The organism is Desemzia sp. AGC72 (genome assembly GCF_057334175.1).
This window is the reverse complement of the sequence record NZ_JBHFIG010000018.1, coordinates 1-57,671: the sequence shown is the minus strand read 5'-3', so window position 1 is coordinate 57,671 and position 57,671 is coordinate 1. Positions and strand designations below refer to the sequence as shown.

The 57,671-nt window shown below is 38.4% G+C and carries 60 protein-coding genes, 1 riboswitch and 1 other annotated feature (1 of these 62 running past the window's edge); of the genes, 48 read left to right on the top strand and 12 right to left on the bottom strand.

Going from position 1 to position 57,671, the window contains the following annotated elements:
- The 5 genes in view from trxA to ACE025_RS07850 are tightly spaced (at most 21 nt apart) and all read left to right on the top strand, a layout consistent with a single transcriptional unit that may run on beyond the window.
- Positions 1-187, top strand: partial view of a thioredoxin gene (trxA, locus tag ACE025_RS07870; RefSeq protein WP_485939135.1) — the 3' portion only. The gene continues 134 nt to the left of window position 1, outside the view; 187 of the gene's 321 nt are visible here — the last part of the coding sequence; its start codon lies off the left edge, out of view; the stop codon is at positions 185-187.
- A 21-nt stretch (positions 188-208) separates the two neighbouring features.
- Complete coding sequence (locus tag ACE025_RS07865; RefSeq protein WP_485939133.1) at positions 209-514, top strand: rhodanese-like domain-containing protein; 306 nt, start codon at positions 209-211, stop codon at positions 512-514.
- Complete coding sequence (locus tag ACE025_RS07860; RefSeq protein WP_485939131.1) at positions 514-2,166, top strand: FAD-dependent oxidoreductase; 1,653 nt, start codon at positions 514-516, stop codon at positions 2,164-2,166. Before ACE025_RS07865 ends, ACE025_RS07860 begins: the two co-directional genes overlap by 1 nt.
- Positions 2,166-2,462: a rhodanese-like domain-containing protein gene (locus ACE025_RS07855; protein ID WP_485939129.1), complete on the top strand. Its 297-nt coding sequence runs from the start codon at positions 2,166-2,168 to the stop codon at positions 2,460-2,462. Before ACE025_RS07860 ends, ACE025_RS07855 begins: the two co-directional genes overlap by 1 nt.
- Positions 2,462-2,722 carry a metal-sensitive transcriptional regulator gene (locus tag ACE025_RS07850; RefSeq protein WP_485939127.1) on the top strand — a complete coding sequence of 87 codons (261 nt, stop codon included), beginning with the start codon at positions 2,462-2,464 and terminating at the stop codon, positions 2,720-2,722. Before ACE025_RS07855 ends, ACE025_RS07850 begins: the two co-directional genes overlap by 1 nt.
- 84 nt (positions 2,723-2,806) lie before the next feature.
- On the opposite strand, the gene ACE025_RS07845 is transcribed toward ACE025_RS07850, so the two are convergent.
- Positions 2,807-3,757 (bottom strand): VOC family protein, encoded by a 951-nt coding sequence (locus tag ACE025_RS07845; RefSeq protein ID WP_485939125.1) that lies wholly within the window; start codon positions 3,755-3,757, stop codon positions 2,807-2,809.
- 42 nt (positions 3,758-3,799) lie between these two features.
- Between ACE025_RS07845 and ACE025_RS07840 the strand changes: the two genes are divergently transcribed.
- Both ACE025_RS07840 and ACE025_RS07835 read left to right on the top strand, forming a co-directional pair.
- Positions 3,800-4,387 carry an alpha/beta hydrolase gene (locus ACE025_RS07840; RefSeq protein ID WP_485939123.1) on the top strand — a complete coding sequence of 196 codons (588 nt, stop codon included), beginning with the start codon at positions 3,800-3,802 and terminating at the stop codon, positions 4,385-4,387.
- A 260-nt stretch (positions 4,388-4,647) separates the two neighbouring features.
- The gene (locus tag ACE025_RS07835) at positions 4,648-5,631 is read left to right on the top strand and encodes a sensor domain-containing diguanylate cyclase (protein WP_485939121.1); all 984 of its coding nucleotides are present in this window, start codon (positions 4,648-4,650) and stop codon (positions 5,629-5,631) included.
- 63 nt (positions 5,632-5,694) lie between these two features.
- Here ACE025_RS07835 and ACE025_RS07830 read toward each other — a convergent pair whose 3' ends face one another.
- Entirely contained in the window at positions 5,695-6,405 is a 711-nt protein-coding gene (locus ACE025_RS07830) for a GntR family transcriptional regulator (protein WP_485939119.1), read from the bottom strand.
- 216 nt (positions 6,406-6,621) lie between these two features.
- Here ACE025_RS07830 and ACE025_RS07825 point away from each other — a divergent pair, with 216 nt between their 5' ends.
- The 11 genes from ACE025_RS07825 (at position 6,622) to rpsN (ending at position 16,054) form a co-directional block, all read left to right on the top strand.
- Positions 6,622-7,593 carry an acetylxylan esterase gene (locus ACE025_RS07825; protein WP_485939117.1) on the top strand — a complete coding sequence of 324 codons (972 nt, stop codon included), beginning with the start codon at positions 6,622-6,624 and terminating at the stop codon, positions 7,591-7,593.
- Positions 7,594-7,611: 18 nt separating this feature from the next.
- Positions 7,612-9,042: a glycoside hydrolase family 1 protein gene (locus tag ACE025_RS07820; protein WP_485939115.1), complete on the top strand. Its 1,431-nt coding sequence runs from the start codon at positions 7,612-7,614 to the stop codon at positions 9,040-9,042.
- Positions 9,020-9,907, top strand: a complete 888-nt coding sequence (locus tag ACE025_RS07815; RefSeq protein WP_350458720.1) for a carbohydrate ABC transporter permease — start codon at positions 9,020-9,022, stop codon at positions 9,905-9,907. The genes ACE025_RS07820 and ACE025_RS07815 overlap by 23 nt, the downstream gene beginning before the upstream one ends.
- A 26-nt stretch (positions 9,908-9,933) precedes the next feature.
- Positions 9,934-10,812, top strand: coding sequence for a carbohydrate ABC transporter permease (locus tag ACE025_RS07810; protein ID WP_350470944.1), 879 nt, complete (start codon positions 9,934-9,936; stop codon positions 10,810-10,812).
- 18 nt (positions 10,813-10,830) lie between these two features.
- Positions 10,831-12,114, top strand: coding sequence for an ABC transporter substrate-binding protein (locus ACE025_RS07805; protein ID WP_485939112.1), 1,284 nt, complete (start codon positions 10,831-10,833; stop codon positions 12,112-12,114).
- Positions 12,115-12,199: 85 nt separating this feature from the next.
- Positions 12,200-12,841, top strand: coding sequence for a hypothetical protein (locus ACE025_RS07800; protein WP_485939110.1), 642 nt, complete (start codon positions 12,200-12,202; stop codon positions 12,839-12,841).
- A 303-nt stretch (positions 12,842-13,144) separates the two neighbouring features.
- Positions 13,145-13,369, top strand: coding sequence for a type II toxin-antitoxin system PemI/MazE family antitoxin (mazE, locus tag ACE025_RS07795; RefSeq protein WP_485939108.1), 225 nt, complete (start codon positions 13,145-13,147; stop codon positions 13,367-13,369).
- Between the two features lie 285 nt (positions 13,370-13,654).
- Positions 13,655-14,509, top strand: a complete 855-nt coding sequence (locus ACE025_RS07790) for an AAA family ATPase (protein ID WP_485939106.1) — start codon at positions 13,655-13,657, stop codon at positions 14,507-14,509.
- A gap of 21 nt (positions 14,510-14,530) precedes the next feature.
- The gene (locus ACE025_RS07785; protein WP_485939104.1) at positions 14,531-15,217 is read left to right on the top strand and encodes a uridine kinase family protein; all 687 of its coding nucleotides are present in this window, start codon (positions 14,531-14,533) and stop codon (positions 15,215-15,217) included.
- Positions 15,204-15,641, top strand: coding sequence for an ASCH domain-containing protein (locus ACE025_RS07780; RefSeq protein ID WP_485939102.1), 438 nt, complete (start codon positions 15,204-15,206; stop codon positions 15,639-15,641). The genes ACE025_RS07785 and ACE025_RS07780 overlap by 14 nt, the downstream gene beginning before the upstream one ends.
- A gap of 143 nt (positions 15,642-15,784) precedes the next feature.
- Complete coding sequence (rpsN, locus tag ACE025_RS07775) at positions 15,785-16,054, top strand: 30S ribosomal protein S14 (protein WP_092480734.1); 270 nt, start codon at positions 15,785-15,787, stop codon at positions 16,052-16,054.
- A gap of 136 nt (positions 16,055-16,190) precedes the next feature.
- Here rpsN and ACE025_RS07770 read toward each other — a convergent pair whose 3' ends face one another.
- Positions 16,191-16,994 carry a formate/nitrite transporter family protein gene (locus tag ACE025_RS07770; RefSeq protein ID WP_485939240.1) on the bottom strand — a complete coding sequence of 268 codons (804 nt, stop codon included), beginning with the start codon at positions 16,992-16,994 and terminating at the stop codon, positions 16,191-16,193.
- 387 nt (positions 16,995-17,381) lie between these two features.
- Positions 17,382-17,609 (top strand) — a binding site (T-box leader).
- Positions 17,610-17,700: 91 nt separating this feature from the next.
- Here ACE025_RS07770 and ACE025_RS07765 point away from each other — a divergent pair.
- The 3 genes from ACE025_RS07765 (at position 17,701) to ACE025_RS07755 (ending at position 20,868) form a co-directional block, all read left to right on the top strand.
- Positions 17,701-18,903, top strand: coding sequence for an argininosuccinate synthase (locus ACE025_RS07765; RefSeq protein WP_485939100.1), 1,203 nt, complete (start codon positions 17,701-17,703; stop codon positions 18,901-18,903).
- Positions 18,904-20,247: an argininosuccinate lyase gene (argH, locus tag ACE025_RS07760; RefSeq protein WP_485939098.1), complete on the top strand. Its 1,344-nt coding sequence runs from the start codon at positions 18,904-18,906 to the stop codon at positions 20,245-20,247.
- 81 nt (positions 20,248-20,328) lie between these two features.
- On the top strand, positions 20,329-20,868 hold the full coding sequence (locus tag ACE025_RS07755; protein ID WP_485939096.1) for a GNAT family N-acetyltransferase: 540 nt from the start codon (positions 20,329-20,331) through the stop codon (positions 20,866-20,868).
- A 401-nt stretch (positions 20,869-21,269) separates the two neighbouring features.
- Here ACE025_RS07755 and ACE025_RS07750 read toward each other — a convergent pair whose 3' ends face one another.
- Positions 21,270-21,578 (bottom strand): hypothetical protein, encoded by a 309-nt coding sequence (locus ACE025_RS07750; RefSeq protein ID WP_485939094.1) that lies wholly within the window; start codon positions 21,576-21,578, stop codon positions 21,270-21,272.
- 408 nt (positions 21,579-21,986) lie between these two features.
- On the opposite strand from ACE025_RS07750, the gene ACE025_RS07745 reads away from it, so the two are divergent.
- The 3 genes from ACE025_RS07745 (at position 21,987) to ACE025_RS07735 (ending at position 24,949) form a co-directional block, all read left to right on the top strand.
- Positions 21,987-23,783 carry a purple acid phosphatase family protein gene (locus ACE025_RS07745; RefSeq protein ID WP_485939092.1) on the top strand — a complete coding sequence of 599 codons (1,797 nt, stop codon included), beginning with the start codon at positions 21,987-21,989 and terminating at the stop codon, positions 23,781-23,783.
- Positions 23,784-23,931: 148 nt separating this feature from the next.
- Entirely contained in the window at positions 23,932-24,540 is a 609-nt protein-coding gene (locus ACE025_RS07740) for a DUF1819 family protein (RefSeq protein WP_485939090.1), read from the top strand.
- Between the two features lie 25 nt (positions 24,541-24,565).
- Positions 24,566-24,949 (top strand): iron chaperone, encoded by a 384-nt coding sequence (locus ACE025_RS07735; RefSeq protein WP_485939088.1) that lies wholly within the window; start codon positions 24,566-24,568, stop codon positions 24,947-24,949.
- A gap of 73 nt (positions 24,950-25,022) precedes the next feature.
- On the opposite strand, the gene nrdG is transcribed toward ACE025_RS07735, so the two are convergent.
- Positions 25,023-25,574, bottom strand: a complete 552-nt coding sequence (gene nrdG, locus ACE025_RS07730; RefSeq protein WP_485939239.1) for an anaerobic ribonucleoside-triphosphate reductase activating protein — start codon at positions 25,572-25,574, stop codon at positions 25,023-25,025.
- Positions 25,567-27,750, bottom strand: coding sequence for an anaerobic ribonucleoside-triphosphate reductase (gene nrdD, locus ACE025_RS07725; RefSeq protein ID WP_485939086.1), 2,184 nt, complete (start codon positions 27,748-27,750; stop codon positions 25,567-25,569). The genes nrdG and nrdD overlap by 8 nt, the downstream gene beginning before the upstream one ends.
- 217 nt (positions 27,751-27,967) lie before the next feature.
- A riboswitch (Lysine riboswitch) is annotated at positions 27,968-28,113 on the top strand.
- Between the two features lie 100 nt (positions 28,114-28,213).
- Between nrdD and ACE025_RS07720 the strand changes: the two genes are divergently transcribed.
- From ACE025_RS07720 to ACE025_RS07655, 14 genes are all read left to right on the top strand, one after another.
- Positions 28,214-29,185, top strand: coding sequence for a diaminopimelate dehydrogenase (locus tag ACE025_RS07720; RefSeq protein ID WP_485939084.1), 972 nt, complete (start codon positions 28,214-28,216; stop codon positions 29,183-29,185).
- A 76-nt stretch (positions 29,186-29,261) separates the two neighbouring features.
- Complete coding sequence (locus ACE025_RS07715) at positions 29,262-29,684, top strand: GNAT family N-acetyltransferase (protein WP_485939082.1); 423 nt, start codon at positions 29,262-29,264, stop codon at positions 29,682-29,684.
- Between the two features lie 194 nt (positions 29,685-29,878).
- On the top strand, positions 29,879-30,712 hold the full coding sequence (locus ACE025_RS07710; RefSeq protein ID WP_485939080.1) for a squalene/phytoene synthase family protein: 834 nt from the start codon (positions 29,879-29,881) through the stop codon (positions 30,710-30,712).
- A gap of 242 nt (positions 30,713-30,954) precedes the next feature.
- Complete coding sequence (gene fadE / locus ACE025_RS07705) at positions 30,955-32,160, top strand: acyl-CoA dehydrogenase FadE (protein WP_485939238.1); 1,206 nt, start codon at positions 30,955-30,957, stop codon at positions 32,158-32,160.
- Positions 32,161-32,350: 190 nt separating this feature from the next.
- A complete protein-coding gene (locus ACE025_RS07700) occupies positions 32,351-33,934 on the top strand; it encodes an acyl CoA:acetate/3-ketoacid CoA transferase (protein WP_485939078.1) in 1,584 nt (527 codons plus the stop codon).
- A gap of 139 nt (positions 33,935-34,073) precedes the next feature.
- Positions 34,074-34,976: a LysR family transcriptional regulator gene (locus tag ACE025_RS07695; protein ID WP_485939076.1), complete on the top strand. Its 903-nt coding sequence runs from the start codon at positions 34,074-34,076 to the stop codon at positions 34,974-34,976.
- A gap of 298 nt (positions 34,977-35,274) precedes the next feature.
- Positions 35,275-36,456, top strand: a complete 1,182-nt coding sequence (locus tag ACE025_RS07690) for an acetyl-CoA C-acetyltransferase (protein WP_485939074.1) — start codon at positions 35,275-35,277, stop codon at positions 36,454-36,456.
- A 28-nt stretch (positions 36,457-36,484) separates the two neighbouring features.
- Positions 36,485-37,630: an acyl-CoA dehydrogenase family protein gene (locus tag ACE025_RS07685; protein ID WP_485939072.1), complete on the top strand. Its 1,146-nt coding sequence runs from the start codon at positions 36,485-36,487 to the stop codon at positions 37,628-37,630.
- Between the two features lie 2 nt (positions 37,631-37,632).
- On the top strand, positions 37,633-38,484 hold the full coding sequence (locus ACE025_RS07680) for a 3-hydroxybutyryl-CoA dehydrogenase (RefSeq protein ID WP_485939070.1): 852 nt from the start codon (positions 37,633-37,635) through the stop codon (positions 38,482-38,484).
- A 12-nt stretch (positions 38,485-38,496) separates the two neighbouring features.
- On the top strand, positions 38,497-39,282 hold the full coding sequence (locus ACE025_RS07675) for an enoyl-CoA hydratase-related protein (RefSeq protein WP_485939068.1): 786 nt from the start codon (positions 38,497-38,499) through the stop codon (positions 39,280-39,282).
- A gap of 43 nt (positions 39,283-39,325) precedes the next feature.
- Positions 39,326-40,648 (top strand): acetyl-CoA hydrolase/transferase family protein, encoded by a 1,323-nt coding sequence (locus tag ACE025_RS07670; RefSeq protein ID WP_485939066.1) that lies wholly within the window; start codon positions 39,326-39,328, stop codon positions 40,646-40,648.
- Positions 40,649-40,807: 159 nt separating this feature from the next.
- Positions 40,808-41,983, top strand: coding sequence for a SulP family inorganic anion transporter (locus tag ACE025_RS07665; protein WP_485939064.1), 1,176 nt, complete (start codon positions 40,808-40,810; stop codon positions 41,981-41,983).
- 216 nt (positions 41,984-42,199) lie between these two features.
- Positions 42,200-42,685 carry an SRPBCC domain-containing protein gene (locus ACE025_RS07660; protein ID WP_485939062.1) on the top strand — a complete coding sequence of 162 codons (486 nt, stop codon included), beginning with the start codon at positions 42,200-42,202 and terminating at the stop codon, positions 42,683-42,685.
- A 25-nt stretch (positions 42,686-42,710) separates the two neighbouring features.
- Entirely contained in the window at positions 42,711-43,451 is a 741-nt protein-coding gene (locus tag ACE025_RS07655) for an NAD-dependent protein deacylase (protein ID WP_485939060.1), read from the top strand.
- Between the two features lie 90 nt (positions 43,452-43,541).
- On the opposite strand, the gene ACE025_RS07650 is transcribed toward ACE025_RS07655, so the two are convergent.
- Positions 43,542-44,144: a hypothetical protein gene (locus ACE025_RS07650; RefSeq protein WP_485939058.1), complete on the bottom strand. Its 603-nt coding sequence runs from the start codon at positions 44,142-44,144 to the stop codon at positions 43,542-43,544.
- Positions 44,145-44,580: 436 nt separating this feature from the next.
- Positions 44,581-45,549, bottom strand: a complete 969-nt coding sequence (locus tag ACE025_RS07645) for an NAD-dependent epimerase/dehydratase family protein (RefSeq protein WP_485939056.1) — start codon at positions 45,547-45,549, stop codon at positions 44,581-44,583.
- A 122-nt stretch (positions 45,550-45,671) separates the two neighbouring features.
- On the opposite strand from ACE025_RS07645, the gene ACE025_RS07640 reads away from it, so the two are divergent.
- The 5 genes from ACE025_RS07640 (at position 45,672) to ACE025_RS07620 (ending at position 50,391) form a co-directional block, all read left to right on the top strand.
- Positions 45,672-46,874, top strand: a complete 1,203-nt coding sequence (locus ACE025_RS07640) for a helix-turn-helix domain-containing protein (protein ID WP_485939054.1) — start codon at positions 45,672-45,674, stop codon at positions 46,872-46,874.
- 200 nt (positions 46,875-47,074) lie between these two features.
- Complete coding sequence (locus tag ACE025_RS07635) at positions 47,075-48,253, top strand: NupC/NupG family nucleoside CNT transporter (RefSeq protein ID WP_485939052.1); 1,179 nt, start codon at positions 47,075-47,077, stop codon at positions 48,251-48,253.
- A gap of 169 nt (positions 48,254-48,422) precedes the next feature.
- Positions 48,423-49,082, top strand: a complete 660-nt coding sequence (locus ACE025_RS07630; protein WP_485939050.1) for a uracil-DNA glycosylase — start codon at positions 48,423-48,425, stop codon at positions 49,080-49,082.
- Between the two features lie 153 nt (positions 49,083-49,235).
- Positions 49,236-49,895, top strand: a complete 660-nt coding sequence (locus ACE025_RS07625; RefSeq protein ID WP_485939048.1) for an undecaprenyl diphosphate synthase family protein — start codon at positions 49,236-49,238, stop codon at positions 49,893-49,895.
- Positions 49,896-50,025: 130 nt separating this feature from the next.
- Complete coding sequence (locus ACE025_RS07620) at positions 50,026-50,391, top strand: YccF domain-containing protein (RefSeq protein WP_485939046.1); 366 nt, start codon at positions 50,026-50,028, stop codon at positions 50,389-50,391.
- Positions 50,392-50,454: 63 nt separating this feature from the next.
- Here ACE025_RS07620 and ACE025_RS07615 read toward each other — a convergent pair whose 3' ends face one another.
- A complete protein-coding gene (locus ACE025_RS07615) occupies positions 50,455-51,441 on the bottom strand; it encodes an ornithine cyclodeaminase family protein (protein WP_485939044.1) in 987 nt (328 codons plus the stop codon).
- Between the two features lie 333 nt (positions 51,442-51,774).
- Between ACE025_RS07615 and ACE025_RS07610 the strand changes: the two genes are divergently transcribed.
- From ACE025_RS07610 to ACE025_RS07600, 3 genes are all read left to right on the top strand, one after another.
- Complete coding sequence (locus tag ACE025_RS07610; RefSeq protein ID WP_485939042.1) at positions 51,775-52,281, top strand: cupin domain-containing protein; 507 nt, start codon at positions 51,775-51,777, stop codon at positions 52,279-52,281.
- Between the two features lie 25 nt (positions 52,282-52,306).
- Positions 52,307-52,726 carry a lipocalin-like domain-containing protein gene (locus ACE025_RS07605; RefSeq protein WP_485939040.1) on the top strand — a complete coding sequence of 140 codons (420 nt, stop codon included), beginning with the start codon at positions 52,307-52,309 and terminating at the stop codon, positions 52,724-52,726.
- A 152-nt stretch (positions 52,727-52,878) separates the two neighbouring features.
- Entirely contained in the window at positions 52,879-54,204 is a 1,326-nt protein-coding gene (locus tag ACE025_RS07600) for an NCS2 family permease (protein WP_485939038.1), read from the top strand.
- A 77-nt stretch (positions 54,205-54,281) separates the two neighbouring features.
- Here the strand turns inward: ACE025_RS07600 and bsh are convergent, their stop codons facing one another.
- Positions 54,282-55,259: a choloylglycine hydrolase gene (gene bsh, locus ACE025_RS07595; RefSeq protein ID WP_485939036.1), complete on the bottom strand. Its 978-nt coding sequence runs from the start codon at positions 55,257-55,259 to the stop codon at positions 54,282-54,284.
- A 214-nt stretch (positions 55,260-55,473) separates the two neighbouring features.
- Here bsh and ACE025_RS07590 point away from each other — a divergent pair, with 214 nt between their 5' ends.
- Positions 55,474-55,965: a DUF2975 domain-containing protein gene (locus ACE025_RS07590; RefSeq protein ID WP_485939034.1), complete on the top strand. Its 492-nt coding sequence runs from the start codon at positions 55,474-55,476 to the stop codon at positions 55,963-55,965.
- Positions 55,966-55,974: 9 nt separating this feature from the next.
- Positions 55,975-56,178: a helix-turn-helix domain-containing protein gene (locus ACE025_RS07585; RefSeq protein ID WP_485939032.1), complete on the top strand. Its 204-nt coding sequence runs from the start codon at positions 55,975-55,977 to the stop codon at positions 56,176-56,178.
- A 48-nt stretch (positions 56,179-56,226) separates the two neighbouring features.
- On the opposite strand, the gene ACE025_RS07580 is transcribed toward ACE025_RS07585, so the two are convergent.
- Positions 56,227-56,592, bottom strand: coding sequence for a hypothetical protein (locus tag ACE025_RS07580; RefSeq protein WP_485939030.1), 366 nt, complete (start codon positions 56,590-56,592; stop codon positions 56,227-56,229).
- Between the two features lie 123 nt (positions 56,593-56,715).
- The gene (locus tag ACE025_RS07575; RefSeq protein WP_485939028.1) at positions 56,716-57,207 is read right to left on the bottom strand and encodes a hypothetical protein; all 492 of its coding nucleotides are present in this window, start codon (positions 57,205-57,207) and stop codon (positions 56,716-56,718) included.
- Positions 57,208-57,671 lie beyond the last annotated feature (464 nt).

The window sequence follows — 57,671 nt, the reverse complement described above, 5'->3', positions numbered from 1 at the left end:
TTCACCTGAAATCAAAATTGCGAAATTAAACATAGATGAAAACAATGAGGTTGCTGGTCAATTAGGAATCATGAGTATTCCGACAATGGTTTTATACAAAGATGGTCAACCGATCGAAAAAATCATCGGGTATCAACCAAAGGAAGTGTTACACGAGTATTTAGCAGAAAAATTAACATCAAACTAAACAAAAACTAGGAGGAAAGACATGTTTTTCAAAAAAACACCTACTATTTCGACAAACGATTTAGAAAATAAAATGGCAGAGAAACCGCAAATCATAGATGTGAGAGAGCCGCATGAATTTAGAAGTGGACATATTCCAGGAGCTAAAAATGTTCCTTTAGGAAAAGTCACTCAATATACCCCATCTGGTAAAACATATGTTGTTTGCCAATCTGGAATGAGAAGCAAACAAGCGACAAAAATCTTATTCAAACAAGGTCACGATGTCGTCAATGTGCGCGGAGGCATGATGTCATGGACTGGTGCCAAAAGAGGAGGAAAAAATTAATGAGAATTGTTATCATTGGTGGTGTAGCGGGAGGCATGTCTGCCGCTACACGTTTAAGACGTTTGAATGAAAAGGCTGAAATCATTGTATTGGAAAAAGGACCTTATGTGTCATTTGCTAATTGTGGTTTGCCTTATTATGTGTCAGGCGAGATTGAAGAGCGCAGTGACTTATTGGTACAAACGCCAGAGTCCTTGCAGGCTCGTTTTGAATTAGATGTGCGGCCAAATAGTGAAGCTAAAGCTATAAACGCTGAGCAAAAAGAAGTAACCGTCCGCACTGCAGAAAAAGAGTACACATTGTCTTATGATAAGTTGATCCTTTCGCCAGGAGCAAAACCGTTTGTTCCTTCTACAAAAGGATTAGAAGAAGCGGAGAATGTATTTACGGTCCGTTCAGTTCCTGATGTAGATGCTATTTCAACCTTCATTGAGAAAGAAAAACCTAAAAAAGCTGTCGTCATTGGCGCTGGTTTTATTGGGTTGGAGATGGCTGAAAGTCTTGTTCATCGCGGATTGGAAGTAACGATCATCGAAAAAGCACCGCATGTGTTGCCGCCTTTAGATGAAGAAATGGCAGCATATGTCACTAAAGAATTGACAGCAAACGGGGTCAAACTGTATACAGGACAGGCAGCAGACTCATTTGAGAAAAAAGGGGAAGTAGTGGTATTGGAAAATGGAGAACGGTTGGAAAGTGATATCACTCTGATGTCCGTAGGAGTTAAACCAGAGACTTCATTAGCACAAACTGCCTCTATTAAAACCGGCATACGCGGTGGTATACTAGTCAATGAACAGTATGAAACCAGTCAAAAAGATATTTATGCTGTTGGTGATGCGATTGTTGTCAAACAGCAGATCAATGGAGAAGACACGATGATCGCTTTAGCGTCGCCAGCTAATCGTCAAGGACGTCAAGTAGCTGATGTCATCAGCGGAATAGACCATAAGAATAAAGGCAGTATTGGGACTGCGATCGTACGAGTGTTCAACCTTGCAGCTGCATCTACAGGGCTGAGCGAACGGCAGCTGCAACAAGCAGATGAACTCTATGAAAGCATTCATATTCAAGGGAAAAGCCATGCAGGTTATTATCCAAATGCAAAAACCATTGTGTTAAAATTGTTGTTCCATCCCACATCAGGTAAAATCTACGGTGCGCAAGCTATTGGAGAAGATGGGGTAGACAAACGTATTGATATCATTGCAACAGCAATCAAAGGCGGGATGACTGTGGAAGATCTGCCTGAATTAGAGTTTACGTATGCTCCTCCATTTGGCTCTGCAAAAGATCCGGTCAATATGGCTGGCTATGCAGCGTTGAATATTATTGAAGGAATCAGTGAATCGGTCCAATGGCATGAATTGGAAGATAAACAAGCTGCGGGTCACCAATTATTGGATGTTCGGAACGCAAAAGAAGTGGAAATGAATGGGCGCTTAAAAGGGTCGATAAATATTCCATTGGACAATTTGCGAGACCGTATGAAAGAACTACCTAAAGACCAACCACTCATCGTCAGCTGTCACAGTGGGTTGCGCAGTTACGTGGCAGAACGAATCTTGAAACAAAATGGCTATCAAGTGAAAAATTTAGATGGAGCGTTTGCTCTATACTCAACAGTAAAACCAGAAAAGGTGGAAAAATAATGTATAACTCAATATCAATGCCGGAATTTGAACAAAAGTGGAAAAAAGAAAAGCTCTCTTTAGTAGATGTTAGAGAAGTGAATGAATGGGAAAATGGTCATGTGGATGGAGCTGTTCATGTACCTTTAAGCGACCTTTCAGCTGCAAAAAACAAATTGGATAAAAGCCAAGATTATTATGTAATGTGTCATTCAGGAGCTCGTTCTGCAATGGCATGCCAAGAGTTGTCAAAAGAGGGCTACAAAGTAACGAATGTCATGGGAGGTATTTCTGCCTGGAGAGGGGAAGTCGTTTAATGGAATACAACAAAAAAATCGTGAACCGCTTGAAACGTTCTGATGGTCAGTTGCACGGAGTACTGAACATGATGGAAGAAGAGAAAGACTGTGCAGATATCGTGACACAATTGTCAGCCGTTCGCTCTAGTATTGATCGTGCGATTAGTTTGATCGTTGCTGAAAACTTGGTTGAATGTGTGCAAGAAAGCATCAAAGAAGGCAGTACGGGAGAAGAAAGTATCCAACAAGCAATCCAGTTATTGATGAAGAGCAGATAGACAGATTGCTTGTTACTATTGAATAAAATCCTTATCAGAAAAACTGCCATCCAGAAATCTTAGGATGGCAGTTTTTGTATCAATTTAGGAATAAAGTCTGGATTCAATAGACTCTCTTTTTTGCTCTAAGAAAGTTGGCAAGTAGAGAGGTATAGATTTGAAATCAGTTGATTCAATGGTTTCTTTTGTAAAAGAAGTTTCTTCAGTAGCAACTTCAAACAAAAGTTGGTTTGGTTCTCTAAAGTAAAGCGAGTTGAAAAATTCGCGGTATTTCACACCAGAATAGTTGAAATTACGTTCGAGCACCTTTTGTTCGATTTCTTGTAACTCTAAAAGATTCCTTACGGATAAGGCCACATGATGAGTGCTTCCGATGCCTTGGACTTCGAGCGGATTTTTCTTATCTTCAATGATATGGAGCTCTTGATGAAATAAAGATCCTTCTTTAGATAAAACTATTGTTGACCAATCCCCTTTCTGAAGTTGTTTAGTAACCATCAAACCAAACATTTCTTGCAGATTTTTAGCTGTTGCAAGAGCATAGCGAACACGTAAATGGATTGAATCAATTCCTAGAACGGCATTTTCAAGAGAAATTTCTGCAGTTTCTCTAGGAAAGGTATCGTTTAGTGTGTCTTGAATGGGGACCATCCCTAGTTGAACACCATCAAAATCTTCAAAGCGAAGGATTTTTGAATCGTTATAATCTTCAATTTCACAATTGAATAAGCCATTTTCATTTAGTCGTTTTTCCCAAAAATAAAGAGCATCAATACTTGGAACAGCGAATATTGTTCGTTCAATGGTATTTGTTCCGAATTTTTTATTTGCGCCATCCCTCATTTGGAAAACAGTAAATTCTGTTCCTGGACGTCCTTTAGTATCTCCGAAAAATACGTGGTACATTTCTACATCATCTTGATTAACAGTTTTTAAAATCAGGTCTAAACCAAGCAGTTCGTTGTAAAAGCGAAATGATTGTTGAATGTCTCGATTAATGACTGAGACGTGATGTATAATTGAGTGGTTCAACATAAATGATGACACATCCTTTTAAATGATTGGAGAGATCTTCTTATGGATTATATTAACATACCAGGTTCTGCAAATAAATTTTTCGTTTTATTCCATGGCACCGGCGGAAACGAATACAGCTTGCTCTCTATAGTGGGAGATATTGATCCAACTGCTTCTGTAATTAGTTTTTTAGGAAATGTCGGTTCGGGTTCTAATCGAAGATTTTTTGCGCCGCTTCAAGATGGGCAATTAGAACGAGAAGATTTTGATCACAGAGTGGACCAATTTTTAACTTTATGGGATGAACTTAAGCCGATAAATGCTAAAGTAACTTTTGTGGGCTATTCAAATGGCGCCAATTTTGTGTTGGGACTATTGGGAAAGGCGGCAGATATAGCAGATAATATCGTATTGATGCATCCTTCAAATTTAGGATATACATTTGAAAATACCTCTAAAAGTCGAATACTGATTACTACTGGAGCAATAGACACCCTTTCACTTCCTAGCGACGTACTTCAGCTGTCTAAACAGCTATCTGAATATTTCCCAACAACCAAATTGGAATTACTAGATGGCGGACATGAGGTGGAAAACGAAGAAGTTGCTAAAATCATAAGTTTTTTAAATTATGATGTGCCAGAATAATCGTAATTTTCCCCCACTATAAGCTTACATTATTTTGATTTAGACAAAATAATGTAAGTTTTTTTGAATAGTGAATTTAATATATAGGAGAGATATAATTTTAATCCCTTTAGACCAAAAGTTCTTTTAATAACGTTGAAATGTTACCGATATATGAACAAAAAATGATATTTCCTTGAGGCTGTTGAACGAAGCAATAGAATAGCTTACACTAGGTAAGACAGAGTTTAGAATGAATGAGATTCTAAAGGAGGCTTACAATGCAAGATTATAAAGAACAAACGAAAGAAGAGCTCCTGGTAAAAATAGAAGCTTTAAATCGCTTGAATAAAGAGTTATTGAAAACCTTCCAAGAAACAGAACGACTTGAGTTTGGGTGGTCAGGAAATTTAGGCCAATGGTTTTGGGACTTTACAACTAATGAAGTGACTTTTAATTCCTTGAAAGCTGAAGCTATTGGTTATATGAAAGAAGACTTGCCAGAGAAAGTACCGTATGAATTTTTTACAGATAAAGTTCATCCTGACGATAAAGATATGGTCATGAACCTTATGATGGATCATCTTTATGGCAAAATTCCAGTATGGGAAGTAAAATACCGTATCCAAGCAAAAGACGGTTCGTGGAAAGTCTATCAGGATCGTGGAAAAGTTACAGAACGTACGGAAGATGGGAAGCCGTTATTTCTTAAAGGAATCGTTTTTGATGTTACGGAAGAGGAAAAAGAACGTGAAGATTTGATGGTCAAAAACAAAACGTTGAAAAATCAAATGAAACAAGATGTGATCACTTCTTTATACAACCGTTCGGCTATTTTATTGGAATTTGCCAAGTACGCCAACAGAGCTAAAAAACAGGATCAACCGTTGTCTATGATCGTTATGAACATTGACAAGTATCCATTATTGGAGGAAGAATACGGGATAATACTCAGCGAAGAAGTCCTGAAAGAAACCGGTAAAATTATTAAGACAGCTATCCAAGATAAATACTCTGCAGGACGATACAGAGAAGCTGTATTCTTGATATTATTAGAAAATACAGATACAGAAGAAGCTTACGATCTTGCTGAAACGATCAGACAAATGGTCTCAGATACATTTTTTGCCATTCCAAGACGAATCAGTGTAAGTTCCGGAGTTTCTTTATACAAATCAACTGAAACTGTCAGTGAATTTATTCAAAAAACGACTCAAAAATTGTATGCTGCTCAAACAAATGGCGGAAACCAAACCATTTTATAAAATGTATTGTACATAAAAAGATCTGCTAAAGACCAATCAAGCGATTGTCTTCAGCAGACTTTTTTATTTGGTCACAATAAATTGGGCACTGTAGAAGTTGTAGTGGTGGACAGAGAAAGAGTATTCAAAAGCTCGTCCGTTGTCAAAGTAAGCCACTTGCTCTGCAACAGCTACTGGATCTCCAACTTGCAATTCCAGATTTTGAGCTTCCTCCTCGGTAGCTTTTCGAACGGAGACTCTTCGATGTGCGCTTTGGATTCTGTAATTCAATTCTTCTTCAATATATCGGTACAAAGAATTCTTTAAATGTTGTTTATTTAAGCCGACAATCAAATCGATCGGCATATAAGTTTGTTCGATAACCGTGGGCTGTCCATTAGTGTACCGAACTCTATGGATATCATACACAAATGAATCAGGAGCAAGATTCAATTGTCGTTCAACATTCGGATTAGCAGGGATGATATTGAACTTCAATATTTTACTGGTGATTTTATTTTTTGGATTTGTAGAGGTCAATCCTTGGAACTGACTGGTGACGATCAATCTCTCCATTTCTTTAGAATTGATATCTTTAATAAACGTACCTACACCGCGTTTTTTGATGATCAATCCATCTTCTACCAGTAAATCAAAAGCTTTTTTGATCGTCATCTTGCTGGTATTGTACGAAATACAAAGGTCTTTTTCAAAAGGGAGTTTTTCATTTGCAACGAATTCACCATTTAAAATCCTGTTTTTCATATCATTGTAGATAAATAAGTATTTTTGCATACGGGTTCTCCTTAAAAGGCTATAAAGAAATCATCAACTGTTTACTGATTCATTATATCTTACTTCCTGCATACTTTGAAAGATAAGGTAGAAAAATAGTCTTTATGTAGAAAGAATAATTATTTTAAAATTTTAAAAGTATATATTTACTTTAAAATTTATATATACTATAATATGAATTGTAAGCGCTTAACTCTTTTGAGAAGGAGGAATCAAATGATACAAGAATCCCTAGAAAAACTTTTGCAGTATGAGGGAAGAGGTCAAAAACCTCATGATTTTGATGCTTTTTGGGATAAGGAATTGTCCAAATTAGAAAACCTTTCACTAGATTACCAATTAGAACGAGCAGCTGTTGCTTCTAATGTTGCAGATTGCTACATATTGACTTTTACTAGTTTTGACGGAACAAGAATCTCTTGTCAATTGCTCAAACCGAAAAGAAAAGGCGCCACATTCCCAGGACTGCTTCAATTTCATGGTTACCATGTAAATAGCGGCGATTTCAGTGAAAAAATTGGCTGGGCTGCTGAAGGATTCGTCGTTATGGCGATGGATTGCAGAGGGCAAGGTGGGAAATCTGAGAATATCGAATCTTCTACTGTTGGAACGGCTTTAAAAGGATTGATTATCAGAGGAATCGAAGAAGGACCAGAAGCTTTATATTTCAAGCGTGTTTTTTTGGATACGGTCATTGCTTCTAGAATTCTAATGTCTTTAGGTGAAGTAGATGAAGAAAGAATTTTTGTTCAAGGAGCTTCTCAAGGAGGAGCGTTAGCTTTAGTGTGCGCAGCTCTCGAACCCAGAATCAAACGTGTTTTCACAACACATCCATATTTGAGCGATTATCGCCGAGCTTTTGAATTGGATATTAAAAATTCTGCTTATGAAGAATTATTTTACTGGTTCAGATTCAGAGACCCGCTGCATGAAAAAGAAGAAACTTTTTTCCAAACATTAGAATACATTGATGTACAACATTTTGCTCCTAGAATCAAAGCCGAGGTGATCATGGCGACAGGGTTAGATGATGAGATTTGCTTTCCTTCAACTCAGTTTGCTGTATTCAATAAGATTACCAGTCCAAAAGACGTGATTTTATTACCAGAATATGGACATGAGTATTACCCTAAGGTAGCAGATAAAGTAAGAGGATTTTTTATCCACAACGAAATGAAAGCGTTTTAAGAGAGCGAGGGAAAAGCAGTGAAGAAATTTCCAGAGCAATTTTGGTGGGGATCAGCCACATCCGGTCCTCAAGCAGAAGGCAGGTTCAACAAGCCGCATGCGAATGTATTTGACCATTGGTATGATATGGAACCAGAAAAGTTCTACAACCAAGTAGGTCCAAATACAGCATCAAATTTTTACAATAGTTATAAAGAGGATATTCAATTGATGAAAGAAGCCGGACTAAATTCTCTTCGGATTTCTATTCAGTGGACAAGATTGATCGACGATTTTGAAACAGCGTCTTTAAATGAAGACGGAGTCCAATTCTATCATAATGTGATCGATGCTTTGCTGGAGGCAGGGATTGAACCATTTGTAGGGCTGCATCATTTCGATCTTCCTGTTGAGTTATACCATCAGTATGGCGGCTGGGAGTCTAAGAAAGTCGTTGACTTGTTCGTCAAATTCACTCAGCAATGTTTTACGTTGTATGGAGACAAAGTCCGCTACTGGTTCGTTTTCAATGAGCCGATGGTCGTTGTTGACGGACAATATTTGTACCAGTTCCACTATCCAAATATCCGCAACGGAAAGAAAGCGGTCCAAGTAGCCTACAATATCGTATTAGCTACAGCAAAAACGATAGAAGCTTTTCGCTCTGGCGGTTGGGATAGAGATGGCCAGCAAATAGGGACGATTTTAAATCTGACACCGTCTTATCCAGCTAGTGACAGAGCAGAAGATCTAAAAGCTAGTCGAATTGCCGACTTGTGGAAGAATCAACTCTTTCTTGATCCTGCTGTTTTGGGGGAATTCCCTTCTGAATTAGTAGAATTATTAACGGCTGATGGAGTGTTATGGGAAAGCACAGAGGAAGAAAAACTACTGATCAAACAAAATACGATCGATCTATTGGGGGTGAACTTTTATCATCCTTCCCGTGCAAAAGAACCAAGCATCATTCCAAGTTCAGCTTCTGATTGGATGCCCAATCAGTATTTTGATGACTATGAAATGCCTAGAAGAAGAATGAATGTAGATAAAGGGTGGGAAATCTATCCTCAAGCGTTGTATGATATTTCGTTGAATATTCGCGACAATTACGGCAATATTCCTTGGTTCGTCTCAGAAAATGGAATGGGCGTCTCTCAAGAAGAACGGTTCATGAATGCTGACGGACAAATTGATGACTTTTACCGAATCGATTTCATCAAAGAGCATTTAGAATGGCTGCATAAAGGGATCGAAGCAGGTTCTGATTGTAGAGGGTATCACTTATGGACAGCAATCGACAACTGGTCTTGGACAAATGCTTACCGGAATCGATATGGATTAGTGTCTAATGATATTCGAACACAAGTCAAGACGTTGAAGAAATCAGGCTATTGGTTTAAACAAGTGAGTGAAAATAATGGTTTCTCTGATGAAAAGGAGGTAAAGAATGTTAAGCAAAAAACGAAATAAACTATTTTATCTGTTTACCTTTCCCTGGATCATAGGATTTCTCTTGTTAACTGCCGGACCAATGATTTATTCGCTTTATTTATCGTTTACCAACTCATCTGGATTCGGGACGCCTGAATTTGTAGGTTTAGATAACTACAAGCAAATGTTCTCAGAGGATCCGTTGTTCTGGAAGTCTTTAGGCAATACGATATTTTATACGTTGTTGAGTGTCCCATTAAGTTTAGTGACCGGGTACTTGTTAGCGGTCCTTTTGAACACAAAAGTAAAATTCATGGGTGTATTTAGAACGATCTTTTACTTGCCATCCATTGTTCCAACCGTTGCGACTTCATTATTGTGGATGTTAATTTTTCAACCAAACTTTGGGATCGCAAATGCTATTCTAGACTTTTTCAATCTTCCAACATCCATGTGGTTGTTGAGTGAGCAAATGGTCAAACCAACACTCATTATCATGAGTTTGTGGGGAGTTGGGGGAGGAATGGTTATCTATTTGGCCGGTCTGCAAGAAGTTCCCACATCCCTATATGAGGCAGCTGAAATAGATGGAGCCAGCTCATGGCATAAATTCTGGAACATCACAGTACCTATAACATCTCCAGTGATCTTTTTCCAATTGATCATGGGACTGATTGGTTCATTGCAAGTGTTTACCCAAGCTTACGTTGTCAGTGGAGGTTCTGGAGGACCTAACTACCAATCTATGTTCTTTGTTTTCTATCTCTACCAACAAGGATTCCAGTTCTTTAATCAAGGTTATGGATCAGCTTTAGCCTGGATGCTGTTTATTCTAGTGCTGATTTTAACGGCATTCGTCTTCAAATTTATCGGCAAACAAGTATATTATGAATCCGGAGATTAATATTCTTAAAGAAAGGAGTTAAGGGAATGGAGTTATCTCAAGAAAATACACCAATCAAGGTGAAATACAAAAGTAAAAGCAAAGCGAATAAAGTCCAGCGTTTCTTAATATACTTGATGTTGATTCTTCTATCTGTTGTTTTTCTGACACCCTTTTTATGGATGATCTTTACTGCATTTAAACCAGAAAATGAGGCTATGGCTTTTCCGCCAAGTATACTGCCTAAAATCTGGGACTGGGAAAATTTCAAAGAAGTTTTTGATATCGTCCCATTTGCAACATTCTATAAGAATTCTCTTTTAGTTGCAGGATTAGGAACGTTGGGGACTGTTGTTTCCAGTTCATTGGTAGCCTATGGGTTTGCTCGGATCAAAGCTACAGGTAGAGGCGTCTGGTTTGCTCTTTTGATGTCGACTTTGATGTTGCCGCCGCAAGTAACCATGATACCTGTCTATGTAATTTGGTCTAAATTAGGTTTTGTCGACACATTGGTCCCATTGATTTTGCCAGCCTTTTTCGGAAATTCGTACTATATTTTCTTATTGAGACAGTTTTTCCGGACGATTCCTAAAGAAGTAGAAGAATCTGCTTATTTAGATGGAGCATCCACATTCCAAATTTACTGGAAATTGATTTTACCGATGTCTCGTGCTTCGATCATCACAGTCACTCTACTCAGCTTCATGGGATTCTGGAATGACTTTATGACACCGTTGATTTATTTGCAAAGTATGGAAAACTATACATTGGCAATCGGGGTCATGCAGTTCCAAGGGGCTTTAACGGTTTATTGGGGACCGATGATGGCTGCAAGTGCATTAATGTTGTTACCGCTGATCGTTATTTTCTTTACAGGTCAAAAATATTTTGTTGAAGGTATTGCTACTCAAGGAAATAAAGGATAAAAAATTGGAGGGAATATCATGAAATTTGGTAAAAAAGCGTTGTACTCATTGACTTTATTAGGAGCAACATTATTAGCAGGCTGCGGCGGAAGCGATGCTGCAGATTCAGCAGAAACATCAGGTAATGGAGAAGAGCCGATCACATTAACAATCATGACTTGGAATAACAACCCTGAAGGAACAAAGAAAGAGCAAGAAATTTTGGATGCTTTTACAGAGGAAAATCCACATATTACGATCAAACAAGTTTCAGCTACTTACGATGAATACAATGAACGTGTGTTGACGATGGCTGCAGGCGGAAACTTGCCGGACTTGATTTGGACACAACCAGCAGGGTATGCAACTTTTGTTGAAAACGGCTTACTGATGGACCTTTCAGACCAAGTGGACAAATTGGATCTAGATGAATTGCAGCCAGGTGTTATTGAATTAGGACAAGTAGATGGCACTCAATACGGAATGATTCGTGACCGTTCAACTGTTCAAATGGCTTATAATAAAGATATGTTCGACGAAGCAGGTATTGAATATCCAGAAGACGACTGGACAATGGATGAATTTTTAGAAACTGCTAAAGCGTTGACTGTAAAAGATGGAGACAGAACGACTCAATTCGGGATTGAAAACTTCTACTTGAAAGAATTATTGACTGCACATGGAACGAACATCATGGATCCTGAAACGGCTGAAATCACTTTAGATGCTCCTAAAACGATTGAAGCTATTGAACTTAGCCAAGCAATGATCAATGAGTACAACGTTCAACCGACAGGTGCACAAACAGAAGGAATGTCCAGCTTATTCCTATCAGGTGTAGCTGGAATGAGTATGGCTGGTCCTTGGGACTGGGTTGAATTTGAAAAAAATGCTGCCTTTGAGTTTGACATCGTTCCGCTTCCAAGCGCAAGCGACAAAGGAACGTTATCTCCAGCTGCTTACCTTCCAATCAGTATCAATGCTGAAACAGATTATCCAGAAGAAGCATGGGAATTGCTAGAGTTCTTAACTTACGGCGGCGGACAAGATATCCAAGCTGAGATTACTTCTGCTGTACCGGTTGTCAACAGAGCTACTGATGACGTACTTTCTTTTGCTGGTGCACCAGACAACGCACAAGCATTAGTGAATCAATTGGAAAACGGCAGTGTTGTACCTAACACACCGTACCAAAAAGACGTACCAGAAATTGAAAATCGTGTTACAGCTTTAGTGGAAACATTGAACCTAAACAACACGCCAGTTGAAGGTCCATTAAAAGAACTAGCTGAAGAATTGAGAGCTGAATTTGGATTGAAATAATCTGATCGTTCACACGCAAAAACTGAAGGGGAAATGACCTTCAGTTTTTGTGTCATGATAAAAATAGGTAAAAGAGGGATAGAAAATGAAACAAAAAGTGACGAAGATGGATGTATTTGTAACCAAGTTATATGGACTGACGGAATTTGTCTACGAAATGATCAAAAACAGCTTCTTTTTCTGGTGTTATCTCGTCAAGGGATTTGGAGTGATCACTTTACTGGCTTCTATTAAAGCACTAGTGTTAGTCAGCTTAGACATTGTACAAAAGGAAAGAAAACAAACTTTTTCCAACTTCAAAAACAATTACCAAAATACAGATCGAAACAGATTCCAATCACTGCTTGTCTTTTTTCTATTCTTTTACTTGATTCTACTTGTGTTGATACCATTCCCGAGTTCAATGGCTGGATCTATGTGGTATGGAGCAAAATACGCAGCCTTGTTGATGATTGTATTGGGAGGGGGCATATTATTCACCAAACCTCTATTTGAAAAATTAGTCCCTGATTTCAAATGGACACTGCCAGCTCAAATCTATTTACTTGTCAAAAGTGCTAAATGGTCGCTTTTGCTAATAGGAGGCATGGTCATTGTATTCTGGTTTAGTTTACAAAATATGATTTTTTTCTTTGCTTTTGCGCCCGGAATATTAGGCGTTTTGACTTCAGCCATCGGAGAAAAAATGATTCAAAAAGTATTAGGGGAGAATTACTTAAATAATTAATAAGCTGAAAGCATCAGTTTACTGATGCTTTTTTATATTGCTGATCTCACTTCAAATTTTAGTCCGGTCTTGTAAATTGACAGTGAAGTAAAGCCAGAGTAAAGTATTTGTTAAAGCACCGTTTATTCCTTCGATAATCAATTCCTCTTATAAAAAAAATTCCATGTGATGTATTCAGTTGTACACTCTCGTTGTCTATGAAGTTATCCTCTCGATTCTGTAAAGCGAAGCAGCAAAAATCCTATTACACTGCAAATGCAAATAGTACAACTAATAATGATGTTGAATTAAGGAGAGATTTGTATGATGACGACTAAGGTTGAAAAACAAGGTGATGCCATGATCATTACCCTTCCAGAGTCTTTAAAAGTTAAAGATGGAGAAGAATTCTTTATTGTCAAAAAAGATAACGGAATCATTACGCTGGTTCCTAAACTTGAAGATCCTTTTGACTATGCTGAAAATGGGAAATCTTATACTTTCAATGAGAACGTAGATTATTTTCCTGTTGCCCATAAATTTGATTAACTTCATTCATATCTTTAAAATCTACTTTTACCAAATCCATAATCTTAACATTGCAGGCAGTATGCAGTTAGAAACGTACTAATTGAACAAAAACGAGATACCTTGCTGGAAGATCATCCCGGTGAGGTTTGTTTTAAAAATTTCTCAAATTTTAAAACAGACATTGCATAGAGCAATTTTTAAAAATTACCCCATACCCTATTAAAATCAGCTAGATAAAGTTGTACTTACTCCGCTGCTTACTGCATAATATAAGAAAAGTCTCGTTAGGTGAGGAGGATCACAGTGCGTTATTTAAAAGCTATGACTTTTCCAGATCAAGAAGTGGAGTTTGATTTCTTTATGAATATCAAGCGGACGGTGTATGATACATACTATCCTTTTCAAATCTTGAGCAAAAAACAGGTAGAACGGTTGGATTTTGAACCGATCACGATTTTGTATGGCGGAAATGGGTCTGGAAAAACGACTGTGCTCAATATTATTGCCGAAAAGCTCGAACTGGAAAGAGATTCACTGTTCAATAAATCTAATTTTTTCACAGATTACTTGTGGTACTGCGGAGTTGAATTGGAGCGGCCAGTTCCTTCTCATAGCCGCATCATTACGAGTGACGATGTATTTGATTATATTTTGAATGTCCGAACGCTCAATGAAGGAATCGATTTGAAACGGGAAGAATTATTTGAAGATTATTTAGATACCAAATACTCTCAATTCCAAATGCGATCCTTAGAGGACTACGAACAATTGAAAAAAGTTACGGATGCAAGAAGGAAGACGCAGTCTCGGTATGTCAGACAAGAATTGATGGACAATGTGATAGAGCAGTCGAATGGTGAGAGTGCTTTTCGCTATTTCACAGAGAAAATTGAAGAGAATGGGTTGTATTTGTTGGACGAGCCGGAGAATAGTCTTTCACCTAAACGCCAACTGGAATTGATGAAATTTATAGAAGATTCTGCCCGCTTTTTTGGATGCCAGTTTATTATTTCTACGCATTCCCCTTTTTTATTATCGTTGAAAGAAGCTAAAATTTACGATTTGGATAGCGAACCAGTCGAAGTAAAAAAATGGACACAGCTGGAAAATGTCCGCACTTTTTATGATTTTTTCAAGCAGCATGAAGATAAATTCTAGTAAGTTGCAGGAGGGTTAAGGATGGATGAAGTAGTAAAAGCAGTCATAGATGCAGTCAATAATGCAGAAAGAAGGCTCGTTATAGCCATTTCTGGACATGGAGCAGCTGGGAAAACAACTTTTTCGAATCAGCTCCTCAAAGCTTTTGGAAAAGAAAACGTTTCTTACCTCAATACAGATGCGTATATTATTTCTTCAACTTTACGCAAATACACCACCATAGAATATGCACATGAAAATATGATCCACCGGTCTAAATTGACCGCCTGTCATCCATCTGCGCATCATGTTATTTCTTTGGAACGAGATATCAAAATGCTGCGAGAAGGGATGGAATTATATACAATCGATATGCCGTATGCCAAAAGTGAATTGCTTACCCCTAAACCGATTACGATCGTCGAAGGAATGAGCGCAGCTTTTGCAAACCCTGATTTGTTTGATTTGAGTGTTTATTTTTATACGGATGATGAGACTGAACTGGTCAGAAGGTACGGTCGGGATATCACAGAAAGAGGAGCAGACAGAAATTATCTGCGCCGTTCACATGAAGAGCGGAGAATCCAATACCAGTTATTCATGCATTCTTACAGCTACAACTTTGATATTGTCGTCAAAAGTACAAAGGAAGCTGTAAAAATTGAGAAAAATAATCTTACAGAAATAGGGGCAGTAAGAAGAAAGGATGAAGCAAATGCAAGCGAGTGAATTATGGAATCAATTTGTTACTGAGCACCCAGAGCATAAAAATAAGTCTTATGAAGCTTGGAACTATGGGGTAGACCCAGATGAATTGGCGCACTTGACTAAAGATGGTACTAAAACAGCGACTACTTCTGGTCATGAATTGTATGCGTTGGAAAGCGAAGAATTGCCAAAAGAAGATGAATACAGTGTTGTTTTAGATGGCAATAATCAGGCAGTGTGCATCATAAAAACGACTAAAGTATATGTCGTACTTTTCAACGAAGTAACAGCAGGGCACGCTTTTAAAGAAGGAGAGGGAGACAGAACATTAGCTTATTGGAGAAAGGTCCATACTGATTATTTTGTCAACGAATATGAGCAGTCAAACACAACTTTTAAAGAAAATTCTTTAGTGGTTTGTGAGGAATTTGAAGTGATATACTAGGCAACTGAATCATGAGCAAGGTCTACATATTTTATACAAAAATAGCGAAAATATATGGATTCCTCCCTTGTTATACTTTCAATTAGTAAGTAATAGGAGTATAATAGATACCTAAACTAAAGAAAAAGGTAGGGAATGTATACATGGCCAAGAAATCAAAAATTGCTAAGTTCAAAAAACAACAACAACTTGTCGAACAATATGCAGAAGTCCGTCGCGAATTAAAAGCAGCAGGAGACTACGAAGCATTAGCCGCCTTGCCAAAAGATTCCAATCCTGTCCGTTTAAACAACCGCGATCTTACTGATGGTCGTCCTAGAGGTTACATGCGCAAATTTGGGATGTCCCGTATCCATTTTAGAGAATTGGCACACAAAGGAGAAATTCCAGGAGTGAAAAAAGCCAGCTGGTAAAGCAAAACTTATTGGATAATAAAATATAACATAAAAGACACTCTCCTTTTTAGAGGGTGTCTTTTACAGTATAAGACTACTTGTTAAAAAGAAGTGGACTCCAACTTAGAGTCCACTTCTTTTTTTATATACTAATTTAGTCGCTATAGCTTGTTTTTCCATTGTTCAACCAAGAGTAATTCAATCCCATGATCAATCCGCCGCCGACATAGTTGCCTAATGTTGCCAGAACGATATTGATGACCACTGCAGCTATTGTCATTCCAGGAACGTTTCCGCCGCTGGCAAAGTAAGCTAGAGAGAAAGAAGAGAAGTTGGCAATGACGTGTTCAAAACCGAGAAAAGCAAAAATGAAGATCAGAAACACGATGGAAATGACTTTTCCGGCATCGTCTTTCATGCGCATAGTCACGAAGAAAGCGATGTTGACGACCATGTTAGCAAAAATAGCTTCTACAAATATTTGTAATGGAGCTTTTGCTAATTTTCCGGCTACTGCTGTCACTAAAAAGTGATCCGCAGAAACATCGTGAAAAGCACCAGTATAAGATAAAAGCCAGCTGATAATAAAAGCACCAATAGCATTAAAAAGAATACAAGTCATTAAAATGGCTAAAGCTTTTTTCCAAGATAAAATTTTCCGATGAACAGCTGTTGTCATGTACATCATATTCGATGTGCCCAACTCGGCGTTCAAATAAATAATCATGACTAAAGACCAAGTAAACATAAAAGCATAACCGAATTTGCCCCAACCTGGAGCTAAATGTTCCAACGAGTTACCTGTTCCAACAGCAATTGCTGTTCCTAAAGTCAAATAAAAACAGGCTAACATAGCACGCATAATGTAACGCCCAATACTATTATCAAATAAGTCCGCTTTTTTTAAGATACTTTTTTCAATATTTCCCATCATTCCTGTTGAGAAACCTTCTACCATATTTTTACTATTACCAGCAATCGTTTCATTCAGCTTTTGCTGCACTTTCTTCATCCCCATTTATCAAATGATTTACTTCACAAACTATATATTACATCATTTAAAATGAAAAAGGAATTGTTTGGTTTCAGAAAATTTACTGAAAATAATAAATTGTCACAAAACTGTCTAAGATAATGATGCAGCTGGACAAAAGCTCTCCTAAAATGCTCGAGTTGTTTACAAATAAAAACTATAGTTTCTATTTTGTTTTTTAATGCACATATTCATTGCATAATGTATAAAAATGAAGGTTTATAAATGTAAAATGAATATTTTTTGAGAATAAGTGTTGACTTCCTCATGTAACTTTCGTACAATACTCACAACTTACAAAACTGAATACAGAAAAAATCAAGGATGAAGAGAGTAGATCAGAAATTTTTCTCACAGCGAGTTGGGGTAGAGTGTGAGCCCATCAGAAAAAATTGGATTGAAGCGCACTTCATCGATGAAGAGGTGAACAACTAGTAGCTTCTTCCGCAGATCATGCGTTATTAAATTGAGGTGGATATGCCTATGAGCATGTCAACTAGAGTGGTACCGCGGATTAATGAACTTTGACCCGTCTCTTGCATATATGCAAGGGACGGTTTTTTTGTGCTTATTCCTTAAAAAAATTCCCTTGCGACAAACAAAAAACTGATTTGAAAAGGGGAAATATCAAATGACAAAAGAAAAAATTGTATTAGCTTATTCAGGCGGACTAGACACTTCGATTACAATTCCATGGTTAAAAGAAAATTACGATAGTGAGATCATTGCTGTTTGTGTAGATGTTGGACAAGTAGAAGATTGGAAAGAAGTAGAGAAAAAAGCGTTGCTTTCAGGAGCAAGCAAGTTTTATTGTCCTCATGCAGCAGATGAATTTGCCAAAGAGTATATTTTTCCAGCCATTTCAGCTCATGCGAAATACCAAGGGACTTATTTGTTGGGAACAGCTTTAGCTCGTCCATTGATTGCGAAAAAATTGGTCGAGATCGCGCACTTAGAAAATGCGGTAGCCATTTGTCATGGATGTACGGGAAAAGGCAATGACCAAGTACGGTTCGAAATGGGGATCGCGGCTTTTGACGCAGAAATCAAAGTTATCGCTCCATGGCGCCAGTGGGACATCAAATCGCGGGAAGATGCTATTGATTATGCGATTCAAAAAGGTATTCCCATCACTTCTACAAAAGAAAAAATCTATTCTGAAGATGAAAACTTGATGCATATCAGCCATGAAGGCGGCGATATCGAGAGTCCAGCCAACTTCGTCAACTACGAATCGATTCTTAAAATCACGAATGCATTGGAAAACACTCCTGATGAAGCTGAATTTGTGTCGATCACATTTGAAAAAGGGCTGGCTGTTGCTGTGGATGGTCTGAAGATGGAGCCTTCTGAATTGTTGAGTACGCTGAATCATTTGAGCGGAAAACACGGAATCGGAGTGTTGGACTGGATCGAAGACCGGGCAATCGGGATGAAATCGCGTGGAATCTATGAGACACCGGGCGGGGCTTTACTGATGGAAGCTCACGCGCGTCTAGAAAGTCTGACTTTGACGAAAGAAACAATCAAATTAAAACAGATGATCAGTACAGAATATGCAGAATTGGTTTACAACGGACAATGGTATTCACAAGCCAATCTTGCTATCAAAGCTTTTATGGATAAAACGCAAGAATCTGTCAATGGAGAAGTCCAACTGAAACTCTATAAGGGAAACATACTTCCTTACAGCGTCACCAGCCCGAATCAATTGTTTGATGAAGATGTTTCTGGATTTGGAGAAGATGACTTGTTCAGTCACCATGACGCACGAGGTTATATCAATGTCATGACGCTGCCGACGAAAATCCAACAAAGAAAAGGGATGATTTAAATGGGAACATTATGGGGAGGCCGCTTTCAAGAAGAGGCTTCAGAATTGATGCAGTCGTTTAACGAATCGTTTTCGTTGGATAAGCGTCTATGGGATGAAGACATCACCGCCAGCATCGCACATGTAACGATGTTAGGAGATTGTGGAATCATCTCGAAAGAAGAAAGCGAACTGCTGCAGCAAGAATTGACTAAATTACGTGAAGCTATTGGACAAGACCAAAGTTTATTGACAGGAAACTACGAAGATATCCATAGTTTTGTAGAAGCAAAAATGATTGAAGCTTGTGGAGATGCCGGGAAGAAAATGCATACTGCCAGAAGCCGGAATGATCAAGTGGCTGTGGACATGAAGTTGTATGTAAAGAAAAGTCTGCAAGAATTGAGCGAATTGGCGCAACAAATGATCAAGGTGTTTGGCGTAAAAGGGGAAGAAATGGCAGATGTATTGATGCCGGCTTACACTCATTTGCAGCGAGCACAGATTGTCCCGTTCTCTTACGTGTTGGATGCTTACGCAGCGATGTTCGAGCGCGATGTGAAAAAAATCGGCCAAGCGATTGAGTTGATGGATGAAAGTCCTTTAGGCGCAGGAGCTTTAGCGGGGACGACTTATGAGATCAATCGTCAGCAAACAGCATCTCTATTAGGATTTGCTGGAGTGCAACACAATACATTAGATAGTGTCAGTAATCGTGACTTTATCATTGATGCATTGCATTGCTGTTCCAGTTTGATGATGCATATGAGCCGATTTGCAGAAGATTTCATTATCTATTCAAGCCAAGAGTTTAATTTTGTAGAGTTATCCGACCACTTTTCTACAGGAAGCAGCATGATGCCGCAGAAGAAGAATCCAGATGCATTGGAATTGATTCGCGGTAAGGCTGCTAAGGTGATCAGCTTGTTAAATGCAATGTACGGAACGATGAAAGGTCTGCCGTTGAGTTACAACAAAGACATGCAAGAAGATAAAGCCATTTACTTTGAAGCGCTCGATACTACGACAGCTTGCGTCAAAATATTGACTGCAGTGACGGAAGAATTGAAGGTCAACGAAGACCGGTTGAAAGAAACGATTCACGAAGGATTTTTGAATGCGACAGAATTAGCAGATTACCTTGTCCGCAAAGGCTTGCCGTTTAGAGAAGCACATGAGATCGTTGGAAAAATCGTCGTGTATGCGTTAGAGAAAAAGACTCAACTCCACGAATTAGAGCTGGAAGAGATGAAGCAGTTTTCAGCGGCTATTCAAGAAGACGTTTATACAGCCCTGCATCCAGATACGATCCTGCAACAAGGAATCAAAAAAAATATGCTTCATTCCCATGTAAAATTTGTATAAACAGATCACACTTTTAAAGTCAAATAAGGTATGATTCTTGTAGAAGAACTTATTTTTCTTTGAAGGAGAGGAATGCAAGAGATGACCGATCAACTAGTTATTCGCCCGGTTGAACGAAGCGATTTGTTTCGATTGTGGGAATTGAGTTTTAAAGAAGAATCGCCGGAGTGGAAGAAGTGGGATGCCCCCTATTTCCCTCATCGAGCTATGGATTATGAAACCTTTTTGCCCAAAGGAGAAAAATGGATCCACCAAGACGATTTTTGGGTCGTTGAAATGGACGGTGAAGTCATTGGAATCGTCTCTTACTACTGGGAAGATAAAACGTCACTGTGGTTGGAAATGGGGATTGTCTTGTATTCAGGAAATCGTTGGTGCAAAGGAATAGGGACAGATGTCCTAAGAGCTTGGATGAACCACCTGTTCACAACGATGCCTTTGGTCCGCGTCGGATTTACCACATGGTCCGGAAATAAACGCATGATCCGAGTAGGAGAAAAATTAGGAATGCAAATGGAAGCCCGCATCCGAAAAGTCCGCTACTATAACGGAGAATACTACGATTCCATCCGAATGGGTATTTTACGTGAAGAGTGGGAAGAATTCACGAATAAAGCGTAAAGACTGCTCCTTGAGCAGTCTTTTTTATGTAGGTTTTAATAGAGTAATAGGCTTTTATGGTTTTTCGTCCATGAGCGGTGTAAATTTGATGTTCATGGCCGAATCAGAGAGGGGGATCGGCCATGGTGCGATAGATTTCCACGCTCATGGCTTTTTGTATTTTAAATTTGGTCATGAGGTGGACGAACGCCGGGCCCATGACCGTAAAAGAGTAAGAAGGAAATAATTACTGCTTAAATGTATCTTTTGGTATGTAGATTTTTATAAAGTAATCATATTTTCAGAATTTTCGGTCATGAAGCAATCAATTTCCTCGCTCATGGCTGCCTAAACTTTAAATTTGGCCATGACGATGATAATTAGTGTACCCATGGCTGATATGAGGAAAGACAAAGCCGATTTTACAAAGCCAGCAACAGGACTATGACAAAAAAGAACAAAAACAAAGATAAATATTTGCCTAATGTAGCCCCTAAATCATATTTGAACTTATAACCTAGGATCATAGATGGTATGTAGAAAACAACGGAATAAATGAATGTATAATGGATGCCCATATTACCGTTCGACCATGAATCCAGACCTATAAAGTTTAATATAGTATCTCCAAAAGCCGCTCGATTGCCAAATGAAAAAGAGAACAATACACCAGCTAAAAACAGCGCTAAAGAAAGCGAGCCAATCCCAATTTGTTTATGTCTTTTGACCAAATGACTTCCTCCTTAATGAAGAGTTGTTTATAAAAAAACGTGTTATTTATTTATAGTTTAACACACTTATTCTGCTGAATTGACAATGTGGAAAAATAAATTCGGCCATGAGCGGTGTAAATTCGAGGTCCATGGCCTCATCAGAAAGGGTGCTCGGCCATGAAGCGATAGCTTCCCTCGGTCATGGCTTTTTATATTTTAAATCCGTCCATGAGGTGGACGAACTCTCGGCTCATGGACGAAAATTGCCTCCAAGAAACCAAACTCACCGCAATCAAGTTTCATTTGTAAAGACGTTTACTCAACTTTCACAGGGACTTTGCAGGAAATATACATTCATTGTATAAAATGAATGCATAAGCTCAACTGATGGGGGCTTAATGGAATCTTAGTTTGGGAGGAAAGATAATGACGACAAATAGAAAGTACAAAAAAATTTCTACGCCAAAAATCGCTGCAATGGTGTTGCTTGCACCTATGGTCTTATTTGGGTGCGATGCAAATACAGCTTCGCAAACCGACGAAGCGACTGCAACTGCCCAAGAGTCAACCGCATCAAATACGGAGTTGCTGGATACAAAACCAGAAGTAGCAGAGGTGGAAGTAAATAATGTACCCAATAGGATCATTACCACAATCAATGGAGATACCCAAACGCAAATGGGGTTCAATTGGTACACAACCAACCAATTCGATGACGCGAAAGTATGGGTCAGTACTGCTGAAGATCTGAGTAATGCACTAGTTTTTGAAGCAGAGAGTAAAGAAGCGACGAACCGCTATGCTGAACGAACAGAAGACGGATTTTATATTTATGCAGATGTGGAAAAAGATGAAGAAGGAAATCCCGTTGAAGATGAAAATGGGCAACCGATTGTGAACGGCTATTATACGGATGAGAATCAAAGCGGACCTGAATGGACAAGCGGAGATGCAGTGGGGTCGCTTGATTTGGTCGATGTGACGGAATATTCCTATAAAGCTTTAGCAACGGAATTGGAACCCAATACGACTTATTACTATCAAGTAGGAAGCGAAACTGGCGAAAAGAGTGAGATTGGAACTTTCAACACAGCTGGAGAAGCTGGGGATGAGTTTACGTTTATTCAATACACAGATACTCAAAACGCCTATTGGAACGAGAATGTGCAGAATGAAGCTGCATATGGTGCAGATACATTGGAACAAGCTTTAGAAGTGTCAGAAGCGGATTTTGTCCTGCATACAGGTGATGTGGTCGAGACAGCTGAAGTGGAAGATGAATGGTTGGATATCTTTTCTCAATCACAAGAATCTTGGATGCAGCAGCCGTTAGCTGTAGCACCTGGAAACCATGACGAGTATGCATTAGAATATGGTGATCCTCAATTGACAGAGAAATTTAATGAGCATATCAATGTCCCTGTGGCCAATGACAAAGTAAACGGCGGTTCGTATTACTCATTTGACTACAACGGGGTTCACTTCGTGGTTGCAAATACCAATGACAATAAAGAATCCGAGGACAATCCAGAAGGAAAAGCTATTGGAGAAGAACAGTTGGCTTGGATTGAAGAAGACATCAAAAAAGCTCGTGAAGACGGTGCGCAATGGGTCATCTTGACATATCATAAGCCGCTATACTCTAAATCTTACCATTCTTTACAAGATGAAGACGTTCAAAAAGTCAGAGAAGAATTTATGCAAATGATTGATGAATTAGATGTCGACTTGGCTTTGCAAGGGCATGACCATGTGGTGTCTAGAACGAAATCATTGAATTTTGTGGCTACGGAAGAAAATTTCTCTAATGCAACGATCGATCAAGCAGAAGTAGTGTTGGATGAAAATAACGTAGAGTACTACAAAAATCCTTCAGGGACAGTATTTGTTTTGCCAAATACTGGTGGGACAAAGGCTTATGACGATATTTACAATAAACCTCTAGAGCACATTCATAAAGTCAGACCTGATTTAAAATGGATGACACAAGAAAATGTCGATTACTATAACAATTTATTTGCTTATGGAAATCAACCTCAAAAAGAAGGGGTATTTGCTAATTCGCACTCCAACAACCGAGATTCTACTATTCAAAACTTTGCGGTTTATAATGTAGAAGGAAATGAATTGAAAGTTGAAATCTACCAAGTATTTGGCGACTTGGAGGAAGATGAAGAACGTGCGATTGAAAAAGTGCATGAGTTTGGAATTGTGAAAGAATAAAAGTAAAAAGGTCTTATAAAAACAAGATAGTGTCGCTCTATCTTGTTTTTTTTGCTCAAAAGTGAGGTTTAATAAATAGTTCTTACCTGTTGTCTTTGAAAATAAATGGTATACTTAGCCTAGACAATTCAAGGAGAAGAGTGAGGATATGGCGGCTAAAAAGTACTTAACCACGTTAAATACACGATCATTTTTATATGAGGAGACCAAACAAGTAGCTTCCCTATTGCATCAAGGGAAAAGATATGATGAAATAGCTGAACTTATTTGGGAGAAGAACCTTTTTCAACTGACCAGTGAAGATAGAGCGAACCGATTTTACAGCGAAATCCAAAAAAGATTGGAAGAATTGGACATTTACTTATTCAATCAATTTTTAGCAACGGATATACCGACCAGCAAGGCGATATTGTTCTATGCTTTATTAAAAAAGGATCAGCTATTTTACGAATGGATGCGTGAAGTGGTGTGGGTCAAATTTTTAGTGCTGGATTGGCAAATCAGCAGAGAAGAGACTGAAGCCTTTTTCGAATTGAAAGCGATGCAAAATAAAACCGTAGCTAGTTGGACTTCAGAAACTAAAAGTTTGTTGATCGACTCTTACCACCGTGTACTGCATGAAGTCGACATGGCAAATGTAGTGGAGGATGTTCTTCAATTGCAGCGATTGGCGATCAACGAAGACATCCGTACTTATTTGATCGAGAGAAAAGAAATCGAAATAGTAGAAGTGATGCTGGGAGAATTGATAGGATAGGACTCGAACAGTAAGGAGGGGAAACATGGCAATATCTGAAGAAAATAGAACTGCAGTAGATGACTACATTCAGACATTCCCTGAGGATGTGCAGAAAATTCTGTACCGTATCCGTTCGATCATAAAAGAGGAAGCTCCAGAAGCGCAAGAAAAAATGAGTTACCGTATGGCCACGTACATTTTGAATGGATTTATTTTAGTCCATTTTGCAGGCTTTAAACACCATGTTGGCTTTTATCCGACACCTACGACGATTACACATTTTAAAGACAAAATCCAAGGGTACAAATATAGCAGAAATACGATTCAGTTTTCTTTCCAACAGCCGATTCCTTATGATTTAATTCGTGAGATCGTCAGATATCGAGTCGAACAAAATGCGAAAAATACAGAAGGAGAGGAAATTTAGTGAAAATTTCTTTTTCGATAAACAAAAACGGACTGTCATATAACAGTCCGTTTTTGTTTATCCATTTACGACATTATTGTCCAGGTTTCCACAACACAACTTCCCCAGCTTCAATGGATTCCGGAACAGCGATAATTCGCTGATTGGAACTGCCGCGAAAAGCCAGCGTCAAATCTTTTAAACCCAATTCAAAGCGGCCATCTACGACCACATCTAAATACTTCAGCAATTCTTTTTTGTCTGCTGTACCTTCCATCAATTCGTCCCATGTATAACCGGTCCAACTCCATATATCTTTTTGATCTTGAAATTCTTCTCGAACTCTGCGGCACAAAGATAAAGTGACATCGGTATTTAAAAAGGGTTCTCCGCCCAACAAGGTCAAACCTTGGCAGTATTCAGCGCGCAAGTCCTCAATGATTTGATTTTCCAGTTCTCTTGTATACGGTCTGCCGTAAGTAAACGACTGGGCTACTTTGTTATAGCACCCTTTGCAAGCAAATAAACACCCGCTGACGTATAAGCTGCAACGTACTCCTTCACCATCTACAAAATTATACGGTTTATAGTCGGCAATGTAGTTCCGGCTGTAAGCAGCAGACGTCCATTCAATCGGGTTATGCATTTTCGTCACGACCTTTCAAGTGTTTGACTCGTGATCGGATTTCTTTATGACGTCCTGCTACCATAGGACGTTGTTGTGGATTCCCAAGGTAACCGCATGTCCGTTTGACGACATCACATTCAGCCGGATCATGATTACCGCAAACAGGGCATTTAAAGCCAACTTCTGTGGGTTCAAATTCGCCTTTGAAATCACATTTGTAGCAATGATCAATCGGAGTGTTGGTACCAAGATAGCCCACTCGATCATACGCATAATCCCAGACTGCTTCCAAAGCTTTGGGATTGGTGTCCAGTTTCGGGTATTCACAGTAGTGGATAAAGCCTCCAGAACAAAACTGCGGATAGTCTTTTTCAAAATCCAGCTTTTCAAAAGGAGTAGGATTTTTCCGGACATCATAATGGAAACTATTCGTATAATAACCTTTATCAGTAATATCAGGAATCTCTCCAAATTTTTCTGTATCCAGACGACAAAAACGATCTGTCAGACTTTCACTCGGAGTAGAATACACACTAAAGTGATAGCCGTATTCGTCTCCCCATTGATCAGCGGCATTTTTTAATTGTTTAACAATATCTAGTGTAAATTCTTTTGCATCTGGATTCGTTTCCCAAGCATTCCCATAAAAAGAAGCTGCGACTTCATATAATCCGATATAGCCGAGTGAAACAGTTGCTCGTTTATGAGCAAACAAAGACGCTACAGATTCACCGGGAGCTAACCGTTCTCCAAAAGCTCCATGTTGGTAAAGGATCGGCGCATTTTCGGGAAGAGCATCTTCTACACGTTTAGCTTTAAAAACGAGTGCCTCTTTTGCTACAGCCAATCGGGAACGGAAAATGGCCCAAAAAAGAGTGAAGTCTCCATTTGCTTCTAAAGCGATTCGAGGCAAGTTCAACGTCACTACGCCCAAATTCATACGTCCAGCTGTAATATCTTGTCCTTGCTCATTCTTCCATCCTTGCAAGAAAGAGCGGCAACCCATCGGAGCCTTGAAGCTTCCAGTCAGTTCAACGATTTTATCGTAACTCAAAACATCTGGATACATTCGTTTAGTAGAGCATTCTAAGGCTAACTGTTTGATATCGTAGTTAGGGTCGCTTGGGCTTAAGTTCAATCCGCGTTTTAACGTAAAGATCAGTTTTGGGAAAATGGCTGTCCGTTTTTCTTTTCCTAAGCCTTGGATTCGAATCTGAAGAATTGCTTTTTGGATTTCCCTTTCGAACCAATTCGTTCCTAAACCAAAACCAATACTGGTAAAAGGTGTTTGGCCTTGAGAAGTATAAAGCGTGTTGATTTCATATTCCAAACTTTGCATAGCGTCATAAATGTCTTTTTGAGTTCGTTCTGTTACATAAGCTTGTTTTTTTTCAGGGTCTGAGATCCATTTGTCAGCTTCTGATTGATGCTTTTGATGATTGAGTTGTGCGTAAGGAGCCAACACTTCATCAATCCGGTCAAAGCTGCAGCCGCCATATTGACTGGAAGCCACATTTGCAATGATCTGAGCCGTTTGAGCAGCTGCAGTCTGGATAGAACGAGGACTTTCTACTTCAGCATTCCCAATTTTGAACCCTTCAGCAAACATATTCTCAAAGTCGATCAAGCAGCAGTTGCTTAAAGGAGAATATGGCGTGTAGTCCAAATCATGATAGTGGATCTCCCCTTTTTCGTGAGCATTGGCAACCGATTTAGGCAATAAACGAATGCCGATTGTTTTCGCCACTATTCCGGCAGTCAAATCCCGCTGAGTGTTGAAAACATTGCTATCTTTATTGGCATTCTCATTGACTACTGTCTTATCTTTCGCAATCAATTTAGTGATCATATAATCGATATCCCGATTTTGCTGGCGAGCACGTTGTTTACTCGTTTGAAATTCTTGGTAATATGCTAGGATCGTTTGATAGTTTTTTAAAGTTAGAACTTTTTTCACAATATTATCTAAATAAAGTGCTGAAATGACTTCCTCTTCCTCTATATGAAGAGAGTTTTCTATTTCATCAAGCAAATCATGAGCATTAAAATCTGATAGTTCTGTTATATCTGCAGAATGAGCTGCTTTTAAGAGAGAATGCGCCAACTTAGAAGGTTGATAGGGTTCTAGATGGCCATCGTTCTTTTGAACGGTCAAAGGTTTATACGTGAGAGTGTTTTTTTGAAGTGATGACATATGACTTCCTGCTTTCTATATGATCTATCATTTATTTTACCGCTAAAAAAATAAATAACAACTAAAAAAACACCATATGTACAACTTTTTTAATTACTTAAGTACTACATGTTGTGTTTTAGTAAGTAGCTGCCGGTTATCACTTTCCGCTCTATAGGAATGAGTTGATTTCTAAATAATCGTATGTTAGGGTGAAGAAAATTATACAGAATAGTCGATATAAGATAGAGGTCGCGGTTGTAAAGAGTAGCTTGTCGAAAGGTGCAATCGCCGAAATGCTGGAAAGCATTGGGATCGTATTAAATAAGTATGGTACTGTCAACTTTGAGATGCCCAGCTCAAATGCGAAGAACTGCTTATATTGAGGGTAGAAGGAGAAAATCATGGCTGCCTTTTGCTCATGATTTTCTTGTTTATTTCCATGAACAACTATTCAATAAGGGACTTGGAAAGGGGAAACACGATGGCAATCAAAATTGGTATTGTAGGATATGGTAATTTAGGAAAAGGGGTTGAGGCTGAGTTGACCTTGAACCCGGATATGGAACTGACAGGTGTCTTCACACGAAGAGATCCTGCACAAGTGCCAAGCAATGCAGCAGTTTATCATTTGGATGAAATCGCGGATTTTAAAGATAAGATCGATGTGTTGATTTTATGCGGAGGATCAAAGTCGGATATTCCTTTTCAAGCTCCTGTTCTGCAACAGAATTTTCACACGGTAAACAGCTACGACAATCATACTGAAATACCGGCTCACTTCGACATTATCAATGAAACAGCACTAAAAAGTCAGACAGTAGGAGTGATTGCAACTGGTTGGGATCCTGGTTTGTTTTCACTGAATCGATTGGTAGCGGAATCTGTATTGCCTAAAGGAGAAACGTATACGTTCTGGGGCAAAGGAGTCAGCCAAGGTCACAGCGACGCTATCAGACGAGTAGCTGGTGTTAAATTAGGCGTTCAATATACTCTTCCCAATGATGATTTGATCACTGAAATCAAAAAGGGGAAGGAAGTTTCTTACACAAAAACCTCTTCTCATAAACGAGTATGCTATGTTGTACCTGAAGAGGGTGCAGATAAAGAAGCCATCACAAAAGATATTCAAACGATGAAAGATTACTTTGCAGAATATGAATCAGAAGTTCATTTTATTGATGAAGCAGAGTTCTATCAGCAGCATACAGGTATGCGGCATGGCGGACGTGTGATTCGTCGAGGGTATACGGATGAGGAGAATATGGCAGTTTATGAATTCAGTTTAGATCTGGACAGCAATCCTCAATTCACGGCAGCAGCTGCTATTGCTTATGCTCGAGCAGCAAATCGTTTAGCACAAGAAAAACAATTTGGCGCAAAAACGGTTTTTGATATCGCACCAGCGTACCTCTCTCCAAAATCAGGAGCAGAGTTGCGAAAAGAATTGCTCTAAGGAGGGCTTAGATGACGCTGCTGTATGAAATATTCGACTGATTTTTAAGAAAAATAAAATCAGAGGAGAAAACAACATGACAATTATCTTTAAAGAGAACCAACATCTGCCTGAAAAAGCCGTTCATGCTTTATACGATTCAGTGGGGTGGTCCGCGTATACGAAAGACATGGAAAAACTGTTAAGAGGAATCCAAAATTCTTTTACAATCACCGCGTACAAAGAACAGGAATTGATTGGATTAGCCAGATACATCACTGATGGAGAAACGATTTTATTTGTGCAAGATCTACTAGTGAGGCCAAATTTTCAACGGCAAGGAATTGGTGGAGAGCTGCTAGATCGAGTACTTAATAAACATCCTGGTATCAATCAAAACCTGCTTTTAACAGATCGAACAGAAACTACTATTTCTTTCTACAAACGCCAGGGATTTAAAATTGCAGAGGATCTGGAAGCAGCCGCTTTTGTAAAAGACCGAAGATATAAAGATCTATAAAAAACAGTAACATCAAAAGCAGAATCCTAAGAATAAGAGTTTCTGCTTTTTGACGTTGTTGATAAAAATTAAATTTAAAGCTAACATACTACTCTTTATCATTCGGCATATTCTTCTTTTCTTCTTATTTATTTCTTTAGTATTTAGAAAAGTTCTTATACAATAGAAATAAGAACATTCAGGAGGAGAAACGCATGAAGAAAAATGAACAGTTTCCTAAAGAAGCTATGCGTGTTTTGAAGGAAACAAGCCGAACTTTTTATATTCCGATTACCTTTTTGAAAAGCGATTTGAAATATTCTGTGGCCTCTGCGTATTTAGTGATGCGTGCGATAGATGAAATCGAAGATCATGAACTGATTTCAAACGATATGAAATACGATTTGTTGATGCAAGTGAGTGAACTCATTAAGCGACCATTTACTGAAGAAGCGTATCTCCGTATTATTGAACCGGTAAGAGAACAATTGCCTGAAGTTTCTCTGCGCTTGTACGATTGGGTGCAAGCCTGTCCCGAAGGATCTCGACCAATGATGATGGAGATAAGCAGCGAAATGGCATTTGGTATGGCCAAATGGGCGAAGAAAAATTGGCAAGTAAAGACTAAAGAAGATCTGGATGACTATACGTATTATGTGGCTGGTATCGTAGGAGTTTACTTGTCTAAGTTGTGGTATTGGTCATACGGTCAAGAAACAGACTTTGAATTGGCGATCGGGTTCGGACGAGGACTTCAAGCAGTCAATATTTTGCGCAATCAAAAAGAAGACAGTGAAGAACGGGGCGTCAGTTTTGTTCCAGACGGCTGGTCTAGAGATCAATTATTTGCATATGCAGAAGATAATTTAGAAAAAGCAGATGCTTATGTTGCTACACTGAATGAAAAAAGCACGATCATGTTTTGCCGTCTGCCTTTGGAATTTGCACACAAGAGTTTGAATGCAATGAAAAAAGGGCGAGAAAAAATGTCTCGGGAAGAAGTGGAACAAACGGTAAAAGAAGTGAAAATGGAAGTTGATTCTAAATAAAATAAATATCTTATACAACTCTTCAGGTTTTTAAACCTGGAGAGTTTTTTATTGAAGCTGCATCAAATTAAAGTACTTTCAGTTCAGCTTATAGGTTCTATAATTTTCCATAAGTAGACGGTTTCAATAAAAGTGAGGTAAAGTATGCCTGTAAGCGGTTTACAAAAAGTGTAAAAGTGTAATGTGAAAAAACCAATACTATTAAAGCCAACTTAAAGGAGAATGACCTTATGGAAGCAACATTGAATACAGAATCAGTAGACTTGAAAAGCTTTTATCCAACAGACTTATACGAATATTCAAGTGATTTAACTGAAGGTGAAATTGCAGTATTAAAAGAACTTAGAGAGTCTTTAGAAAAAAATGCTCGTCCGACATTGATCGAATACACTGAAAAAGCAGAATTCCCATTCCATGCCTGGAATGAATTGACAAAAGTTCGTTTCATGGATGATCCAAGACTTTTTGAAGGTCGCGACAATGATTTGAAACCAAGCGAATTGTACAACGTATTCCGTTATTTCGAATTGGCAAAAATGGACCCTTCATTTGCGACTCTTTATACAGTACACGGTGGATTATTCTACGCAACGTTATTGTATGGTGGTACTGAAGAGCAGATCCAACGTTGGGCTCCAAAAGTAAAATCATTTGAGAACTTGACTTGTTTTGGTTTGACTGAGCCATTGCACGGTTCAGATATTGCGGGCGGATTGTCTACAAGCGCACGTAAAGAAGGCGATACTTGGATCTTGAACGGAGAAAAACGTTGGATCGGCGGAGCTAAAAATGCTGATGAGATCGCGATTTTTGCTCGTGATGAAGCAGATGGAAAAGTAAAAGCTTTTGTTGTCCCTGGTAATGCTGAAGGATTGACAGTAGAAAACATCAAAAACAAAATTTCATTGCGTATGGTTCCTAATGGCCACATCACATTGAAAGATGTAAAAGTAACTGAGGACCGTCGTTTGCAAAACGTTAACTCTTTTAAAGATGTAGCAGGTATCTTGCGTACAACTCGTGCAGATATTTCTCACTTGGCTACTGGATTAGCAGCAGGTGCTTTTGAAGCAGCATTGCGTTATGTAAAAGAACGTGAGCAATTTGGTAAAAACTTAGGTTCATTCCAATTGGTTCAAGAAAAATTATCAATCATGCAAGCAAACGTAACAGCATGTCTAGCTTACTCTGTTCGTTTGGCACAAATGCAAGAAAAAGGAAACTATGTTGAAGTGAACTCTTCTATGGCAAAAATGCACAATGCATTACGTATGCGTGAAACAGTGGCATTAGCTCGTGAAGTTGTCGGCGGAAACGGAATTACCTTAGACACAGATGTAGCACGTTTCTTCGTAGACGCTGAAGCAATCTATTCTTATGAAGGTACACATGAAATCAACGCGTTAATTGTAGGAAGACATTTGACTGGACAAAGTGCGTTTGTATAGCCAGTAAAACTTACTCATTAAGCGTATTGAGCTAATAGAATTTCGCGATAAATCTATTCCCCTTTGGATCATTTTGAACGTACTCAATAAATATCAAAGACTCTTATCCTCAAGAAATAATGGCAGAACACTTCAAGCTGCCGGGATAAGAGTCTTTTTGTCTAAAAATAACAGAAAAGAAGGAGAAATAATGGTAAAAATCATTACAGCAAAAGAAGCAGCCGATAAAATAAACGATCACGATACTCTCGCAGTTACTTCTGTCAATTTAGGAAGCTTTCCAGAAGAATTAGTTGCTGCAATCAAAGAACGCTTTCTATCATCGCAAAAACCTGAACAATTAACGTTATTGGCCTCTACAGGTATGGGAGATTCTACACCTGGAAGAGGCATGGATCATTTCGCTCAAGAAGGATTGGTCAAAAGAGTGATCACAGCATTTTGTGCGCAGTCTCCGATGATATCGGAATGGATGGCTAAAGGAAAAGTAGAAGGGTATTTATTGCCTCAAGGGGAGATCCTTCAACTTTACCGTGCAGCAGCCAATCATTATCCTGGAGTTTTTTCCAAGATAGGATTGCACACTTTTGTAGATCCGCGTTTACAAGGCGGAAAAGTCAATGCAAATACTACGGAGGACCTTGTCGGATTGATTGAGATCGAAGGAGAAGAATACTTGCACTACAAACCGATTCCAGTTTCAGTCGGATTGATTCGAGGAACATACGCCGATACGAATGGAAATATTGTTGTAACTCAAGAATCGAATATTATGGAGTTGTTTTCAGTCAGTGCGGCAGCACATAATAGCGGCGGGATCGTTATGGCTCAAGTCAAAAAGGTAGTTGAAGCGGGTTCATTGGATCCCAAAAGTATCATTGTTCCAGGTGCATTAGTGGATTACATCATTGTAAATGAGAATTCTGAGTATCATAAACAAACGTCCAGTACTCAGTATGATCCAAGTATTTCTGGGGAGTTCAAAACAGTTCAAGATCATCAAAATAACATGCCGCTTACCGTTAGAAAAATTATTGCACGCCGAGCAGCGCAATTGTTAGATCCTGGATCAACAGTCAACTTAGGAGTTGGAATGGCAGATGGAGTGGCACATATTGTTTATGAAGAAGGATGCAGTGATGAAATTACACTAACCATAGACACAGGAATATTTGGCGGGAAATCAGCGTTAGGTTCCGACTTTGGAACAGCTTATAATCCTGAAGCGATCATTTCTCATGAAAATATGTTTGATTACTATAACGGCGGCGGATTGGATACGGCTTTTTTAGGACTGGCACAAGTAGATAAACAAGGCAACGTAAATGTTTCTAAATTTGGTCCGAAAGTTACTGGACCGGGCGGATTCATCAACATCACTCAAACCACTCCAAAACTGGTCTTTATGGGAACCATGGTTGTAGGAGCAGAGTATGCGATTGAAGACAACCGTTTAAAAATACTCAAAGAAGGCCGCTCGAACAAATTTGTGGATCAAGTAGAACAAATCACTTTTTCTGGAAAATACGGCAGTACATCAGGACAAGAAATTTATTTTGTTACAGAACGAGGTGTTTTTGATATTGATGCTGGGAAGCTGAGACTGATTGAAATCGCTCCTGGATTAGAAGTTGAGAAAGACATCCAACGGCACATTGCTTTTGATTTAGTGGTTTCTCCACAATTAAAAGAAATGGATAGTGCATTGTTTCAAGACAAATGGGGCAAATTGAAAGAAATCCTGGAAGCAAAGAGAACACTTAAGCTGCGATAAAGTATAGGAGTAAGTAATCTTTATTAAAGAGTGCTTACTTTTATATTGTTTTTATGAATGCGGTTTAATTTTTAACCTATAAGATGGTATAATAGCTTCAAACCAGTTTGCTGGTTAACTGAAACAAGGAGAGTCACCAATGGATATTACACAAATGAACTATTTTATTACAATAGTTGAATGCGGTTGCAATTTATCTCTGGCAGCCAAGAGGATTCATATTTCTCAATCTGCCCTAAGCCAGTTTATTACAAACTTTGAACGTGATGAAGAAATCGAATTATTTGTCCGCAGTAATGGGCGGTTAGAAGAACTGACAGCTAGTGGTAAAAAAGTCTATGCTTATGCTTTGAAAATCGTTAAAATGCATGAAGAAATGCAGGAAACGGTCAGAAAAGAATCGGCTAAGCAAAAAGGGACGATACGTATTGGTTTGCCCTCACTAGTCTTGACTGTTTTGTTCTCTAATTTCTTTTCGCGCTTTATCGTAGAAAATCCAGATGTCAAAATTGAGATCATTGAAGAAGGATCGCACGAATTGAGACGCATGCTGTTGAAAAAAGATTTAGACTATGTCGTGTTGGTAGCGCCTACTGATTTAGATCCCAAATCATTTGAAGAGCATATCATTCAGATCGATGAGTACACAGCCTTTATGGATCCAAACCATCCTTTGGCTAAAGAAGAGACAATCCAATGGAAGTGCTTGGACCCCTATCAAGTAGGAACATTTAGAGCTTCTTTTGTGACGAATCAATTGGTCAAACAAAAGTTGGAGGAAAAGAAATCGAGTGCTCAAGTCACAATAACTTCTGCTTCTTGGGATTTTTTAGTAGAAACAACGAGCCATTCAGATGTCGTTGCTGTTTTGCCTTCACCAATTAAACGGTACTTGAATAACGATAATGTAGTAATGAAACATTTTGAAGATCCCATTCCATTCAACGTCTTACTTTGTCGACCGATCAAAAATACGTATTCACCAGTAGAAACCTATGTCCACGAATCTATGTTGAGTTATTTTTATCAGCCTATCGATTAAAATCATTGTTTTCACGTAAACTTTGTGTGGATACAAACAAGCTGTAAACCTTTACTATTGAACACCTTCTGTAAAGAAGGTGTTTTTTTGTTGTGTAATTTGTGAAAAAAGCGCTTTAACTATTAACTCAACTTATAGATTGTCTCATAATTGCTTTGTGGACGGTTGATAGGAATGTTGTTAACCTTGCATTGTAAACGTTTTACATTAATTCAAACTTACACTTGCATTTAAAAACATACACTTTACATTTTTAGTCTAACTACCGCTTATAACAAATTAATTGGAGGAATACAACATGCATGAAGCAGTCATTGTAGAAGCACTACGTACACCGATCGGATCTTTTGGAGGCGCTCTTAAAGATGTTACCGCTGTTGAGCTTGGAACGATCGTGGTTAAGAAAGCGATGGAAAATATCAATCTAGACCCTAACTTAGTAGATGAGCTGATTTTTGGAAACGTTCTAAGTGCAGGACTTGGACAAAACGTTGCTCGTCAAGTTGCTGTAAAAGCTGGAATCCCGAAAAGTTCACCATCATACGCGATCAACAAAGTATGTGGATCAGGTCTGAAAACAGTTGCACTTGCTGCTCAATCGATTATGCTAGGCGACAATGATGTAGTTATCGCTGGTGGAACAGAAAGTATGAGCCAATCACCATACGTTTTGAAAGACGCTCGTTGGGGCAAACGCATGGGGGACAGTAAAATCGTTGATACAATGCTTAAAGACGGATTGATGGATGCTTTCAGCGATATCCACATGGGAGTCACTGCTGAAAATATCGTTGAAGAATATGGATTTACAAGAGAGCAGCAAGATGAACTAGCTGTTCGCAGTCAAAACAATGCAGAAAAAGCGATTCAATCAGGACGCTTTAAAGATGAGATCGTACCAGTAGAAGTTCCACAACGCAAAGGAGATCCTAAAGTTGTCGATACGGATGAGCATCCTCGCTTTGGAACAACTATGGAAGGAATGAGCAAATTAAAACCGGCTTTCAAAAAAGACGGCGGATCTGTAACAGCAGGGAACTCATCTGGTTTGAATGACGGAGCTGCAGCTATCATCATCATGAGCCGTGAAAAAGCAGAAGAATTAGGTCTTGAGCCGTTAGCAACAATCAAATCTTATGCAAGTGCAGGTGTAGAACCAAGAATCATGGGATGCGGACCTATTCCGGCAACACAAAAAGCCCTTGAAAAAGCGAACTTGAAACCTTCAGATCTAGACTTGATTGAAGCAAATGAAGCATTTGCTGCTCAAGCATTGAGTGTTATCACTGACCTAGACTTTAATACTGATATTGTGAACGTTAACGGTGGAGCTATTGCCCTTGGACACCCTATCGGAGCAAGTGGAGCACGTGTATTGGTTACATTGTTACATGAAATGAAAAAACGTGATTCTAAATATGGTTTAGCTACCTTATGTATCGGCGGCGGACAAGGAATCTCACTTATTGTAGAAAGATAATCGGTAAACGATTTAAGGAGGAAGCATCATGGCAACACGTTCCATTGAGGACATCATAGAGAGAGTAGCGGTCTATGCGAAATCAGAAGTTAGAGGAAAGGCAAAAGAGTACGATGAAAATGAACAATTCCCTCAAGAAACCTTTGATTATTTATCTGACTTGGGCGTGTTGCGCATCCCCTTTAATAGACAGTATGGAGGACTTGAAGGAACCTTCAGCGATAGTTTAAAAGTCGTACAAGTTGTTTCTCGAGAATGCACATCTACGGGCAGTGTGCTGCTGACCCAAATATCTTTTGGGATCACACCTATCCACCAATATGGAACAGCGGAACAGAAACAACGTTACCTTCCTGCTTTATTGAGCGGAGAAATGTTGGGTGCATTTGCTATGAACGAACTGGAATCTGGAAGCGATATCCATAAAATGGAGACGATTGCTGTCGAAAAAGAGACTCACTGGGAATTAAATGGATCTAAGAATTATATATCTCATGCTGGAAAAGCTGGTGTCTATTCAGTTGTTTCTCGGACTCTTTCGCTAGGTGGAGAAGAAGGATACGGGATCTTTTTGGTAGAAGCAGGAATGCCAGGGTTTACAGTCGGTCCTCAAGAAGAAAAAATGGGTATTCGAGGCATGCCGGTAGCTAGTTTAGGATTCGATCGAGTTGAAGTTCCTAAAGAAATGGTATTGGGAGGCAGTCCTGGCGGAATAGAACAATGCTGTGCTATCAAAGACTACAATAAGTTGTTTGTGGCCGCACAAAGCATTGGTATTGCAGAAGGAGTTTTTGAACGTGCATTGACGTACATGCAAAAAGATCGCCGCTTTGGTCAGCGATTGATTGATTTGCCGACCAACCAACACAAAATGGCCGATGCGTACACAGAGATTTGTGCAGCTAGAGCGTTATTGGGACAAGTGAACGAACATCGATCTGAAGAGGCAAGAATGTACGCAATGATCAAGTTGAAAGCTTCCTCAACAGCTGTAGAAACAGCCGAAATGGCTATGCAACTGACAGGCGGATATGGATACATGCGAGACAACGACATCGAAAGATTTGTCAGAGATGCTCAACTGACTAGGTTTTACGGTGGGGGAAGCGATGCTCAAAGATGTATCGTATCTCAACCATGGATAGCGACAAACAAACAAAGAAACGAGGAATAAAGATGGAAATCAAAAAAATTATGGTAGTCGGATCAGGCCAAATGGGAAGTGGAATCGCACAAGTTATGGCTCAAAACGGCTATGATGTCATCTTGAATGACATCAAAGAAGAATTTGTTCAAAAAGGTTTGGAAAAAATCACGAAACAACTGGACCGTGATGTTCAAAAAGAACGCCGAACAGAAGAAGAGAAACAAGAGATTTTAAACCGCTTCACGTTATCCACAGATTATAAAGATGCGGCTGACGTTCAATTAGTCATCGAAGCAGCAACAGAAAACAAAAAAATCAAGTTGGATATTTTCAAGCAATTAGGAGAAATCGCTCCAGCTGAAACGATCTTGGCTAGTAACACTTCTTCTTTATCAATCACAGAAATCGCTCGTGCAACTAACCGTCCAGACAAAGTAATCGGAATGCATTTCTTCAATCCAGTTCCAGTTATGAAACTGGTAGAAGTGAACCGTGCGTTGACAACGAGTAAAGAAACAGCTGACATTATCCAGGAATTGAGTCGTAAAGTCGGTAAAACGGCTATTGATGTAAAAGATTCTCCAGGATTTGCTGTAAACCGTATCTTGATCCCGATGATCAATGAAGCAATCTTTACTGTATACGAAGGCGTAGCATCTGCAGAAGAAGTGGATGAAGCAATGAAACTGGGTGCCAACCACCCAATGGGACCAATCGCATTAGCTGATTATATTGGGTTGGATGTATGTCTAGCAATCATGGAAGTCTTGTATGAAGGATTCAATGATCCAAAATACCGTCCATGTCCATTATTAAAGAAATACGTAGAAGCAGGAAGATTAGGAAAGAAAACGGGTCAAGGTTTTTACACTTACTCATAAGGAGGATCACGGATGCTAGAATACAATACACTTCTTTTAGAGAAGAAAAATGGAATTGGGACATTAACAATCAATCGTCCAAAAAACTTGAATGCATTGAATAAGGAAGTTCTTGAAGAATTGACTCAAGTATTGAAAGACGTCGAAAAAGAAGAAGATATCCACGTATTGATCATAACTGGTGCTGGCGAAAAAGCTTTTGTTGCCGGAGCAGATATCAAAGAAATGAAGGATAAAAATGCTATTGAAGGCCGCGACTTTTCGACACTTGGCAATATGGCATTCAGTCAATTAGAAAACTTGCGCCAACCAACTATTGCAGCGGTTAATGGATTTGCACTAGGCGGAGGATGCGAATTAGCTATGGCTTGCGACATTCGTATCGGCAGCGTGAATGCGAAATTTGGACAACCAGAAGTCGGATTAGGAATTACTCCTGGATTCGGCGGAACACAACGATTAAGCCGTTTAGTGGGCTTAGCTAAAGCGAAAGAATTAATCTACACAGCTAAAACAATCAATGCCAATGAAGCAATGAGTATTGGATTGTTGAACCAGCTTGTTGAAGCAGCGGATTTAGTAGCAGAAGCTGAAAAAATGGCACAAGCTATTATGAAACAATCACCACTAGCAGTAGAAGCCAGCAAAAAAGTGATCAACCGAGGATATGAAATGGACTTGATTCATGGATTAGAAATGGAAGCTGAAATGTTCGGAGCTTTATTTGCTACAGAAGATCAAAAAGAAGGTATGACGGCTTTTACAGAAAAAAGAAAAGCTGCTTTCCAACGAAAATAGGTATTTGCCAATAGCTCTTTATAAATGAAGTGGGGGAACCATTATGACAATTACTGACTACAAAAAACTATATCAAGAAAAATTAACAACTCCTGAGAAAGCTGTCCAATTAGTAGAACCTGGGGAAGAGATCGTGTTTCCGATCAACCCGGGCGAACCGCCGGCACTATTGAAAGCGTTACCCGAGAACAAGGATTTAGAAGGAAATTACTTACACCGTATGCTGCCAAGTTCTGGTCCATTAGATTTACCATCCAACAAACTAAAACAAGTATCGATTTTCTTATCGGGTGCTGACCGCAAGTATTACCAAGCAGGGTTTGTCGATTTCTTGCCCAACCATTTTTCTGACATCCCTTCGTTGCTGTTGAAACGTTCTGCTCATCCTGTTATCATGGCAACTGTTTCGCCGATGGATGAAAATGGAAACTTCTCTCTAGGAACCAGCCCTTCTTACGTGGCTCCATTGATTGAACATGCAAAAACGATCATTTTAGAGGTGAACGAAAACATGCCTCGTACTTTTGGCAAGAAGAACAATATCCACATCAGCCAAGTAGCGGCATTAGTAGAAAATACAGTCGATTTACCAGAATTACCGACACCTCAATTGAAAGAAAAAGACTTGGCTATCGGGAAAATCATTGCAGATACCGTGAAAGACGGAGATACTGTTCAAATCGGTTTCGGGTCTATGCCGAATGCGGTTATGGAATACTTGATGGATAAGAAAGATTTAGGCGTATACAGCGAAATGCTTCCAGATAAAATCGTTGATTTGTACGAAAAAGGGGTTGTCACTAACAAAAACAATCCAGCTTATCCAAATAAAACCGTTTCTACCTTTGCGATTGGTTCTAAAAAATTATATGAATTCATGAACAACAATGAAGACATCTTGATGCTTCCGTGTGACGAAACAAATAGCTTATTGAACATTGCTAAAGTGGACAATTTAGTTTCAATCAACTCTTCTGTTGAAGTGGATTTTTACGGACAATGCAATTCTGAATCGGTTCAAGGAAAACTATATTCTTCTACAGGAGGACAAGCTGATTTCACTAAAGGTGTGCGTTTGACGAAAGATGGACGAGGAATCATTTGCTTGTATTCTACAGCGAAAAATGACGAAATCTCTACTATCGTTCCGGAATTAGCTCATGGATCAATCGTCTCAACATCAAAAAATGATGTCGATACCGTAGTAACAGAGTATGGAAAAGCTGAATTGATCGGGAAGACTTTTGGTGAAAGAGCAGAGGCATTGATCAATGTCGCTCATCCAAAATTCCGTGATGAATTGCGTCGAAGAGCGATTGAAAAGAACTTGATCGTAGAAGACGAGAAAGAACCTGTTTTACAATAAATACAGATGAAAAACTTCCAGCCCCTATTGCTGGAAGTTTTTTTTCGAACTTGGTCATTTTTAGATATTTAAAATAAAACGACCTTCGATCCAACAATGTGGTATGATATTTTATTGTGAGCTTATTAAGGAATGGTTATTTCTAGAAGGAAGGTATTTATGCAACAATATAAAAAAGAATGGTTTGGAAATATCAAGGGAGATATTTTAGCAGGAATCGTTGTCTGTCTAGCTTTATTTCCTGAGGTCGTTGGGTTTATGATTGTAGCAGGTGTAGAACCTATTGTTGGGATCTACGCTACATTTTTTATTACAGCAGCTGCTGCTTTTTTTGGAGCACGTACGGGATTGATATCCGCCGCAGCCGGATCGGTTGCATTAGTTCTAGCCAATTTGGTCGCGGAACATGGAGTGAATTACTTATTTGCCGCTACTATTTTAGCCGGAGTGATTCAAGTTGTACTGGGAGCAGCTAAAGTAGGTAAGATAATGCGATATATTCCTCAACCTGTCATGTTGGGGTTTGTTAATGGTTTAGGAATCATGATGTTTTTATCTCAAGTAGATCATTTTAAAGGTAATCTTATGTTACTGTTGCTTGGAGCACTCGGTATCGCCATTATTTTCTTGATGCCTAAAGTAACGAAAAAAGTCCCTGCACCTATTATTTCTATTGTCGTAATCACGATGATTGTATTGGTCTTGGATTTAAACGTGCAAATGCTGGGAGACTTAGGCAAGATATCCAGTGAGTTGCCTTCGTTCGGTATTCCGAAAGTTCCAATGAATGTCGAAACGTTAAAAATCATTTTCCCGACAGCTCTTTCCGTGGCGATCGTTGGACTATTGGAATCTTTACTGACCGCACAATTAGTGGATGAATCGACTAATACACCGAGTGATAAAAACCAGGAATCGATCAGTCAAGGTATCGGAAATATGCTTTCTGGATTTTTTGGCGGAATCGCCGGCTGCGGAATGATTGGTCAAACCGTCATCAATATCAGTTATGGCGGAATTGGTCGACTAGCTACATTTCTGTCCGGATTTTTCATGTTGACATCAGTGGTGTTGTTGAATGGAATAGTGGTGCAGATTCCAATCATTGCTTTAGCGGCTGTGATGGTGGTAGTTTCTTATGAGACGATTGATTGGAGCTCAGTTAGACAGTTGACCACTATGCCTAAAAAAGAGAGTTTAGTTATGCTGCTGACAGTCGCAATTGTTGTATTTACACATAATCTAGCTTACGGAGTAGTAGCAGGGACTTTGGTTAGTGTGGTTCTAGCCAACATTCAATCGAATTCTATGTACGCAAAAGAAGATATAAATTAAAGAATTTTATGCAAAATAAATAGACAAAAAAGCAGTATAACTTTCAATAAGGAAAGATTTATACTGCTTTTTTGTGCTGTAATAAAGCGGAGCCGTAGTATGCTTTAATACAAATTACAAAGAGCTGCATGTTATACTAATAGAAGATAAAAATATCGAACAACAGGTCTAATTTTTGTTGGAGTTAAGGAACGGCTAGGAATGGAGGACATTCTTATGAGTCAGTTAAACGAAAGAAGAACGGATAGAGTTTCGAAAGAAATCGCTGCTTCTCCAAGCACAATTTATCAAGCGATTTTAAATCCTGATGCTTTAGTTTCTTGGTTGCCGCCCGAGGGGATGAGGGGAGAGATAGAGGTATATGAACCGTGGGAAGGCGGGGAATTTCAAATCTCACTAACCTATTTAGACCCGGAATACTCTCAAGCTGGAAAAACAGAAGGCAATAAAGATGTCAGTCAAGGGACTTTCACGAAATTGATAAAAGACAAACAAGTAGTTACTGAAGCAGCTTTTGAATCAGATGATCTAACGCTAAGAGAGACCATGAAAATGACGTGGAATTTAGACACTGCACCTTCAGGTACTAAAGTAGAAATTGTTGCTGAGAACATACCATCCTCTATTGATGAGAAGGATCATATTGAAGGTTTGACATCGTCGTTAACCAACTTAGCCGCTTATATTTCAAAAAATCAGTAAACAAAATAATAGAAAAGGTGATACTTTGAATCAATCAGTCAATCAAGTCGCACAGTGGATACAAGAAGCAGAAAGAATCGTTGCTTTTACCGGAGCAGGCATCAGTACGGAAAGCGGTATTCCAGATTTTCGTTCAGCAGGCGGTTTTTTTGACCAATTATCTGGAAAACGGTACAGCGGTGAAGAAGCGTTGAGTTTGCCTTTTTTTAATCGATATCCTGAATTGTTTTTTGAAAACTATCGCACGACTTTGGATTTTCCAGGCGCTAAACCAAATTTCGGGCATCAATTTTTCCGTTTATTGGAAGAAAAAGGCAAACAAGTCAGTATCGTCACTCAGAATATTGATCATTTGCATGAAGCAGCAGGCAGCTCAGTTGTCTATCCTTTGCATGGCGACGCAACAAAGTGGAAATCAGTCAAAACAAATAAACCTGTCTCCGCTTATGAAGTTCAGTGGGACGAAAAGGGAATAGCAATAGATAGTAAAGGAGACAGGCTCCGACCAGATATCGTTTTGTATGGGGATCAATTGGATGAGAAGGTTGTCGACGGCGCAATCAAAGCAATACAAAAAGCAGAAGTGCTGATAGTCATTGGAACGAGTCTTAATGTGATGCCGGCAGCTTATTTCATTGAAGAATTTCGTGGTCGACATTCGGTGTTGATCAACAGAACAGAGGTAGCTCAAATGGATCGATTTGATTTGGCAATCAAAGAGAAAAGCGGAGAATTTTTAAATAAAGTATGGCAAGAACTAAAATAAGCTTTTCAGAGTAAACTGCTAAAAAACTTTCTTCCCTTTAAGGAAAGAAAGTTTTTTATGTTTAGTTTATTGTATTAAAGAATACAAATATTAATATTTTTTCTTCGGATGACGGTCGACAGGTTCTGGATATTTAGCCAACAGTTCTTTTCCGGCAGGAGTGATCTCAAAACCTCTGATAGAAAAGTGGGGACTGATTTGTTCTTCCATCAATTCTGCTTTAGCAAGTTCCATAAGACCTTCCTTATTTAGTTTAGAATAGCCTTTCAAACCAAACTGTTTAAGGATCGCTTTTAATTGAGCAGCATTCAAATAAGGCAAAGATGCCATTGCTGATAATTGGTTAGCGTAACCTTTATCGATCAATTCTTGTAAAGCTTGGTCCGCATTGATTCCATAATCGTATTCAAAATATTTTGGATAACCGCTGATGGTAGTGAACGTTCCGAAATTAATGCGCCATAGCAAAATCAGGTGTCCTGGAAGCACATTTTCTTCAAACCGGATCATGTTTCTCTTTGGAACCAAGTTTTCTGAACCGATGTTTACTAGATTTACCCATTCATGGAGATTACGTTGCGGTGAAATGTAAGGAACTTCCGAATGATTTTCGTACAAAACGAAGACGTTTTTTACGTCAGGATCATTCAAGTCTAGATGACTATTTTGCTTTTCAATATTATTGGTATTCATTGCAAGGACTCCTTTGATAACTATATTTACCTTCGTTTCTATTTTGGAAGATGAAAGAAGAGAAGTCAAAGGATATCTAGAGAATATACGTATCAAACAAATTTAAGATAAGGGCATAATAAAAAGATGCAGGACCTCTTAAACAAAGGACTTCATCTTTTTATACTCTTCACGAAGGTCTAACCACCTTACTCCACGCTCTAAACGCGTTGCGTAAGGCAACTCGTCTATCACTTTCCAAAAATAAAAATTAGGGAAAAGCGCCCTAAGTTTCATTTTCGTGAAGTGTACGCCGAGCTGAACGCCTTACTCCACGCTCTAAACGCGTTGCGTAAACCAGCCCTTCTATGGTTTCACTTCCTCTTTTGTTGGGAAAAGCACCCCACAAAAAGAGGAGAGTGAAACCTACGAAGGTCTAACCGGTTTACTCCACGCTCTAAACGCAGGCAGCTAGGGTTTCTTTGATGGATTGGATGACGTCGTGTTCTTTGATGCCTAGGACAGACATGGTATCTGCAGGGACCAGGTATAGATCTTCTGTTTGGAGTTTAGAACTGACTACCATATGCATTCCGTGTTCTAATCCTTTTTCAGCCGCTTTTCTGTCGATGTCTTCATAAACAGATTTCATTTGATCGTATTCTACTACAGGAACTTGAGTGGTTTCTGTTTGACCTAATGCATCTACCATCATTTGGAAGAAGTCTTGGAATTTCATATTTAACGCTGAAATAGCATAAGCATGACGATGTTTTCCGTTCTCCATTGCTCCAACAGCCGCTTCAGCAACTTGTTCTACAGTCACCATAGCAGTACCTCCTTTTAGGACTGGGTAAACTGGTCTTCCTTTTAACTGATCTGTGTACATTTTCCATAAAGGCGCTCTGCCTGGCATCGTTCCAAAAATGTACGGCAAGCGTAATGAAGTAACTGTCATGCTGCCTTCGCCTTCAGCAAATGCTACTTGTTCTTGCAATAGTCGGTTGTTTGGATAAGCTTGCTCTCTCAAGTTATATTCCGGCATGCGTTCAGCAAATTCAGCAAAGTAAGAGCCGAAAACGACAAATTTTTTCACGCCTGCTTCTTTAGCTAAACGTGCCAAACGTTGAGTAGGAAGAACATTAGCTTCGTAGAAGAATTTCATTGCAGGTTTTTGAGGAACAATACGCTCGTCAGCTCCTGCAGCATAAATAAAACCTTCACAATCGCTTAATAAGTCACGAATTTCTTCATCAGATAACTCGTTGATATTTCCAAGGCTGCATTCTACCTCAGCTGGCAATAAATCTTCTGTTGGCATTGGAGGTAAAGCCATTGTTTTGACTTCGTAACCTTTTGACAATAATTCTCTGACTGTGTAGTAGCCTAAAAATCCTGTTCCACCTAAAATAAATACTTTTGACATTATAACCTCTCCTTTTGTTCTGTATTTCACAATCAGTATAATTCTTTAATGACCGAAATAATCAGCAAAAAAAGACTATTCACTCACTTTATAGTAAAATCATCTATAAGGAGGCGAAACAGATGACAGAGAATTTTCCATATACTAGTGTCGATTATTTTTCGCAAAAGTTTAAACCTGCAGATCTGGATATACAAAAAGAAACCATCACTAAATCAGAAAAAAAGCATTACCGAAATGAAATCGAGTTCTTGGTTATTCTTTCAGGATCTGCATCTATTGAGATCAATAATAATTCATTCTCAATAAATGAAGGAGATATCATCCAATTGATGCCATATCATATCAACAGGTTATTAATATCAGGAAAACAAACTATTCAACTATTCCGCATTCGCTTTTCAATTGGACTGCTGTTACTAATTAGTACCGATAAAACGAGGTATTTAAACGCTATTAAAAATTTGGATCGTTCTATCCCAATCACCTCTGTAGATGAGAACGCCAGGAAACAAATCGAATTTTTATGTGAAGCTGTTTATATGGAGAAACAAACCAATATGGGAAATATGGAAGCATTGCATATTTCTTTAGTAGCGTACCTTTCTTATTTTTCTCATAAAGCACAATCTAGGAAACTTCAGGAAAAAGAATTCCAACGAAATTCTGCTTGGAAAATAGTTGAATACATACAAATCCATCATCAAAAAAATTTGTCTCCTTCATTCGTCAGCAAAGAATTGGCTATTGACGAGGCGGTAATAGGACCGAATTTATTCGAACTTACTGGAAGAAGTTTTTATCAGCTGTTAAATCAAGTACGTATCCGCAATGCGGCAGCCTTGTTCCAGTATGAAGATTTATCGATCAATCAAATCGGGAAAATCTGCGGATATCGATCAGAGGCTTATTTCTATAAAATGTTCAAAGAAATTATGCAAATGACACCTTTAGAATATAGAAAAGGGTTATCTAATCCATCAACTTCCGGAAAGTCATATGATGCTTGGGAAATCGCGATGTATATCTTAGAGAATTGTCGAAAAGAACTCTCTATTGCAGAAGCTGCAGCAGTTATGAATATATCGCAAAAGAAAATCAATCATTTACTAGGTGAAACGTTCAATACCACCTTTAAAGAAATGCTCAACCAATTTCGTGTGCAGATCGGTAGAACATTCTTAGTGTCGCTTGATTTATCTGTTCAAGAGACAGCTTTATTGGTAGGATTCGCTGATTCAACGACGTTTATCCGAAACTTTAAAGCGTTTTATGGTCTTACACCAAAAAAGCTGGTGCAAAAAGAAAAAAAGAAAAACGATTGATCCTTAAGCGAGTCAGTCGTTTTTCATTTACTTCATGAGCAGAAGTTCATTTGATAGGAGCATAGAGATATGGTAATATGAGAAATTGTGATTATTTATAAATGAGGTGAATCTAGATAAAGTGGGAGGTAACCAAAGAATCAGTAGCCGAGTTATAAAGTTCATCTACAAGTAAGCAATAGAAATGGAGAACTAAAGTAATGGATAAAGTTATAACAGTTTTTGGAATTATTATTTTATTAGGTATTCTATACTTGATGTCGGACAACAAGAAAGCGATCAACAAAAAAACTGTGGCAGTCGCTGTAGCAGCACAGTTGGTATTGTCAGTGTTTTTAATCAAAATTCCAGTTGGCAGTTGGATCATTAGACAACTGGCTGCAGGAGTGACAAAATTATTTAGTTTTGCGAATGAAGGATTGACCTTTGTATTTGGAGATCTATTTGGAAATGGATACTTCTTTATTGATGTATTAGGAGTAATCATTTTTTTATCTGGATTGACGGGTATTTTGGGATACCTTGGTGTAGTAGGTTGGGTCGTTAAGATCGTCGGCGGGGGTGTAGGGAAATTGATGGGCACTGAAAAAGCTGAATCGTTTGTAGCTGTGGCCAACATGCTTTTAGGTCAAACGGAATCTCCATTTTTGGTAGCTAAATACTTGCGGGACATGACTCGGTCAGAATTGATGACAGTCTTGGTTGCAGGTATGGGATCCATGTCAGCATCTATTTTAGTAGGGTATAACTTGTTGGGTATCCCCATGGAATGGCTATTGGTCACTTCAGCAATGGTGCCGTTCGGTTCTATTTTAGTCGCTAAAATATTGACTCCTGAAACAGAAGAAAGCCGGGTAACAGATGTAACGCTTGATCGAAAAGGAGATAACACTTCTGTGTTTTCTGCTTTGGCTGAAGGAATCAATAATGGATTGCAAATGGTGTTAGGAATCGGAGCCAGCTTGATTGCCGGTATTTCCATTGTAGCGTTGTTAAACAGCCTATTAGGATTGGTAGGAACTAGTTTTACGGAGTTATTAGGGTACTTATTCATGCCACTAGGCTGGTTGATGGGACTGACAGGATCAGAATCTATCATCGCTGGGCAAGTTCTAGGGACCAAATTATCAATCAATGAGTTTGTTGCTTATGCAGAACTGGCACCTCAATTAGGAGAATTATCAGATAGAGCAATTGCCATGTTGTCTATTGCAGTAGGTAGCTTTGGTGCATTCTCAAGTATTGCTATTTGTGTTACTGGGCTGGCTGTTTTTGCACCAAATAGAAAAAACGATTTATCCAGTTTAGCTTTTAGAGGAATGTTGGGTGGGTTCATCGTTCCAGTTCTTTCAGCAATGTTTATTGGATTGTTCTTATAAAAATAAAAGAGTATAAAGTTAAAGTCAGATCGAGACATAAAGTCTTGACCTGGCTTTTTTTTCTTAGTACAAATTGGTTTGATGACGTATTGATTTCCTATAGCTTATATTTTTTTAAAATCTGAAAATATGCTAACCTGAAAGAGAAGCTAGGAAGGTGATCATTCAAATGCTAAAAACGATACTCACTAAAGAACTGATTCAGTTAGCACAACAAAGAGCAGCTGGATTTCCTGTAGAGGGATTTTTACGCGGAGAAGGTCCGGAACATCCAAAAGCTCTCTTGATTGGAGAAGCTCCTGGGGAAGTAGAAGTCACAGCAGATATAGATTATCCATTTGCTGGACGAGCAGGAATCGAACTGATGAAATTTATGGAGACAGCCGATTTAACGAGGGAAAACACGTATATTACAAGTGTCTTTCACAGTCGTCCTTTTAAAGACCGCGTAAAAATCAACAAGCGTACCGGTGTAGAAGAAGTTAGACGATACAATCGTAAGCCGACTCGTAAAGAAGTACTGGCTCATGCGCCTTTGACAGATTATGAGATCCGCTATATTGATGCACCACTGATCATTCTTTTAGGTACGTCTGCTATTGAACGAGTACTCGGAAAAAATGCTGCAGTCAAGGAGCTTCATGGGAAAGTATTGACGACATCTGTTCAATATTTAGCAGACCTTGAGGACACTGCCTATCAATGGACCGATAAAAAGTACCATGTTTTGTGTACTTATCATCCTGCCAGTGTATTTTACAATCGACAGTTGGAATCCGATATACATGAAGATATGCGTGCAGCGAAGCAATGGTTGGAAGAAAACTAGAAAACTACTATTTGTAGTTTTCTAGTTTTCTTTTGTATCCTGAAACGAAATGAGATCATTTCTGCGACTGCAAAAACGCACTTTGCTAGGGTTTCAAAATTACTTTGCGTATAATAAATAGGGACAGAATATTTTCGAAGGAGCGTGTGGTAAATGACAAATTACAAGCGATTACCTGATCATATCGGAATCATTCCAGACGGCAATAGGAGATGGGCGGAAAATCAAGGGTTAGATAAACAAGAAGGTTATCGACACGGAATCGATCCCGGTTTAGAACTCTACCATTTAGGAATAGAAATAGGTATCAAAGAAATGACTTTTTATGGATTTACAGTAGATAATACCAAGCGTCCTTCAGAACAGACAAAAGCCTTCCAACTAGCTTGCATTGACGCTGTCAATCAATTGAAAGACCGAGATGCTGACTTGTTAGTAATCGGCAATACTGAATCCAAAATGTTCCCTAAAGAACTATTGCCTTATACAAAACGAACTAAATTTGGCAGAGGACTTATTAAGATCAATTTTTTAGTGAATTATGGATGGAATTGGGACCTAAATTACCCTATTCAACAACCTGGGTTTGATCCAAAGGAAGACATTGTAAAGAATATTGCTTCAGCTGAGATATCGCGTATGGACTTGATCATTCGATGGGGAGGACGAAGAAGATTGAGCGGATTCTTACCTGTCCAATCGATTTATTCAGACTTTTATGTGGTTGATGAACTGTGGCCGGATTACCATATTGACCAAGTACATAGTGCTTTGCAATGGTATCAAGATCAAGACGTGACCTTAGGTGGGTAACGAAACTCATGATCACTGCAGCAAGTTTCAATCCAAAAATCATCATTTAGTCCGATGTTATGGTAACCACTCTCCTCTATAATAAGTAATGTAGTCACCAGAATGGCATTTTTTAAAGAGGAGAAGAAGTATGAAATTATTAGGAAATATTGCTTGGTTTATATTAGGCGGATTTATCAGTTTTTTATCTTGGGGATTTTTAGGAGTATTGTGGTCAATAACGATAATTGGAATTCCGATTGGCAGACAATGTTTTAAATTTGCTAAGATGTCAGCAGCGCCTTTTGGAAAAGAGATTCGTTTCAGTGATAGTGGGTCATCACTCTTGATCAATATTATTTGGTTGTTTCTTGGCGGGTTTGCGATCGTCATAGAAGAAATTGCTATGGGGCTTGTGTTCTGTTTGACGATTGTAGGGATTCCTTTTGGGATGCAGCACTTTAAACATGCCAAATTAGCCTTATTACCGGTTGGGTCAGAAATATACCGTACATGATAGAATAAATAGTTAAAAGCCCGACCAAAAATGGATATCCATTTTTGGTCGGGCTTTTTGAAATTATTCTACAAAATCGAAGTATTCACCTAAGCCTTTTTCAAGAGCACGTTTATGAACTTCTCCAGCAATGGCTACATCCATTGCGCCTGTTCCGATAGGAATACAAATTGTGATGTCTTTTGACAAGTCACCGGCAGATGTTTTTTCTGCTGCCAAATCACCTAATGTAGCAAAAATATTTTCTTCGGTTACTTTACCTTGCTTATTCAACTGTTTTAAAGCTCCGCGATGCAAAGCTTGCTCCACATGGTCAACGATAATTTTATCAGCTTTTAAAATCAATTCGTCTTCGATTTCTTGGAAAGACCCCAGAGGGAAGATGATAGTTCCAGGTTGGATCCAGTCAGCTTTGATGATCGGTTCTTGTGCAGGAGTGACTGTTATGAGAACATCTGCTTGGCTGGCTTCTTTAGGATCTTCCACTATGCGTATGGTTCCTTTTACAAGATTTTTCATATCCTCAGCAAATTTTTCTGCTGTAGTACGACGATGGTTCCATATAATCAATTCAGAGATGTCAAATAAATCTGAAATAGCGAGGATATTAGTGCTGGCTTGCATACCAGCTCCATACATGCCGATAGAAATAGAAGGTTTTTTCACTAAATAACGCAAAGCATTGGCTGTTTGAGATCCTGTACGCATATTTGTGATATAAGCACCGTCTAATGCGGCTGTAAAAGTCCCTAAGTGAGGGTTAAGTAGTAAAATCATAGCGGTGATATAAGGCAGTCCAGCTTCTTTTCTTTCTCCTAAAAAGCCACCGACCCATTTCAAACCAGCAATATCTTGCCAACCGATATAAGCCGGCATGGCATTCATGAATCCCTCGTATGGAGGATATCCTCCTGTTTCACCTAAATCAAGTGTTAATTTGGTAGGATTAATAACTGTACCTTCTCCAAATCCTACGAATGTCTTGTGGACGATTTCATTGATATCTTTCATACCCACTAATTCTTTTATAGTTTTTTGATTAATGAGCAATGTGTTTTTCTCCTCCAGAATAATCCCTCCTTTTTTAGTAAACAACTATACTCTTAATAAAGTAACAGCTGTTTCTGTCGTAGCATAACCAACTAATAGCTATTGTGTTGCACAACAGCACTTAAAATTTATTATACCATTGCATATGCTGCAAGGTGTAATTTTTTCGAACTCAAAAAGTGAATTTTTATTTATCCTATAGTAAATTCTCGTTTTTTTCCATTATTTTGTCTTGGCAAAAGCGTGTCACAAATGGGAATAGATGGAAATTTTCGACTGAAACAAGAGGTTTGTTTATACTTAAGATAGTATACATGAGAGGAGAAGTCAGTGATGATTCAGGACATTATGATCCAAGAAAACAAACCCTTTCCCAATAGTACTTTACCTATTTTATACTATCCAGAAAGTATTACAGATAAACTAAATAAGGATGACGATTCGCAAAAAGTGCTGTCATTATTTGAACAGAATGGATACACGAATGGATGGGTCGGCAGTATTTATACGTACCACCATTTCCATTCGAACACTCATGAAGTACTGGCGTGTATTTCAGGAGATGCAGAAGTGCAACTTGGAGGACCAAATGCAGAAATTTATTCATTTAAAGAAGGAGATGTCGTGCTCCTTCCGGCAGGAGTTGCACATAAACTGATAACAGCTTCAGAAGATTTTCAAATCGTTGGGGCTTACCCTGATAAAAAAGAACCCGATATGCAAAGAGGCGATTTAGAGCAATACTCAAAGATTAGCGAAAGAATCCGACAAGTGAAGGTGCCTGAATACGATCCAGTCAAAAACTCTCAAGGCGGAGTAATAGAATATTGGAAAAAGTGACATTTCAGTCAAGGAGGAATTTGTAATGAAAAAATTGCAAGAGCTTATTGAAGGAACGACTTGGGCGCTGGAATCATTCCAGTCACAAGGGGTAAATGGTGAAGTCGTCTATCCATTAGGCAAAGAAGCTAAGGGATTGATTACTTTCACGCCACAAAACAGGATTTCAGTCCATATTATGGCAGTAGAAGAACAGTCGGTCAATAAAGGAACCTTTTTAACCGACGCAGAAGAGAAAATGGCTGTATTGGGGTATCACGCTTACGCTGGGAAATTTCAAATTGATGAAACAACACAGACTCTGACCACTCATGTAGCCATCAGTCTGCTTTCTTCGTATGTAGGAACAAACCAAACTCGATCCGTAAAGCTGGCAGACGGGAAATTACACTTATCCAATGTGCAACATCCAGAAAGAAAATTAGTATGGAAGAAAGTAGATTGAAAATGATTTCTAAAGAATGAAAAAATAATGATAGCGGAAAAATTTGTTTTGATACTTGTACATCCGATAGCTATAATGAGAACAAAATAACAACAGGAAAAAGTTAATGAGATATTGTTGAGGCTGCGTTTAAAGGAGAAGTGGGGAAAAACATGAGTCATAAACAGCGTTCTATGGGTTTGTCTATACAGGATTTTGCCAATCGAAAATTTAATATTATAGAGGAAAAGAGCACGATCAAAACGGAGCTTTTAGCGGGAATGACTAGTTTCATCTCGGTTTCTTATATCATTGCGGTCAATGCTTCTGTCTTAAGTACTACAGGAATGGATTATGCTGCAGTAACGGCAGCTACAGTGTTCAGCTCAGTAATTGGTTGTTTATTGATGGCTTTTTTAGCGAACTCGCCTTTGATTATTACTCCGGGAATGGGAGACAATGCTTTTTTTGCTTTTACATTAGTAGGAGCGTTTGGACTCACAAGCCCTCAAGCCTTGACCGTGGTATTAGTAGTGGGAATCTTGTTTACTATTATCGCAGCATCAAAAATCGCGCCTAAGTTAGCTTCGGCCATACCAGGAACCTTAGTATCTGGTATGAGTGTAGCCATTGGTTTCTTTATTATGTTTTTAGGATTAAAAGACGGCGGAATCATTGTCGGAAGCGAAGGAACGTTAGTGGCTTTAGGCAATTTGAACGATCCTTTGCCTCTAACGACTTTAATTTCTTTGGTCATAGCGTTGATTTTATTTGAACGAAAAGTACCAGCCAACTTTCTACTGAGTATTGTAGTAGGAACTTTGGTTGGGATCGCAACAGGTATTGTCAATCTTTCTGAGATCAGTTCATTTTCCCTATCCTTAACCCCTTTTGCGAATGGGATAGCACAATTTGATTTCAGCCAAATATTAAGTCCTGATTTTTGGATAGCTGTATTTGCTTTGTTAATGATGGTACTTTTTCAAAACCTCGGTTCTCAACTGAGCATGTTGCCGGATCGTGCTAAATTGCCAAAAGCATATTTAGCAAATGGAATCTCTGTTTTGACCGCTTCCATAATGGGATGCAACTCTACTTGCACTTCTGCTGAGGGTGCTACAGGAGTAGCTGCTGGTGGAAAAACAGGGCTGACTTCTTTAACGGCAGGTCTCTTGTTTATTCCTGCGTTGTTCATATTACCGATTTTAAGTTTGATACCGATGAGTGCAGTGGCCCCTATTTTAATTATCGTTGGAGTCAGCATGGTTCAAGGAAACATTAAAAAAATTCCATTCGACCATTTTTCAGACGCCTTTCCAGCGCTGTTCACAGTGATTATGACTGTGTTAACATTTAACATTGCAGATGGAATAGCATTTGGTTTCGTTTCTTATACACTATTGAAAGTCGTAAAAAACGAAATGAAAGAACTAACAGGAATGACCATACTGCTGTCGATAATATTTGTGATCTACTTTTTACTGAATTACGGAGTATAATAGAAAATAAAGCCTGATCATAGTGTTTACGCTGTGATCAGGCTTTATTTCGTTCTTTGTTGTTTAAGATAAACTATTTAATTGATGTAATTGATCTGCTGATTTTCAATGAGCGGGAAAGTAACTAATCTTGAAGCATCCAAGTCTTCTCTATGCATGTCTATGGCTGTAATTTGGCTATTATCATAAGTGGTATAATAATAGATCCCTTTATCCATATTGCAGCAAGAAGAATAAATAGTATATTCAAATTTTCCTTCGCCAACATCGCATAAACCTTTTTGTTGTTCGACAGATTTTAAAATATGGAAGAACTGACTAACGCTCTCAAGTTCTGAATCACTTGAAGGAACAGAGTTTAATTTAGTAAAAGCAACTTTTACAAATCTTGAAACTGAAGACAAATCCCCAGGCAAGCCAATTCCGCCCATTCCACGACTATAAATGTCTAATTCAATATCTTTGGAAAAGGTATTTTCTGAAACAGTAGGTGAAAGATGTCTATAATTATTTAAATTAAATAATTGATAATCAAAAGTAGGATTATTAGTTAAAACACCTACAGGATTATCATAAATTTTTAACCCTTCAGCAACTGATTCTACAACTATAGATTCGGTTTGGTCGGATATCATCCAGTGTAATGGAGAAAGTGGGAATTCGTCGCTAAAATTAATATTTACTAAATTGATATCAATTAAGAGGGATCTTGCTTCTTTAACAGACTGACATTTGCCTAAAACCCAAGGGATAAATTCGAAAGGTGTAATATTGTCTTTATCTGCTGACTCAGGAAAATAATGAGCATTATTTGGAAAATTTAATCCAGACATGCTCAAACCCTTCTCGTTTGTCGCATCATAGTATAAAGGATAGTTGTTTACAACGGCCGCCATGCCTATTATGGCAAAATGATGAGGTATGTTGTCGACTTTTCTAAATGTGAAAGGAAAATTTCTGGGTGTAATAGTAACCATTTCATTATATGAAATGTCTAAATCTAAATTGCGACCAAAATAATGATCTTTTGTAGAAAATGTTATAGATGTACACATTTAATATCCCTCCATTAAATTTCAAATATGAAACGTTTTGGCAATACTAATTGTATCAATATTTGTGACAAAAAAAAAGTAATACAATTTTTAACTTTTTTGCTCAACAGCTACTTGTAAAAGAGGATAGTTGATTAATAAACAATAAATGTTTGTTGATAATCGATAAAACATCTAGTAAACTAATATTAAATAATACTAGGAGGAAGTTAAAATGAAACAAGGATCTACATTTTTATTAAAGTTAGCTGTTATTTTGATGGGTATACCGCCTTTAGCCTTGATGGTATTGTTGTGGTTTGAAATTGGGAGGACAGCCTTCAAAGAAGCAGCAGATGGAGCAACATTAGGCTATATTGTTTTAGCTGTATTGTTTCTTATGGCCGTTTCTTTGATCCCTTATTTCGCTGCTTTATCCCAATCATTTAAATTACTATACTATATAGATGAAAGTAAGGCTTTTTCTGAACTTTCTGTATCAGCCTTAAAGAAAATCAAAAAAAATGCCCTGATAATCAGTGTGATATATACTCTAGCTCTTCCTTTAGTGGCGATGGTCGCAGAATGGGATGATGCTCCTGGATTAATTATTATAGGAATGCTGCCGATTTTTGCTGCTGTTGTGATTAGTATCTTTGCTGCTGTATTGCAGAGGCTATTGAGAGAAGCTATCGAAATAAAAACAGAAAATGAATTAACAGTCTGAGGTGAAAATATGTCGATTAGAATTAATCTGGATGTTATGTTGGCCAAAAGGAAAATGAGTGTAACAGAACTTTCTGAAAAAGTAGGTATTACCATGGCGAATATATCGATTCTAAAAAATGGAAAAGCAAAAGCTATTCGATTTTCTACACTAGAAGCTATATGTAAAGTACTAGATTGTCAGCCGGGGGATATCTTGGAATATGAAGAATAATTAAAGACAGCAGGCACCTATAAAACTATAGGTATCTGCTGTCTTTAATTAAGCTCTGTCTTTGGTATCAGTAAAACTTTTATCGAAATAGATCAATCCAACCCCAATAAAATAAATCAGCATTAAAAATAAAAACCAAAAGACTTTACTATTGAAAACAACCAATACTATTCCAATCAATAGAAATATACTGAGCCATACTTTTCTATTGTACTTATAAATCTGATAGAAACTGAACCATACAATAGCCAACAAGATAAGACCTAAGAAAATAAAAAAGAACAGTCCTGAGTTGTCCGTAACACCTTCTATCAAACCAAAATTCAGACGAAATAAACCATATAAAGCAAACAATACAAATATAGAGACTAGTGTATTGAATATACAAAGGATAGCTAAGCCGAATAACCTCATAATTTCACACCGCCTAAGAAAATTCTGTATACTAATAGAAAAAGTGTTCAAGTAAGAAGGAGAGGAAAAACAGAGCATTTTTTCATCTGTTTTTCCTCTCCCAGTTTTAAATACGTATCATTATTATTCTTTTACAAAAGTAACTTTCTCTGCGCGATCTGCATCGTCTAAGTTAACATCTGTCTGCCCAACTTCTAAACGATCATCTGCTACAAAGTAATAAACTTGGTTTTCAGAAAGTCCGCCAGGCATAGTGTACTCAAAATCGAAAGTCTCAGTTAAAGGGATTTCCTCCATGACTTCTCCATCTTGAACTAAAAATAGTTTGTCTCCACCTTCTATATAACCTGTAACAGCGTAACTTCCGTCTTCAGCAGGTAAAGCTGTATAACCTTCATCTGTCCATTCGACTCCTGTATTAAAATCAAGCGATACTGATGGACGCTCATCCTCAGAGCTGCTTTCAGTAATTTGATTCATAATTTCATCAGGACTTGCAACGCTAGACTCGGCACTTTCAGTTGTTTCTTCGTTTGGACTTTCTGCTTCTTCATTTCCACAAGCAAAAAGAGAAAGTGAAACAACAGCTAATGGACCGATCAATCTTTTTAACATTTAATATCTCCCCCTTAAAATAGTAACAAAAACAGTATAGCACAAGCATTATTTACAATAAAATAAAAAATGATATATAGCTATATATTTTTACATCCTATACTAATGAAAAACTCATTTTTTATAAATGGAAAATAGCGATTTCAATACTTGTTGGTAAATAATGAATAAATACTCACAATGAGAGCGGACATTAGAAAGGGAATAATAAAATTGGTGATAACCACTAAAAAGTGAGACTAAGGTTAAAACCAATCATTATCGAGTTTCTTCTATAATATACAATAAAAAAGGGGTATTTTTAAAAAAAGAGATATCTTACATAAATTCTAAAAAAGTATAAAAATACAGTTGACGTTTTTTTGAAACGATGATAATATATAGAAGTTGTCAGAGAAACAGAGCAACGCGAAACAAAAAAACGAAAAAATAATTTCAAAAAGTTATTGACTTACAGTCAAACA

Bases quoted from the DNA above. Each gene is read 5' to 3' on its own strand.
- ACE025_RS07585 (WP_485939032.1), top strand. From the start codon at position 55,975: ATGTCGATTAGAATTAATCTGGATGTTATGTTGGCCAAAAGGAAAATG.
- ACE025_RS07710 (WP_485939080.1), top strand. From the start codon at position 29,879: ATGAAGAAAAATGAACAGTTTCCTAAAGAAGCTATGCGTGTTTTGAAG.
- ACE025_RS07830 (WP_485939119.1), bottom strand. From the start codon at position 6,405: ATGCAAAAATACTTATTTATCTACAATGATATGAAAAACAGGATTTTA.
- ACE025_RS07610 (WP_485939042.1), top strand. From the start codon at position 51,775: ATGATTCAGGACATTATGATCCAAGAAAACAAACCCTTTCCCAATAGT.
- argH (WP_485939098.1), top strand. From the start codon at position 18,904: ATGGGAACATTATGGGGAGGCCGCTTTCAAGAAGAGGCTTCAGAATTG.
- ACE025_RS07755 (WP_485939096.1), top strand. From the start codon at position 20,329: ATGACCGATCAACTAGTTATTCGCCCGGTTGAACGAAGCGATTTGTTT.
- ACE025_RS07810 (WP_350470944.1), top strand. From the start codon at position 9,934: ATGGAGTTATCTCAAGAAAATACACCAATCAAGGTGAAATACAAAAGT.
- mazE (WP_485939108.1), top strand. From the start codon at position 13,145: ATGATGACGACTAAGGTTGAAAAACAAGGTGATGCCATGATCATTACC.
- ACE025_RS07650 (WP_485939058.1), bottom strand. From the start codon at position 44,144: ATGAATACCAATAATATTGAAAAGCAAAATAGTCATCTAGACTTGAAT.
- rpsN (WP_092480734.1), top strand. From the start codon at position 15,785: ATGGCCAAGAAATCAAAAATTGCTAAGTTCAAAAAACAACAACAACTT.
- ACE025_RS07630 (WP_485939050.1), top strand. From the start codon at position 48,423: ATGCTAAAAACGATACTCACTAAAGAACTGATTCAGTTAGCACAACAA.
- ACE025_RS07800 (WP_485939110.1), top strand. From the start codon at position 12,200: ATGAAACAAAAAGTGACGAAGATGGATGTATTTGTAACCAAGTTATAT.
- ACE025_RS07845 (WP_485939125.1), bottom strand. From the start codon at position 3,757: ATGTTGAACCACTCAATTATACATCACGTCTCAGTCATTAATCGAGAC.
- ACE025_RS07860 (WP_485939131.1), top strand. From the start codon at position 514: ATGAGAATTGTTATCATTGGTGGTGTAGCGGGAGGCATGTCTGCCGCT.
- ACE025_RS07780 (WP_485939102.1), top strand. From the start codon at position 15,204: ATGCAAGCGAGTGAATTATGGAATCAATTTGTTACTGAGCACCCAGAG.
- ACE025_RS07815 (WP_350458720.1), top strand. From the start codon at position 9,020: ATGTTAAGCAAAAAACGAAATAAACTATTTTATCTGTTTACCTTTCCC.
- ACE025_RS07765 (WP_485939100.1), top strand. From the start codon at position 17,701: ATGACAAAAGAAAAAATTGTATTAGCTTATTCAGGCGGACTAGACACT.
- nrdD (WP_485939086.1), bottom strand. From the start codon at position 27,750: ATGTCATCACTTCAAAAAAACACTCTCACGTATAAACCTTTGACCGTT.
- ACE025_RS07640 (WP_485939054.1), top strand. From the start codon at position 45,672: ATGACAGAGAATTTTCCATATACTAGTGTCGATTATTTTTCGCAAAAG.
- ACE025_RS07590 (WP_485939034.1), top strand. From the start codon at position 55,474: ATGAAACAAGGATCTACATTTTTATTAAAGTTAGCTGTTATTTTGATG.
- ACE025_RS07840 (WP_485939123.1), top strand. From the start codon at position 3,800: ATGGATTATATTAACATACCAGGTTCTGCAAATAAATTTTTCGTTTTA.
- ACE025_RS07665 (WP_485939064.1), top strand. From the start codon at position 40,808: ATGCAACAATATAAAAAAGAATGGTTTGGAAATATCAAGGGAGATATT.
- ACE025_RS07850 (WP_485939127.1), top strand. From the start codon at position 2,462: ATGGAATACAACAAAAAAATCGTGAACCGCTTGAAACGTTCTGATGGT.
- ACE025_RS07715 (WP_485939082.1), top strand. From the start codon at position 29,262: ATGACAATTATCTTTAAAGAGAACCAACATCTGCCTGAAAAAGCCGTT.
- ACE025_RS07600 (WP_485939038.1), top strand. From the start codon at position 52,879: ATGAGTCATAAACAGCGTTCTATGGGTTTGTCTATACAGGATTTTGCC.
- ACE025_RS07745 (WP_485939092.1), top strand. From the start codon at position 21,987: ATGACGACAAATAGAAAGTACAAAAAAATTTCTACGCCAAAAATCGCT.
- ACE025_RS07740 (WP_485939090.1), top strand. From the start codon at position 23,932: ATGGCGGCTAAAAAGTACTTAACCACGTTAAATACACGATCATTTTTA.
- ACE025_RS07620 (WP_485939046.1), top strand. From the start codon at position 50,026: ATGAAATTATTAGGAAATATTGCTTGGTTTATATTAGGCGGATTTATC.
- ACE025_RS07580 (WP_485939030.1), bottom strand. From the start codon at position 56,592: ATGAGGTTATTCGGCTTAGCTATCCTTTGTATATTCAATACACTAGTC.
- ACE025_RS07785 (WP_485939104.1), top strand. From the start codon at position 14,531: ATGGATGAAGTAGTAAAAGCAGTCATAGATGCAGTCAATAATGCAGAA.
- ACE025_RS07770 (WP_485939240.1), bottom strand. From the start codon at position 16,994: ATGGTAGAAGGTTTCTCAACAGGAATGATGGGAAATATTGAAAAAAGT.
- ACE025_RS07825 (WP_485939117.1), top strand. From the start codon at position 6,622: ATGATACAAGAATCCCTAGAAAAACTTTTGCAGTATGAGGGAAGAGGT.
- ACE025_RS07680 (WP_485939070.1), top strand. From the start codon at position 37,633: ATGGAAATCAAAAAAATTATGGTAGTCGGATCAGGCCAAATGGGAAGT.
- ACE025_RS07675 (WP_485939068.1), top strand. From the start codon at position 38,497: ATGCTAGAATACAATACACTTCTTTTAGAGAAGAAAAATGGAATTGGG.
- ACE025_RS07695 (WP_485939076.1), top strand. From the start codon at position 34,074: ATGGATATTACACAAATGAACTATTTTATTACAATAGTTGAATGCGGT.
- ACE025_RS07635 (WP_485939052.1), top strand. From the start codon at position 47,075: ATGGATAAAGTTATAACAGTTTTTGGAATTATTATTTTATTAGGTATT.
- ACE025_RS07735 (WP_485939088.1), top strand. From the start codon at position 24,566: ATGGCAATATCTGAAGAAAATAGAACTGCAGTAGATGACTACATTCAG.
- ACE025_RS07605 (WP_485939040.1), top strand. From the start codon at position 52,307: ATGAAAAAATTGCAAGAGCTTATTGAAGGAACGACTTGGGCGCTGGAA.
- ACE025_RS07720 (WP_485939084.1), top strand. From the start codon at position 28,214: ATGGCAATCAAAATTGGTATTGTAGGATATGGTAATTTAGGAAAAGGG.
- ACE025_RS07700 (WP_485939078.1), top strand. From the start codon at position 32,351: ATGGTAAAAATCATTACAGCAAAAGAAGCAGCCGATAAAATAAACGAT.
- ACE025_RS07645 (WP_485939056.1), bottom strand. From the start codon at position 45,549: ATGTCAAAAGTATTTATTTTAGGTGGAACAGGATTTTTAGGCTACTAC.
- ACE025_RS07855 (WP_485939129.1), top strand. From the start codon at position 2,166: ATGTATAACTCAATATCAATGCCGGAATTTGAACAAAAGTGGAAAAAA.
- ACE025_RS07865 (WP_485939133.1), top strand. From the start codon at position 209: ATGTTTTTCAAAAAAACACCTACTATTTCGACAAACGATTTAGAAAAT.
- ACE025_RS07660 (WP_485939062.1), top strand. From the start codon at position 42,200: ATGAGTCAGTTAAACGAAAGAAGAACGGATAGAGTTTCGAAAGAAATC.
- ACE025_RS07805 (WP_485939112.1), top strand. From the start codon at position 10,831: ATGAAATTTGGTAAAAAAGCGTTGTACTCATTGACTTTATTAGGAGCA.
- ACE025_RS07575 (WP_485939028.1), bottom strand. From the start codon at position 57,207: ATGTTAAAAAGATTGATCGGTCCATTAGCTGTTGTTTCACTTTCTCTT.
- ACE025_RS07670 (WP_485939066.1), top strand. From the start codon at position 39,326: ATGACAATTACTGACTACAAAAAACTATATCAAGAAAAATTAACAACT.
- ACE025_RS07625 (WP_485939048.1), top strand. From the start codon at position 49,236: ATGACAAATTACAAGCGATTACCTGATCATATCGGAATCATTCCAGAC.
- ACE025_RS07835 (WP_485939121.1), top strand. From the start codon at position 4,648: ATGCAAGATTATAAAGAACAAACGAAAGAAGAGCTCCTGGTAAAAATA.
- bsh (WP_485939036.1), bottom strand. From the start codon at position 55,259: ATGTGTACATCTATAACATTTTCTACAAAAGATCATTATTTTGGTCGC.
- ACE025_RS07690 (WP_485939074.1), top strand. From the start codon at position 35,275: ATGCATGAAGCAGTCATTGTAGAAGCACTACGTACACCGATCGGATCT.
- ACE025_RS07685 (WP_485939072.1), top strand. From the start codon at position 36,485: ATGGCAACACGTTCCATTGAGGACATCATAGAGAGAGTAGCGGTCTAT.
- nrdG (WP_485939239.1), bottom strand. From the start codon at position 25,574: ATGCATAACCCGATTGAATGGACGTCTGCTGCTTACAGCCGGAACTAC.